The sequence below is a fragment of the Candidatus Formimonas warabiya genome, from assembly GCF_002777255.1.
Taxonomy (GTDB): domain Bacteria; phylum Bacillota; class Dehalobacteriia; order Dehalobacteriales; family Dehalobacteriaceae; genus Formimonas; species Formimonas warabiya.
Window position 1 is genome coordinate 173015 of the sequence record NZ_CP017634.1, and the last position, 57671, is coordinate 230685.

Genomic DNA, 57671 nt, shown 5'->3' on the forward strand with positions numbered 1-57671 from the left:
AGTGATAATAGATCCGAAGAAGGAAACTATGATCGAAGGTGAAATGAAACGCTATATTCTTGACCATGCCAAAAATACGGATGGAGCAATCGAAATATTATCAAAGTATAACATCCATTTTCCAAGGGAGTTAGGACATTTGTTGATATCCGATCCGTCGGGAAACTCAGCCGTTGTCGAATGGCCTGACGGTCATATGCAAGTTATCAGGAACAAAGGGACGTGGATGGCTGCAACTAATTTCACGCTATATGGCTCTGAAGATACAATAAAGAAATACAAAAATGAATATGCGACAACCGGAAAGATATCAAACGATACGCCTGGGAAAAATTACTGGAGGTATATTACGCTGGCAGATAACCTGGATAAAATGTACAATGAAAAAATAAACGCAAGGGATGCAATGGATTTATTAAGTAAAGTATCGCTTGTCAGAACAAAGGATTTGGATTGGCCTACTCAATGGTCGGTAGTATATAATATGAAATCCGGTGAAATAAGCATCGCAATGGGTAGAAACTATGACAATGTACATCATTTTAAGCTGGAAATGAAAAAGTAATATTAGGAAAGCAAATGGCTTAATAAATTACATTAAAACAGAATTAACAAAACGGTTGGCATTAAACATGCACAGAACCAGAGAATTCCTTGAACGAGGAAAAGGAAAACCATTGCTGGCCTAAAGGGTGTTCAAACGCCCTTTTTTCTTTATTCTGCACAATCTGCACTTATTCGTGAAATTTTAACTTTTTCGTAATGAATTTTAAGTATTTTGTAAAGCACTGCAACTCAAAACTTGGTATGGTGAGAAGGAAGAAATGGCTATGATGGAAAAAAATCCGTAGCCTGACACAAGTGGAGAGTGAAGACAACATGAATTGCAGCAAGAGGACGAATCAATCGGTTTTACATCAGGGGGAGGTGCGGGCGGATTCCATCGGCTATATGCCGGGATTGGACGGACTGAGGGCATTGGCGGTATTTGCCGTAATTGCTTACCATCTCAATCTGACCTGGGCGCCGGGAGGGCTTTTAGGGGTAAGTCTATTTTTTGTGCTGTCCGGGTATTTGATCACCAATATTCTGCTGAAGCAATGGGAGCACTCAGGATCTATTAATTTGAAAGATTTCTGGCTGCGCCGGGCCCGGCGGCTACTGCCGGCCCTTTTTGTGATGCTGGCAGGCGTGATGACCTGGGTTATGCTTTGCGCCCCGGAACGCATGGCAGCCTTGAAGCAGGAAGTGCTGGCCGCGGTATCCTATACCAGTAACTGGTATCTGATCTTGCATCATGTGTCCTATTTTGAACGCTTCGGTCCGCCGTCTCCCCTGGGGCACCTTTGGTCTTTGGCGGTAGAAGAACAATTTTATCTTTTCTGGCCGCTTCTTTTGGGATTGGGGCTGCGCTGTCTCCCGCAGCGAAAATGGGTTATCGGGGGAACAGTTGCGATCGCTTTGACTTCGGTTGCGGCGATGGCGCTGATTTATATGCCGGGTCATGACCCCAGCCGGGTATATTATGGAACGGATACACGGGCTTTCGCTTTGCTTGTCGGAGCTGTACTGGCGATGGTATGGCCCAGCGGTCAGATGAGTGCAGATCTGTCCGGCAAAAAGAGACTGGCGCTCGATACGGCAGGAAGCATGGGGTTGCTGGTCGTATTTTTGATGATTGGGAAAACCAATCAATACCAGACCTCACTCTATCAGGGGGGACTCTTGCTTTACTCTGTTGCGGCGGCTTGCGTGGTGGCTGCTCTGGCCCACCCGGCCAGCTATCTGGGCAGGCTATTCGGATGGGCCCCATTACGTTGGTTAGGAGAGTGTTCTTATGGGATTTACTTATGGCATTACCCGGTCATTGTACTGACAAGTCCGGTTGTGAATACGGCAGGCCCGGACCTTTCACGCACCCTTTGGCAGATTGCGGTAAGCATTATCCTGGCTGCTCTGTCTCGTTACCTGATCGAGGAGCCGATCCGGTACGGACGACGGAAACGATTTCGGAGGCGGACGTGGGACCTTCAGTGGTGGCGAAGGCCATTGGCCCTCAGCGCCAAAATTTCGGTCAGTATATTGCTGACATTTTTACTATTGTTTGTGACTGCCAATAAAGACACGCAAATTTCGGCAAAGGATTTAGCGGAGAGCCATGTAACTAAAAACCAAGCTCAAGTGACAGACAAGAAAAATATTGCTGCCAACAGGGAACATATTGGGGCTGACAAGAAGAGTGATATCAAGGGGGATGAAATTACGGCCATTGGAGACTCCTTAATGATCGATGTAGAACCTGTTTTGCAAAAACACCTGCCTGGCATTGTCATCGACGCGGAAATCGGCAGGCAGATGTATCAGGCGACCGAGGTCATTTCCAGGCTCCAAAAAGAAGGTAAACTCGGGAAAATCGTGATTATTGAATTAGGAACAAACGGTTCATTTACAGAAAAACAGTTAATGAAGACCCTGGACTCCCTGAAAGGAACCGGGAAGATCGTGCTGGTGAATACGCGTGTGCCGAAGCCTTGGGAAACGGCGGTGAATGAGACGCTGACAAAGGTGATGAAGTCTTACCCAAATACCAAGCTGATCGATTGGTATTCGGCCAGCAGTGGCCATGATGATTATTTTTATCCGGACGGTGTTCATCTGAACCAGACGGGTGCGGAAGCCTACGGAAAAATAATGACCGAAGCATTGATTTCTCATCGGAACGATGAACAATAATCGTGTTATAATAGCAAAAAGACCAAAGGGATGAGAATATGCACGATAATAAGATAAGAGTATTGGTTGTTGAAGATGAAGCTTCGATCCGGCGTTTTATCACGCTCAATTTGGAGATGGCCGGATATGAAGTCGGAGAAGCGGCGAACGGGGAGGATGCCCTGGCTCTATTCACGACCTTCCTTCCCGATTTGGTTGTGCTGGATCTGATGCTGCCTGGGATAAACGGACTGGAAGTCTGTCAGCGCATTCGTGAAACCATGCCGGAACCACTTATCATCATGTTGACGGCCAAGGGACAGGATACGGATAAAATTATGGGTCTGGAACTGGGCGCGGATGATTATATGGTCAAGCCCTTTAATCCGTTTGAATTAATTGCCAGGATCAAAGCCATGTTAAGGCGCCGGAACCGTTTTGAAACCAGGAGAACGGCCTATACTTACGGCAATCTGCACCTGGATATTGCCGCCAATAAGCTGCTCAAAAACAATAGGGAAGTGGAACTGACCCCTACGGAATATGCTTTATTAAAAATGTTTATGGAAAACCCGGGGAAAGCGCTGAAAAGAGACGAGATATTGAATGCTGTCTGGGGAGAAGATTATTTTGGCGGTACGAAAACTTTAGATGTGCATATTAGGCGGCTCAGAGAAAAGATCGAAGATAATCCGTCTGAGCCCCGACATATTAAAACAGTTTGGGGTTCCGGTTATCGATGGCAGCTGGAGTTCGGCAGGAGGCTTCCATGAAAGGGATCAGAGGGAGACTGACGGCGAATTTTATGATCGTGATTTTGGTTTCGGTGGCCATTTTGGAAGTGCTGCTGATCTATACTGTCCAGCAAAATTATTATGGCAGCTTAAAGGGCAACTTGATTAACCAGGTCAAAATCAGCGCGGATATGTATTCCAAATACTATTCCGATACCTCATTGGAAGATAATATCCTGTATAATGTCGATGCCTTTTGGAATCAAAGCAATGCTGAAGTGGAAATTGTCGATCGGGAAGGGAAGATTGTCATGGATTCCCTGGGGACGATCCCGGGACAAGGAGAGCCGATGGACGATATTCAGGATGCCTTAAATGACAAGATGGGGGAATGGGTGGGGGAATTAAACGGCCAGAAAGTGATGGCCGTAGCTTATCCTTTGAAATCGGACGGACAAATTGTCGGCGCCTTACGTCTTATTGCTTCTACCGGTGCCATTGATCAAGACATTCGAAACACGATAAAAATTTTTATCGCCATCGGTCTTTTTGTGGTACTGATTGTCGGTTTGCTCAGTATTTTTTTAGCCAATACCATTCTCGTCCCCTTGCGGGAAGTGACAGCCATCGCCGAGAGTATGGCGGCTGGCAATTTTCAAATCAAGAGTAAGAAAAAGCGGGATGACGAGATCGGCAAGCTTTCGGATACCTTGAACTACATGGCTGATGAAATTACCAAAAGAGAAAAGCTGAAAAATGATTTTATATCTTCGGTTTCCCACGAATTGCGTACCCCGTTGACCTCTATTATGGGCTGGGCTATTACGTTGCAAAGCAAAAAATTCCAGCAGAAAGAAATGCTTACCGACGGCCTCGGTATTATTGCCAAAGAGACCCAACGGCTCACCCAAATGGTAGAAGAACTCCTGGACTTTTCCAAGTTTGTTTCCGGCAGGATCAAACTTGAATATGAAAATGTCAATTTGGCCGAGCTTATGGAAGATATCCGCAAACAGCTGACGCCGCGGGCGATCCGGGAAAATATCAATTTTACGGTTGTTTACCCGGAAAACCTTCCGGATCTGCGGGCAGATGCCAACCGTCTGAAACAATTGTTTATTAATATTTTGGATAATGCATTAAATTTTACTGCTGCCGAAGGGTTTGTCCGTTTTCAGACCGAGGTAGGGGAAAAAGAATATATGTTTACGATTGCCGACAGCGGGTCCGGCATCGCTGCCGAGGAACTGCCGATGGTGAAAGAAAAGTTTTATAAAGGCAAGAGCTCACATTCCAAAAACGGCATTGGTTTATCCATCTGTGAAGAGATTGTCACCTTGATGAAGGGCCGGCTGGACATAAGCAGTGAGGTGAATGTGGGGACAACCGTCGTCGTTACTCTGCCCAAAGAGGTGCGTGCCAATGCTTAAAAAATGCTTGCTCCTCTTGCTTCCATTTTTGCTTCTTATTCTTGGCGGTTGTGCTGAATCTTCGGGTGCATCGGCCGGTAAGATTATCCCGCCGTCCAACCAAGTCTGCCCGTTGGGAGGTAAATGGACGGTGCTTCAAGAGTTAGATACAAACAGCAATGGGTCAGAAGCAACAGCGAAATGGGTAGGGAGTAATGTCCAGTTTGCCGCAGGTGCCGTCGCCTTCGGCGGACATGTATGGGACAAGATTTCTTACAAAATCAAAAGGGTAAATGCTACCGATTACCTGATGACAAAATATATTCCTCCTTCCGGTATTTCTGTCCCGAAAACCCAGGAGGTTGATGTCATTACGGTCTACGCGGCGTCCAATTTTCTGGGCGAATTTATGAAGCTTGATGATACAAGCATGATTTTTTTTGTGCAAAACAAAGATCTTTTATTGAAAAAAGTTTCTGACCAGGCGGATAGTGGGCTGGGAGCACTTCATACAAATACACAGGATCTGAACCAAGACAGCAATGAAAGAACTTCCGGTGTCTTGGTAGGGCTAAGAATGCCTAAGGGCACCGGCTATACCTATCAAACCCTTTGGGTTGCCGTTGATCATCATCAGCTTCACCCGGTCCTGGCGTCCAAACAGCTTTTTTTCCCGCGTACCAGCGGTTTTTGGGAACTTAATGTCCAGGACATCTCTAGCGCCGGAAAGACGGGCAATATACTGACGGCCCGCAATGTGGCGACAAAGATCCTCGAAATGAAGAAGGCGGAAGAAGAAACGGCCGATCAAGTCTATACCGATCCGGCGGTAAGATTCATCGATTATATCGGTAATGATTATGTGGCCATCGAAAAAAAAACCGCCGGTGTTAATCAATTGCAGGTGCTTCCGGTCGACAAGCTATCATCGCCTACAGAAATAAAGGTGTCCGATTTGCTGGGGGACAAGGGATTAAACGCTTATTTGAGTGCCAGGAAACATGCTGTTGCGGCCTTAAGGGACAAAGGGGTTACCTCAATTGACAGAGATGAGTCTGGGGAAAATTTTGGCCTTGTACGGAAAAACGGCCATTGGTTTCTTGTGGGGAGAATCAACTATCAAAGTGGCGGCACGTTTGAGCAAACAGACTTTGATCTCAAGATCATCCCACCGGCCAATTTGATCTTCTATGATACCTTAGTCCTAAGCTGGCATAATATCAAGGACCGGGTTCCAGATGCCATGGACGCCTTTACTTCGCCCAATAAGGATATCGCCCTGGTTAAAACTAAAAATAAATTAACTATTTACCCCATCGGTGCGGAGCAATTAGCAGAAAGCCCTTTGGCGGAGCTTGACCTGCAGGAAGGAGCGACCGTAATCATGGCTGAGTGGGCAACCGGGTCTTACGTTGATAGCTGGGAGAAATCGTTTCTCGCTTATGGCGCCCAAGCCTTATCAAGCAGCTCTGTTCGGATGCGCTGAATATGATGGAAGAGAATGCAAGCAGATTTCACTCTGTTTACATTCTCTTTTCGATTTTTCGAACACTTTTCAGAATCCTGACTACAAGTTAGCGATCCGCAGACTAAACTGCGCAAATTCGGAGTTATGCCAGACATTAACTACTTTTCACACAGCCTGCCCTCCCCGCGATTCCTTCTGGAGGTATCAATCAGCTTGGTATTAAATGCATAATTGGACTCAATAGGACGTCCCTGTGATTCCGTTCTATAATTCCGTTCTAAACATATGATAATTTAGTGGACTATGTCAATCATCCAAGTTTTCTGCCCAATTTCAGAGCCCGCATAAGGCCTTCGAAAATAAGACTTTTTGGACAGAAGGTATAAGTGAGCATGAAAAATGTTACGATAAAAAAGTTTTTTAAAAGAGCGTTTACAAAAAACAATATTATTTTAATAGTTTTGATGATACTGATCTATTTGCTCATTTCGTTATACTTTGTGAATCATTTCTTTTTCAACACGCTAATAAATGGAGTAGATCTTTCATTTAAAGCTCATGATGATGCGGAGCATATAATAAGAAAGTATATTAGCGACTATAAGCTGCTGTTAATAGAAAGAAATGGCAAAACGGAAGAAATAACAGGGCAGGATATAGGACTGCAATACAATGAAAAAAATGGTATTTCTAAGATATATTGTACGAAAAATTCGCTTAAATGGCTAGGTTCGCTGTTCAAAGATCAAATATATTGTGTAAATGATCTATTTGTTTATAATGTCAATGCTTTACAACATAAAATAAACAATTTAAATTGTTTAAATGAGGATATTGTAGAACCCCGAAATGTCGATTTTAAGTATTCAAATGGTTCCTATGAGGTGGTTGAGGAAGTATACGGGAATAAAGTTTTGAAAGATAAACTATACGAAGCGATAAAAATGAGTATATTAAAGGGAAAATTAAAATTGGATTTAAATGAAAATCTTTGTTATGAAAATCCAAAGTACACCGTAAGCTCTGATAAAATGCCGAAAACCCAAAATTTGCTAAATGAGTATGTGTCGGCAAATATCATTTATAAATTTGGCAGTGAAAATGAAATAGTAGATGGAGATATAATAAATGAATGGCTTAGTGTGGATGAGAATTTAGATGCGGTAGTGAGCAAAACAGCAGTTATGAAATATGTAAAAGAATTGAGCAGAAAATATGATACAGTTGGGGTAGCAAGAAATTTTAAAGCATCCATAGGCAAAACAATAGAAGTTAAGGGCGGACTTTATGGGTGGAAAATTAATCAGAATGCTGAAACAGAAGCATTATTGAAAAATATCATCCTCGGTGAAGCGATTGAAAAAGAACCTGTATACGCGCAAAGGGCTTTAGGCAGGGGTGAAGATGAAATAGGCAGCACTTATGTAGAAATTAATATCACAAGACAGCATCTCTGGTTTTATAAAGATGGGAAGCTTATTACCCAGGGTCCTATCGTAACAGGGAATCCTAATAGAGGATATTCTACTGTGACGGGTACTTTTATGCTCAATTATAAACTAGCAGGGGCAATTTTAAGGGGACCGGGCTATGAATCTGGAGTAACATATTGGATGCCTTTTTTCGGGAATACGGGAATACACGATGCCAGCTGGAGATATTCTTTCGGAGGGCAGATATATAAAAAGAACGGAACCCATGGATGCATAAATACCCCATTATATTTGGCAAAAGCAATTTTTGAGAATATAGAAGATGGGATCCCTATTATTTGTTATGAAGAATAGAAATATAGATTTACAGAAACCATTTTTCTAAGATCTGGTCATTATATCTGGCAACTTATGAACAGGCAATCCCGTCAGTAATTAGACATTTTAGGAGGACGTTTAAACTTTCGTGTAATTGGTAATAATAACCATAAAGGAGATGTTATCAATGAACGAAAGAGCAAATGAACTAGTAAAACTATTGGCGCAGGAATGCAGCAGCATGGAGGACATCCATACAATGCTGAAAAATCTGTTCAGCGGAACCATTGAGCAGATGCTGGAAGCAGAAATGGATGAGCATTTGGGGTATGATAAGCACAGTCCGGCAGGAGATCTGAGCGGAAACAGCCGGAACGGCTACAACCAAAAAACGATTCAAACGCAAATGGGAAAGACGGAAATCAAGGTTCCGCGAGACCGAAACGGAGAATTTGAACCGCAGCTTATAGAGAAATATCAGACAAAATCCAACAATCTGGAGCAGCAAGTGATAGCCATGTACCAAAAAGGCATGTCTACCCGTGATATAGAGGCACACCTTCGTGATATCTATGGAGTAGACGCATCACCGGCCCTGATCAGTCGCATTACAGACAAAATCATGCCGCAGCTGATGGAGTGGCAGTCAAGACCGTTGGAGAGCATATATCCTGTAACTTTCTTTGATGGGATTGTCTTCAAAGTGCGTAAGGACGCCAAGATCATCAACAAGTGTGCCTATACAGTATTAGGGATTAACATGGAAGGCAGGAAAGAGATATTAGGTATTTGGATCAGCGAAAATGAGAGTGCAAGCTTTTGGGCAACGGTGGTCAATGAGATGAAAAACCGGGGCATCAACGACATTTTCATTGCGTGTCATGACAATTTAAACGGATTATCGACGGCGATAAACAGTGTGTTCCCGAAGACAGAGCAACAGCTTTGTATCATCCACCAAATCAGAAACTCAACAAAGTATGTTTCATACAAAGATTTAAAACCTATTATGGCGGATTTAAAGACGGTCTATCAGGCTCCCTGTGAGGAGGACGCCCTTTATCATCTTGAGGAATTTGGGGAGAAATGGGGTAAAAAATATCCTCAGATAGCAAAGTCATGGCGAGATAACTGGAGCGAGCTTTCGGTATATTTTAAGTATCCGGAGAATGTCAGAAGGCTAATTTATACGACAAATGCCGTAGAAGGATTTCATCGAATGCTCCGGAAATTTACCAAAACCAAGACCACCTTCCCCGGCGATGAGGCGCTCAAGAAATCAGTTTACCTATCTATTATGGAAATTGAGAAAAAATGGGGATTACCCATGCGCGATTGGGGAATAATAATGGGACAAATGTCTATTTTCTTTGAGGAACGTCTGTCGGGCAACAAAAGCGCATAGCTCCTCGGGGGCTCTGCCCCCGAACCCCCGGAGTTTTTCGGGTTGGGAATCTAAGCAATGAAAAAGCAGCCCTTTAAGACTGCCTTTCCAATTGCTTGAGTTCCACAGTCAGACCCTCAGGTTGCCCTCCGGCAGAGCCTTGTCTTTCTGGCTGTACTACAATGTTACCCATTATTGCAAGGTCTTAAACCTTGTTAGGGATAACTAATTACACGAAATATGAAACATTCCCCATTTTAGGCTGGCAGAAACAGAATGTATCCTAACACTGTTAAAAAATATCTGTTATTTTCCACTGCCTCACTTTTGTATCGATCCTGGAATAAGTGATCTTTTCTGCCATACTGCCAAATTTTGCTTCAGTCTAATTTAAGCATTAATATGGCTCAACAATCAGCATTTTTCTGACTGTTGAGCCTTTTTTACAGGAAAGACCTTCCATTGGTCCTTTCTAGAGCCGTCCCTCGTTCTACCTGCTTGAAAATTATCTCTTTACATTTGACAAATATAATTGGTTCTATAGAAATTGCTCTATAACCGAAGTCCTGGCTTGCATTTGTTTATCAAAGTCGAAAACCTCTTTAAATTTTGCCTGCCCCCGTGCTGACATCTGGTATAGTTCATCGGGATTTTGATAATATTCCAGAATATTTTCGGCGATTTTTTCAGCAACCGGATTGATAAAAAATATATCCTTCCTGTGTTCAAAGTGTTCGTTCATATTGAGCATGTCGGTACAAAAAATAGCAACGTTATGCAAGGCAGCATCGATACAGCAGCCTGTCGGGAAGCCGTCAAAGCTTTTGCCGGGTATGAGGATAAAAGGTTGATTCGGCGAAACGATGATATCCATTTTGGAAAAGAAATGTGGGAAAAATCTTTTATCTTTCGAGCCATAGAATACGACCGTGTAGCCCAATTCCTTTACGTCAATTTCATTTGGCCCAAAATTACCCACAATATGAAACCGGAAATTCTCTGTAACCTTCAGCAGTTTTTTACAGGTCTCAATAAAAACCGGAAAACCCTTGTCGATTCCCAATGGCATATATTTATTAGCAATAAAGCAGATATCGAAAGTGTTTTTGTCTTTTCCAAAATATAATTTCGGGATCGTCGGGTAGAAATATTCGGGGTAAGTTACCATTCCATAAATATAGGCCACTTTATCCGGGGTGACAAAACCTCGGTTAACAATATAATCATAGATTATTTTCTGCGTGACAATTACTTTTCTGAATAAGGGAGAACCAAAAACCTTTCTTAGCTTGGTGTCGACCTCGTCATCATTGAACCAAAAACCTCCGCCGGGATATAATTCAAAAATAAAAGGTGTGTTGTCATATTCATAAGTAAAGGTAAAGTGGGCGGCGTTACTCAGAAAAACCGTATAAAACAAAGCGTAGGACTTCCCAGTCCAATCAAACTGCCAAAATGACTTTACTTTATCCTTAAGATGGGGATAAGTAGCGGCATATTCGGGATAATGGTTGTCATGCCGGTGAACATAAGCTTCACAGTTTGGAAACCTCTCTAAATAGTAGTTAAATTCGGCTATTCTAAAACCTGTGGTCAAATTTGGAAAAAAGTCATCCAAAATAGCTAATTTTTTATTGGTCATATTCATTTTATCCGTTCCTTCTCCTTGTTGGCATTGTTGGTATAATAGGTGAAATTCTCCTGTGCCCAGTCCTTATGGAAAAGATGATTTTTGTAGGATTCAGGGTCATGCATGGTTGAACAATAAACCTTAAACCGTGTCTTAGATTTAATTCGGCTGTCGGTTAGACTTTGAATATAATCCCATGTTTGTCCTACGAATTATTATAGATATGAGGTTCAGAATCATCTGCCGTATTATTTAAAAGCGAATTAAAACTTCTAGCAGTCAGCCCAAGTCGATAAAAAGTTGGAATAGCTAATGAAAGGCGGATTGATATCATCTATCCTCTCATATTTAACTTGTCTACAATCATTATATTTTTTATATGCCAAGGTGTGACAACGGTTATCTAAGTTTAATTTGTGCTGTCTGCCAACACGTTACTTCACTCCGAAAAATCATATAAAAACACCGCATTCCAAAATTCAAGGAAAATCAGGCTGAAAATCGGGGCATACGCTTTAATATTTATTGAAATCATAGGTGTGATGATGTGGTGCAAATTACATTAAATACATTTTGACTTTAAGTCAATAAGTGCTATACTATATTATACATTGACTTCAAGTCAATAAATTTTTCTGAATGAGGTGATCAAACTGGCGAGAAAGATTGATGATTCCGAGTTTATCAAACCGTATGACATTCAGGAACACAAGTTTATGATGATGGGAGAAAAAAAACGCGAGCGTGTGATCGATGCGGCGCTGAAGGAGTTTTCCAAAGGTTATATGGCAGCGAATACGGATGTCATTGTGAAAGAAGCGGGGATATCAAAAGGACTCCTCTTTCATTACTTCGGGTCCAAACGAGGACTTTTCCTGTTTCTCATTAAATATGCCTTGGATATTTTTTTTGCGGAATATGAAAAGGTCATTTCCGAAGGTCATGATCTTCTTGAAAATATCAGGCTTGGATCAAAACTGAAGATGGACATGTCCTTGCGATACCCGCTTCTATTCGGTTTTCTGGTGAAAGCATATTTGGCCATGAAAGATGTTTTCCCGGAAGGGCTGCCGGGAGATTTGCTTAATTTGGCCGATATGGGGATGCAGCAAATCTGCCAAAGATCGAATAATGACAAAACGCTGTTCAAGGAAGGCATTGATACTGAAAGGGCGCAAAACATTATTATCTGGACGATGAATGGCTTCATCGACAGCTTGTTTCGGTATGGCGATGACGTCGAGGCCTACAAGGCCCATTATGATGAAAATGTAAAAGAACTTGAAGCGTATCTGCAAACGCTTCGTAAAATCCTGTATCGGTAAAGTGAAACATTTAGCCCGCTTACGCAAGTGAGGGGCCTTACGGACAAATCATGCGTGATCAAAGGAGGAAAATGAATATGTTTATTGATGTTATAAACTTAAAGAAAAGCTATACAACGGGCTCGGTCACAACTGAAGTTTTAAAGGGAATCGGCATGAAGCTGGAAAAAGGAGAAACCGGTGTCATCCTCGGACCATCCGGTTCCGGAAAATCTACACTGATCAATATCATCGGGGGCATTGACCGCGGCGACAGCGGACAGGTTTCCGTTGACGGGGTCGAGATAACCGATTTAAACGACGACCAGCTGACCGATTACAGACGTGGGGACATCGGTTTTGTTTTCCAGTTCTATAACCTGGTTCCCAATCTCACAGTCGGGGAAAATATTGAAGTTGTTTCCAACATCAGCAAATCACCTCTGGACACGGACGTGGTTTTAGCGGCGGTGGGAATGAGGGATAAAAAACATCGCTTCCCAAGGGAGCTTTCCGGTGGTGAGCAGCAAAGGGTGTCTATTGCCAGAGCGATCGTCAAGAACCCGAAGCTGCTGCTTTGCGACGAGCCGACCGGTGCCCTTGATTTTCTGACATCCCGCTTCATCCTGCAGCTTTTACAGCAGGTGAACCAAAAATACGGGACCACCATTTTGATGATCACCCACAATGCTGCGATAGCCGCTATGGCCAATAGGGTATTTAGGCTCAGGAGCGGTGAAGTTGTGGAAGAATCGGTTAACCAGAATACTGTTCCGGCGGAAAGGATTGAATGGTAATGATCATTAATAAAAGGATCAAACGTGTTTTGCTCGAAAACAAAGCACAATATATCGGCTCCATTTTGCTGGTTGTTTTCAGCTGCTTTTTGTTTACATCCATGATCATTGAAGAAAACAAGAACACGATTTCGTTGATGAAGGTTTTCGGATACCGGAAAAAGGAAGTCGATTCCCTGATTCTCAACAGCTCAACGCCTGTCGTCGTACTTGGGTATATCGTTGGCATACCGCTCAGTTTTGCATTAATGGGAGGACTCATGAAAGCGCTTGAAAACAGCCTTACTTTTGCCATGCCCGTGACGATTGATCCGTTTTACATCATAGTCGGATTTGTCATTGTAATGTTTTCCTATGAGCTGTCGAAGCTGCTGTGCAGGAGAAAAGTCACTGCAGTTTCTATGAGCGAGGCGCTGAAGGCAGGGACGGAATAGAAAAGTTATTGCACCCGATTTGAGGCTGCAGTAAAAAGGATTGCGCCTCATTGTGTTGTTCCGAATGACATTTGAATAATTCGGGTTAAGGGGCAACCCAGTGGAAAAAGAGGAAGCAGGAAATACTGTCCGCCTAATAAAGCAATTGAAGAAAAACTTCTTGAAGATGCTTTTGTTGAATCATACAAATTGTTATGCGATAATAATTCTGAGTGGAGAAGGTTATTATGAAAAAAGAAAATACTCTTTTGTTGTTTTGGGGAGAAAATTGTAAAGTTTTGTTATGGAGAAACTACAATGTATGATGTAATTGTAATTGGTGCCGGACCTACCGGCAGCAGTGCAGCCAAGGAATTAGCCAGTAATGGATATAGAGTTTTGTTAGTGGAAAAGTTCAAAATGCCAAGAAACAAATCCTGTTCCGGTATTTTAATAAAGAAATCAATAGATTTGGTGGAGCAATATTTTGGAGAAGCGACGCCAGTTTATACTCAATGCACACCTACAGATCATCGAGGAATGATTTTCACAAATGATAAAGGAAAAGAATACCGATACGAACAGGAAGGTTTAAATATTTGGAGAAGCTCATTCGATTATTGGTTGGCACAAAAAGCGGTTGAAGCCGGTGCGGAATTTCGCGATGAAACTGTGGCGTTATCTTGTATTGAGCACCTTAAGGGGATAGAAGTTCAATTAAAGGGAACGATGGAATACACTGAATATGCAAAATTTGTAATTGCCTGCGATGGTGTAGTCGGTTCAATAAAACGGAAGTTGCTTAATGCGCCCAAAAATTATATCACAACATATCAAACCTTTAACAAAGGATCGATAGATTTAGATGATCATTATTTTTATGCTTATTTGCAGCCGCAGCTATCAGAGTATGATGCATGGTTTAATGTAAAGGATAACTATTTAATTCTCGGAGTATCTGTTAAAGACATGAGGAATATTGATTATTATTATTCTCAGTTTCTTTCTTATATGGAACAACACCATAATCTGAAAATTGAGAAACAAGAACAAGAAGAAAAATGGCTGATAGCACATATTATGCCCGGCTGTCCGCTTGAATACGGAAAAGGTAAGGTATTGTTTGCAGGAGAAACAGCAGGTTTTCTCAATCCTATGGGTGAAGGTATTTCTGCCGGAATGGAAAGTGGTTATGCCGCAGCTAAAGCTATTGAACGGTATGGTTTGCATAATTTGAATTCTGATTTAGAAAAGATATATTCAGCATACCGATCCAATACAGCTTCATTAAAAAGCTATATGGAAAGGCAATGGAACTTTGTGGCAAGTATGGCAAGCACATTTGAACAATTCAAGCTCTAATCAAATACAGACCAAGGTCTGATTTGGGTATAAGTTCCTCTATTTGCAATTAGAGATTATTGTTAATCTATCATTAAGAACAGGAGGTACAGAAAGATGTGTAAAACTGAATTAATCGTGAAGAACTACAAACTAAATTTAAAGATTCAGGAGGAGGCACATCTTTAGTTGCCGCTGTTTTTTCCTCTATGTAAATCCGGTTAAGAAACAAAGACGAAGATGTTCTCTATCGTCTTTTTTTGTGCCCTTCTCCATAGATCATCAAAAAAGGAGATAGGGCTAAATGAGTGTACTATTTGAAGGATTATAACCATCAGCAAAAATGCTAATGTATATGAACCTGTTGACATGATTGTGAAAAAGTCGTTGTATCAATTTGAAATCCATGAATCTTTGTGGAGGCGGCATAAGCTGCTGCCATACCTTAAACATTGCCTTGAAGATCTAATTGGATTCAATAGGGCCATTTCCGTGGTTCCTCCCGGGCGACTTGACCACTCTGGTCATTTTGTTATATAATAAAAATGACCAGAGCGGTCATCTGACTTTTACATCAATACAGAAATGGGGTGGCTGTCATTTATCCGAAATTTTATAGTTTAGAACCTGAGAAACGGGAACGTATTATTAATGCAGCTCTTAAAGAGTTTGCCCGCAATGGTTATGAAAAAGCTTCTACAAATGAGATTATTAAGGAAGCAGACATATCTAAAGGATCATTATTCAACTATTTTAACAGTAAAAGAGAATTGTATTTATTCTTGTTTGAATATGTCAATGAGATTATCGACAAAATCTACGCTGAAATGGATTGGCATGAAACCGATCTTTTTGAAAGAATGAAACAAATTGGATTGATTAAATTTAAAATCATGAGGCAATACCCGCAAGCATTTGATTTTCTTAAGAACTCTCCCAAGGAAAACGCACCTGAAGTAAAATCTGAAATCGAGACAATAGGTAAAAAACTGATTGAAAACGGTTTGGAAACAGGCTATAAAAACATCGATTTGACAAAATTCCGCGATGATATGGATAGGAAAAAAATGATGGACATTATTACCTGGACCATAATGAGTTTTGCAGAGCAGCAAATAAGTAAAGTCGGTTCCTTTGAAGATTTAAGCATGGATCTGCTTAGGGAATGGGATGAATATTTTGATATATTAAAACGGTGTTTCTACAAAAAGGAGGAGCAATAGGCTATGTTTATTAATGTTTCAAGTTTGAATAAGAGCTACACATCGGGCCTGGTAAGAAATGAAGTTCTGAAGGGAATCGGGATGAAGTTGGAAAAGGGAGAAATCGGCGTCATCCTCGGACCTTCAGGCTCAGGGAAATCCACCCTGATGAATATCATCGGCGGCGTTGACCGCGCCGACAGCGGCCGGATCTCTGTTGACGGGGTTGAAATCAGCAATTTGAACGACGACCAGTTGACCGATTACCGACGTGAAGACATCGGTTTCGTCTTCCAGTTCTATAATCTGATCCCCAATCTTACAGTCGGGGAAAACATTGAAGTCGTTTCCAACATCAGCAAAGCGCCTCTGAACATGGACGAAGTTTTAACGGCGGTGGGTATGCAGGATAAAAAGCGCCGCTTCCCCAGGGAACTTAGCGGCGGCGAGCAGCAAAGGGTCTCCATAGCCAGGGCGGTTGTCAAGAATCCGAAACTCTTGCTATGCGACGAACCGACCGGTGCTCTTGATTATCAGACATCCCGTAGTATTTTGCAGCTCTTGCAGCAGGTGAACACTAAATATGGAACAACCATTTTGATGATCACCCATAATGGGGCCATTGCCGCTATGGCGAACAGGGTATTTAAGCTCAGAAGCGGGGAAATCGTGGAAGAAGTGGTGAACCAGATGACTATTCCGGCGGAAAGGATTGAATGGTAATGGCGCTGAATAAGAGAGTTTTGCGGATATTGAAAGAAAACGCATTGCGATACCTTGGCGTGCTTATACTCATCATCCTTGGAAGCTATACGTTTGTTGTGGCGACGGGTATATCTCACAATCTGGGGACCCTGGTCACCACGTTTACAGAGGGGCATATGCAGGAAGATCTGTCGTTTTCAACGGACAAGGCTATTCCTAATAGCAGAGAATTAGAGAAAGCGGCTGATGCCATCATCGAAGAGTCCATGAGCTTTGACGCCGCCCTGTCCGACTCGCTTACCCTGCGGCTGCTCAGTGAAACAGAAAAGCTGAACATCCCGGCCGTCATAGAGGGACGGGCCCTTTCCGGTCCGGGAGAAATACTGCTTGATCCTGCCTTTGCCAAAGCGAACGGCTATCCTGTGGGAAGCAGGATCAGGGCGGCAGGCAAAAACTTCACTGTCGTGGGCTTTGTATCCCTGCCCCACTATATCTATCCCTTAAAAAACGTATACGATATCATGGTATCGCCAAATAATTTCGGCGTGGGCGTGATCAACCGCGAGGAATTTGCGGATATAGACAACGCTTCCGCCATTTATTCCGTCAGATTTAATGACAGAGCGCAGAGCATTAATCAACAGGCGGCGCAATTTAGGGAACGTTTGCACGCAGAAGGCATCACAGAGTCCGACTGGATTGACATTATGAACAACAAACGTGCCAGAATGGCTTGGGCGTCTATCACCGGTTTGAAAACCATGAGTGTACCGGTGCCGGCAGCGATGTTTCTTTTGTGCTGCTTAATTATCGGCATCATGATCTGGCGTATGATACGCCTTGAATCGGTGATTATCGGGACACTCTATGCGCAAGGTTACCGGCGGCGTGAGTTAATGCGCCACTATATGGCCATTCCTCTGCTGCTTGCTGTGACGGGCGGAGTGATAGGAAGCGTGTTGGCGCTGCCGTCCATTGCACCGTCGGTTACGGCTATGGTTTCATACTATAATGTCCCCGTCATTGACATTGAATTGAGCTTCTTGAATGCCTTAATCGGAATACTGACGCCTGTGCTGTTTTTGGGCCTCAGCAGCTATTTGGTGATTCGTTTGGAGCTGAAACGTTCTCCGGCAGAGCTAATGAAAGGCGGCGAACAAAAAACTAAGGTTAACGCCCTAGAACGGGCACTTAAACTGGACAGGTTTAAGTTTAGTACAAAATTCCAGTTGCGGGAGCAGCTTAGAAGCATTTCACGGCTCCTGTTCCTGTTTTTGGGTGTTACCAGTGCCTCGGTACTCATGCTTTTAGGCTTCACGATTATGAACTCTATGGACTATGTATTTAAAAACAGCACCACCGACACTTACCGGTTTGAATATGAATACGCCTTTAAGAACACGCAATATGGTGAGGCGCCGGAAGGGGCGGAGGTTTTTAACGCCGGGAGGTTTTACCCTGAAAACAACGAGGGCATTGAGTTTTATGTAACCGGTGTCGAGCCGGGGTCGACAATTTTAACGCTGACCGACAGCAAGGGCAATCCACTTCCCAATAACCAAACAAACATTACAAAGCCTTTAGCGGAAAGGCTAGGCATTAAGGCGGGGGACAGCGTTAGCTTTATAAACAAGCAGGACGGGAAGCCGTACACCTTTCATATTGATGCTGTGGCCAATTCCTATGCGGGGCAGTTTATCTTTATGCCAATCGATGCGTTTAACGGCCAGCTGGGATTTCCCCAAAACAGCTACACGGGGCTCTGGAGCACAAAAAAATTAGATATTCCTGACGAGCAGCTTTCAGGAACAAAAAGCTTAAGCGAGACCGCGAACGCCATGGATGAACTGCTGGGGCCGATGGTATCCATGGTGGTGGCGATGACCCTTATCGCCTGTGTGGTGGGCATGATTATCATCTATCTGGTAACCTCGTTGATTATCGAGGAAAATAAGAACACCATCTCGCTTTTCAAGATATTTGGCTACAGACGCCGGGAAATCCATTCCCTGATTCTGAACAGCCCGACTTTTGTGATCATAGCCGGATTTATCATCGGCATTCCTGTAATGGCCGCATCAATGGGCGCAATGTACGGCTATCTTGGCGCTATGATAAATTTAGTGCTGCCAACGATTATTAGTCCGTTTTATGTGGTTGTTTGTTTTGGGGCCATCATGCTAACCTATCAGCTTAGCAAGCTGCTATGTGCAAAGAAGGTAAACACGGTTTCCATGAGCGAGGCGCTAAAAGCAGGAACGGAATAGAGAAGGTCTTTGATTCCCGTCCTTATATTCCCCATCATAACCTGACATATTATTGTCAGGTTATGTGTTTTATAATGGAATCAAGGGACAGTCCTAATGATGCTACATACATAATAATCCGGTAAAGCGAATCTGGTCACAGAGCCCAAAAACGGGAACGGAGTAATTGCAAAACATATGAAGAGCCGTAATAAGAAAGAAATGCTGGCCGCATATAAGGAACGTAAAGTAATAGGCGGCATATGTGCAATCAAAAATGCAAAATCAAGAGAAAAATTGCTGAAAATATACAGATATCGACATATAAACTGTCATTCTCTGTTTGCGAATAAATTGCTATAATAGGATATGTATCAATCAGCGAAAGAATGGGGAGTTGAGATGGAAGAGAATAAGCGTTTTGATCAAGAACCCGCACAAACAGACTTTCCAATTATAGGTATTGGTGCGTCTGCAGGAGGATTGGAGGCACTAACCGCTTTTCTGGGCAACGTGCCTCAAAATAGCGGTTTGGCCTTTGTTGTCGTTCAGCACCTGGATCCGACACATAACGGTATTTTGGTGGAGTTACTGCAGCGTGCTGCGACTATGAAAGTCGTTCAGGTTAAAGAGAACACCCCCATTCAGCCGGACTGCGTCTATGTAATCCCGCCGGGCAAGGAGATGTCTATTACGCACAGGGTGCTGAACCTTAGCGATTATCCCGGGCCCCACGCCCTGAATCTGCCTATAGATTTCTTTTTCCGTTCCCTGGCGGATGACCGGCAGGAGAAAAGTGTCGGCGTTATTCTCTCCGGCACGGGTACTGACGGGACGTCGGGACTCAAAGCAATCAAGGAAAAAGGCGGAACTGTCTTTATCCAGGAACCATCCTCCGCTAAATTTGACGGTATGCCGCGCAGTGCAATTGAAGCGGGCTTGGCAGACGTTGTCTCACCGGCGGAGACTTTACCGTCAAAGATTATTTCCTTTCTTGAGCATAAGCCATTTGTTGAAAGCGCCGACCGGGACCAGGCAGACCAAGACCTGAATTCCTTTAACCATATTATGAGTATGTTGCGGTCGCAGACCGGTCATGATTTTTCGTTTTATAAAACGAACACGGTAAACCGTCGGATTGAGCGGCGTATGGGTATCCATCAGCTGGATAAGATTGCTGACTATGTCCGTTTTTTGCAGGAGAATCCACAGGACCTGAAATTGTTATTTAAAGAACTATTAATTGGGGTGACCAGCTTTTTTCGCGAACAGGCGGAGTGGGAGCTGTTGAAGGACAAAGTGATCCCGGCGCTCCTGGCTGAGCGGGCACCCAGTCAACCGCTTCGAGCCTGGGTATCCGGCTGTGCTACCGGTGAAGAGGCTTACTCTTTGGCGATTGTTTTCAAAGAGGTGCTGGACCGGTTGAAGCTAACCAAAGACTTTTCCATGCAGATTTTTGCTACGGATCTGGACCGTGATGCGATTGATAAAGCCCGGGAGGGGGTTTTTCCGTTGGGCATCGCGGAAGAGATGTCGCTGGAGCGCCTGAACCGGTATTTCGTTAAAGTGGGTCATGGCTATCAGGTAGCCAAGACCATTCGGGATATGATCATCTTTGCCCAGCAAAATATGATCAAGGATCCGCCCTTTACCAAGATGGATATCTTGATCTGCCGCAACCTGCTGATTTACCTGACCCCGGAAATGCAAAAAAAACTCATACCACTTTTTCACTACAGTCTTAATTCCGGAGGATTTTTGTTTTTAGGAAGTGCCGAGACGATTGGGAACTTTAGCAATCTTTTTGAACCACTAGACCGCAAATCACGGCTTTTCCGGCGACTTCACTCCCTACTGCCGCTGGAGCCTGTCGAGTTTCCCGCTCCCTATGCCCCCGCTCAGTCTGCGGTGGCCCCGCCGGCGAGAACGATTCAGAACATTCAGTTGTTGGCAGATAAAATGATTTTGCAAAACTATGCGCCGCCTACGGTGTTAGTTAACACGAAAGGGGATATCCTCTACATCACAGGGAGAACGGGCAAGTACCTGGAACCGGCAGCCGGTAAGGTCAACTGGAATATTTTTGCCATGGCCCGTGAAGGTCTGAACTACGAACTAAACAACTTATTCCAGAAAGCGCTCCGGCAAAAAGAACCGGTTACGCTCAAAAATGCTGTTGTGGTCAACGAAGGCGGGCAGCAGACCGTCGACATCACCGTCAATCCGCTTAAAGAACCGGAGGCAATGCACGGCATGGTCCTGATTGTTTTTACCGACGCGGTCACTCCGAATATGATCAAAACATCAGACACAACCGCGACAGACAAGACAGGTCCAACCGGATCAATCCTTGCTGGAAGCGAGCGAGAGCGGGAACTGGAGCGGGAACTGATGCAAGCCCGCCAGGAATGGCAGGCTGCCAGTACAGCAATGCAGATCGCCCATGAAGAACTCAAATCCGCCAATGAAGAGCTGCAGTCCAGCAATGAAGAACTACAGTCGACGAATGAGGAACTGACCACAACCAAGGAAGAGATACAGTCCCTAAATGAAGAGCTCAAGACAGTCAATTACGAGCTGCAGGCCAAAGTCGAAGAGCTGTCGCTGGCCAATAACGATATGAAAAATCTCCTGGACAGTACGGAGATTGCGACTTTATTTTTGGATAACGCGTTGCGCGTGAAGCGCTTCACCAGCCAAATGTCTGTGGTTTCTAAGCTGATTTCCAGTGACACGGGACGGCCCATCACCGATATCGCCTCTGATCTCTTTTATCCTGAGCTGACGAAGGATGTCAGGGAAGTGCTGCGGACGCTGAATACTGTGGAAAAACAAGTCTTGGCTGAGAATGGGTATTGGTTTAACGCCCGAATTCTCCCTTACCGGACTTTAACGGACAAAATAGACGGGGTGGTCATCACCTTTGTCAACATCACGGAATCCAAAGTATTGGAGGCAGAGCTGCGCAAAACCAAAGCGGCTTTGGAACAACGCATTTTGGATCAGGATGAAGAGCTGGTGCAGGTAAAAGACAGATTGCTGGATGAAGTACAAAAAGGTCAAAGGGAGGCTGCTGCCGGTAAAGATCCGGGGCGCAGCGAGAAATCCGGGGGAACTCCGTGAAAAAGGAATACGATGCTTTCTAGAAAAAAGACCGGATGCGGTCTTTTTTTTATCTTGGCGTCTCCGGATGAATATTTTCCAGTCTTTGCTGTTCTTTTACTGCACGAATACGTAGACGTTATTTTACTTATACTAAGATAAGTTTTTTTTACAATTGAGGGGTGAAGTTATGGATCCAAGCACAATCTCAAAAAAAAAGAAGGGAGACCAGGAACAAATCGACATCCAGGAAGCATTTAATATCTATAACCTTCTTAAAGCAAGATATGTCAGCACGCAAACCGTTCAAATATTTAAAAATTTTATTCATGACCAGGACTGGACCAACATCCTCGACAAATTTATGAAACATTTTATTAAGCAAATTGGCATTCTGGAGGAATTAGGAAACAAATTCCGTATTATCATGCCCGCCAAACCTCCGTTGGACGTTCGGTTTGCCACGAACATTAATGATATTACGGATGATTATATCTATAAAAAGATCTACCATGACCACGTAGCACAACTGATGTCCTTAATCCATGCCGTTCGTACAACCAGTACCAATGATCGTTTGCGAAATATTATCGTCAAAGATTTGACCAGCCATTTTGCGGATTTTGATGACCTGTATAAATTTGGCAAAGTAAAAAGTTGGGAAGAGCCGTATCCAGTTTACAAGACCACTTTGCCCCATCAAAAAGAACAGCTTTCCACTTCCGAAGCGTTTCATATTTGGGACCATATCAACTTACGATATGAACAAATTGAACTGATCGATCTATTCGTCAATTTTGCCCATGATTCGGAGTTTAAGGCCATCCTGCAGCATGGCATCTATATTTTTACCAAACAGGTTAAAGAACTGGAACAGTTGGCGCTTAAGATGAATGTGATGCTGCCGAACAGGCCGACGTCAATCGCTACGTCCCCGATCGATCCGGAAACAATGAAGGATAAATTCATGTACCGCAATATTCTAAGCTGGGAACTAAATGCTTTGGATACGCATGTCAGAGCCATCATTGAGACGATCAGAAACGACACCCTGCGTAAACTATGGAACGAACTCCTGAATACGGAGTTGGATTATTACGATAAATATTTAAAGTACGGAAAAATGAAAGGGTGGACAAGAGTAGTGCCGATTTATGGGGAGCCGGTGACCTAAAAGAGAAGACAAAGCCTCTGTGCAGAGTTTTTCTATTGACATAAAGTTTCATCATTTCGATCTTTGAGGGAGGAGTATTTTGGTAAATAACGAATATTATGAGATATCTCATACAGGACGAGGAATTTTATGAAAATTCATAGTCGTCAATTGTCGAGGAGGTGGCGGCCTTGGACATGGATCTCTCTGATCAGGTACAAAAAGCATTCAGCCGTTTGGAGAATTTATCCCAATATGATTTACCGTCTCAAGAGCTCACGTCTAAACTTTTATCAGAGCTCAATTCTGCACTTCACGAATTACAAGCAACGACTGCTGAATTACTTGAGCAAAATGGGGAAATGGCAGCCAGCCGCCAGACGTTGGAAGAAGAACGATGTCGTTATCAGGAATTGTTTGAGTTTGCCCCGGACGGCTATCTGGTTACGGATATGGAAGGTATCATTCTTGAAGCCAATAGTGCCGCTGCCAACCTTTTTAAGGTAAGCAGATCCTGGCTTATTGGCAAGCCGTTAGTCGTATTTGTCTGCAGAGAAGAACACTTTTCTTTCCGTGCCCGGTTAGCAAAGATAAAAAACGGTAATGTTGTGCAAAACCAGAACTGGGAGCTTGACATGTTATCCGCAAAGAGAACAGCCTTCCCGGTTTCTTTAACGGTGAGCATGGTAATCCCTTCCATGAGAGGAACAGCGGAGCTGCGTTGGCTGCTGCGTGATATCACGGAGCGCAGGAAAATGGAAGAAGAGCTGCAAAAAGCGGATAAACTGGAATCTATCGGTGTTCTAGCCGGTGGGATTGCTCACGATCTGAACAATTTTCTCATGGTTATCCTCGGTAATCTCACATTAATGAAAAGTTACACCAGAGAGGGCAGCAAGGCTGCCCTGTTTCTTCAAAATATGGAAGAAGCCGTTAGCCAAACGAAGAATTTGACCATGCAATTGCTAACCTTTGCTAAAGGTGGTAAGCCGTTAACCAAAGCTGTCTCCATTTCCCAATTAATTGAGGAAAACAGCGCTTTTGCCTTGAGCGGGTCCAAAACGCGCTGCGCAATATCTTTTCAGGAAGACCTGCCGCCGGTTGAGATAGACCCGGGACAAATCACCCAAGTCATTACCAACCTACTGATCAATGCTGACCAAGCGATGCCGGAAGGCGGCACAATCGAGATTCACGCCAAGAAACTGGTTATCGGCGAAAACAGCACCTTGCCGCTTCAACCCGGTAATTATGTGGCCCTAACCATAAAAGATGAGGGACCTGGCATATCCAGCCAGATCCTGCCCAAAATATTTGATCCTTATTTTAGTACAAAAGAATATGGCAGCGGCCTTGGACTTACAATCTGCTATTCAATCGTTAAAAAACACGGGGGGCATATTTCCGTACAATCGATAGAGAAAAAAGGAACAAGCTTTACGGTATATCTGCCTGTCTCCAGTGTTCAAACTGAAGATGATGCAGACGAAGATGTTCTCATCTTGGGGGAAGGAAAAGTTTTATTGATGGAAGATGAAGAGGATGTACAACAAACAGTACACGAGATGCTGACTTTTCTTGGGTATCATGTAGAGTTGGCCGGAGACGGTGCTGAAGCGGTCAGGCTCTATCAAGAGGCGCTTGTCTCGGACTCCCCTTTTGATGTTGTGATTGCCGACCTGACGGTTCGTGGCGGTATGGGCGGTAAAATGGCTGTAAGTGAGCTCATTAAAGTTGATCCGGACGTTAAAGCAATTGTTTCCAGCGGTTACTCCTCAGACGCGCTGTCCGACTGTAAAAAATACGGTTTTTATGACATAATTGCCAAGCCTTACAGGCTTCAAGAACTGGGCCAGGTCTTGTCCAGGGTCATGCAGGGAAGCAAAAAATAAACGATGAAACGAGACGCTTTATCTTTGCGTATAATTTATTGAATTTTATTTGTAGCCTTGATGTCTCTATTTTTGGAATTACTCGTGTCACTAGGCCATTCTTTGCATAACTTTGAGGTAGAGGTATTTTCTGTTGTGAGCTGTCTGTAAAATTATTTGGTAAAATTAAACCAAAAAAGCTAGCCTGCTTTGATGGGAGTGACTATGCAAACTTCCGGCATACTATTAATTGCCTCGCTCGGGGCTATCTCTGTCTTATTAATGCTGTATGTCTATATCTTTACATTTGAACACAAGCTTTTTTTTGGCCTGTGGTTTATTGGCTGGGCCATCATTGCGTTTAATTATAGTCTGGATGCCTTTTTCCCTAACTTGTTGAGACAAAATCACCTGATTTTATATCTTAGTCTGAGTTCATATTTCTGTGCAAACCTTTTAATTTCTTGGGGTACTTTCATATTCCTGAAAATCAGAGCCGGAATATTCCTGTTTTTCAGCATAGGAATAATCTGGTTCTTATTTTTTATCTTTTTCTCAAACCAGAATTGGTCGGATCTGCACATGATCAAATACACCTATTTAGCGGTATTTGCTCTATCCTCCTGGGTAGGCGCAGCTATGATCAGATCTGCTAAAAGGTACGGAAACCTCGCTCTTTTTTTAGGTTTATTAAATATAGCTTGGGTTGGCAATACTGTTATTTTTTCTTATATTCTAAAAATACCCCAAATGGCTCCCTATATTTTTTCACAAATAATCCTGCTCTTTAACGCAATTGGACTTATTCAGCTTTTTTTTAAAGAGCAAAAGGATGAGAATGAGCGAGGACTGGCTCACATAACTTACCTCACTTTCCACGATGAATTAACCGGATTGTATAATAAAACTTATTTTGATAAGAAAATACAAGAGCTGGCAAAAAATAATGACTACCTGCCCATCTCCTTGCTCGTTGGCGATATGAACGGGCTGAAGTTCGTTAATGATGTTTTTGGTCATCAGGAGGGAGATAATTGGCTTAAAAGGATGGCCCTCATTATTCAACAATCTTGTCGCCAAAATGATATTATAGCAAGATGGGGCGGCGATGAGTTTGCTATTATTCTTCCAAACACGAATAAGGAAACAGCTCTCGATATTGGACATCAGATTACCGCAGCCTGTAAAAGCTATCAGGAGACAGATATTCTTTTAAGTATATCCTTGGGTGCAGCAACTAAAACCGATCGTGAAGCGGATTTGTCTAAGGTCTTAAAAGAAGCTGAAGAATTAATGTATGAAAATAAACTTATCGAAGGTAAGAAAGCCAGGTGGACCATCGCTGAAACCTTAGGAAAACTGTTGCAGAAAAAAGATTATGAAGCCAAAGAACACATTGAAAGATTGGAATCTCTCGCTAAAGAGTTCGCACGAATTCTTAATTTTTCCAAGGAAAACCTTAATAACCTTGTGCAGGCTATAGATTTACATGACATCGGTAAAATCGGTATGCCTGAAGAGATTATTCTGAAGAAGTCCCCTCTCAATGAATCAGAATGGTTAATGATGAAAAAACATGTCGAAATTGGCTATCGCATTGCGCACGCGTCCGGAGAATTTGCCCATCTCGCCGATATTATTTTATATCACCATGAATGGTGGAACGGCCAAGGCTATCCTCAGGGACTTAAAGAAGAAGAGATTCCTCTTTTGGCACGTATCATATCCATTTTGGACGCCTTTGATGTCATGACCCACCAGCAGCCTTATAAACCCGCCAAGACGATAAACGAAGCTCTAGATGAACTTTGCCTCAAAGCAGGAACCCAGTTTGACCCTACTTTAGTTCAGATCTTTATTAAGATGATCACCCGGAATGTTGTGTATCAGCCGAAGCCGCCTGCGTGGGGATACCCTGGGGGAGATCAATGTTAAAGGCGCGACTCCAGAGGCCGTATTTGAGATGTTACAGCACATTAAGAAATAAAATTATTGTTGCTTTGCGTGATGATTAAAATTGAAGCCAAGAACAGGGCAGGAGCCTTTATGGTAGAATAAATTTTTTACGATCAGGGATATTAAAAACATATAACCTGACATGTTATTGTCATGTTATGCGTTTTATAATACTTCTGAGGTGATGATATGCAGATAAACAGGTTGTTTGAAATTGTATATATTTTGCTTGATAAGAAAAACATAACAGCTAGAGAACTGGCTAAACGCTTTGAGGTATCCGTAAGAACGATATACCGGGATATCGATACACTTTCTTCAGCAGGAATACCTATTTATGCAAGTCAGGGAAAGGGCGGCGGCATAGCCTTATTAGACGATTATATACTCAATAAATCCGTTCTTTCGGAGAATGAACAAAACGAAATATTGTTTGCCTTGCAGGGCTTAACCGTAACACGTAATCCGGAGACAGACAAAGTACTTGCAAAATTAAGCAGCCTGTTTAACAAAAAAAATAAAATCAATTGGATTGAGGTGGACCTCTCTCCCTGGGGCAGCAACAAAAACCAAAGAGGTCAATTTGCTGTCCTCAAAGATGCCATTCTTAACCGTCAGGTAATTGAATTTGAATACTTTAATACCTCCGGCGAAAAAAGCAGCCGGAAGGTTGAGCCTGTGAGGCTTAGCTTCAAGGTGAATGCATGGTATCTGCACGGGTTCTGCCTATCCAAAAAGGCCTACAGGACCTTTAAAGTTTCACGGATGTCTGGTATCCGGGTAACGCAAGAGTTCTTTGTAGAGAGATTACCGGAAGAATTGCCTGAAGCTGCCCAGGAGCAGAAATCTCAAAAATGGATTGAGGTGCGTTTAAAGATATCTCCCCATGGAGCCTATAGAGTATTTGATGAGTTTGATGAAAAAGAAGTTACCAAAAATCAAGATGATTCATTCACTGTTGCCACCTCTTTGCCGGAAAGCAAGTGGCTGACCAGCTATATCCTTTCTTTTGGAGCCGATGTTGAAGTATTAGCACCTCAGTATATCCGTGAGATGATTCAAAATAAATTGGAAGAGATGATTGGCAAATACAAAAATAAAAGATGATAACTTGACCCGATGTCGTCAGGTTATGGCCGGTATAATTAAAATATGGTTAATAGCCAAAAAGGGAGGTTAAGAAAAAATGATCACAAATAATTTGCTCATCAAATTAAAGGAACGAAACAATGAAAATGTTGCAAAAGCAAAAGATGTTCTGCTGAGTATGAAAGGAAAAATTGAGGTTCTCAGGGATTTGCAGGTTGAAGTAAATATCCGTCATGGAGAATCCTCTTATGACATCCTGTTAATCACAAAATTTTCTTGCCTAGAGGATTTGGAGTCTTATCTGGTTCATCCCATTCATGTTGAAGTGTCAAAATACATTGCAGGTGTATTGGAATCAGGTGCCGCTGTGTGTTATGAATCATGAGGGATGTTGACAATGTAGGTCTCAGTATACAATAAAATCCAAAACCTGCCCAATCAATCTTTTGGCAGGTTTTCATTTTTTAAAGTTAAGAAAGATGACTGACACAGCCTGAATGATATGCTGTTGACAAAATTATAGTTTTAAAGTATGATGCATATAGTGTATATACACTATATTGAGGAGACTTCCTATATGAAAAACAAGGAGAAGAAGCCGTCAATCTGTAATTGTCTGAATTTACGGAGGGCTTCTGCAGTGATCACAAAAATATATGATGAAAAGCTGGCCCCAAGCGGATTGACCGTCAGCCAATTTTCGATTTTGAAGCATCTAAAGCTTTTAGGTGCCGCCAGTGTCAGCGATCTGGCCGTAAAAATCAGGCTGGACAGGACGACTTTAGTCCGTAATTTAAAACCTCTTGAAGCCGTATCCTTTATTATTGATGTTTCTCAAAAAGGCACTCGAAACCGTGAACTTCAATTAACCGAAAAAGGAATTGAGAAATGCATTGAGGCGGAATGTCTGTGGAAAGATGCACAGAATTTCATTGAGCAGAAATTGGGGAAAGAAAATATTGAAAAATTGACATCTCTCCTCTCTATGATTGAGAGCTTGGGAGCTTAATTAGCCCTATTCGTGTATATACACCATAAATAAAGGAGATTAAAATCATGAGTATGGAGAAACTAATTCAGAATAAGGCCTATGAATTCGGTTATGAAAAATGCGGAATTGTCCGTATTCAAGATTTGGACGGTTATGATGAACGTCTATTGGAACGTATTGATAAAGTCCCCGCCTCAAAGATGTTCTATCAGAACCAAAGCCGGTTGACGCATCTGCCGGAGCAGTACCCCTGGGCAAAATCCGTGATCGTCACTGTTTCTCATTATGGACATTACCAAATACCTGGGCAGTTAAAAGGTCGTATTGCCAAACACTATATATTTGACGGACGTGTCAATGGGGAATCCAAGGAATTCAAGAAAAGTGTGGCGATGGAACAATTTCTGCAGGATCTGGGACTCAAAACAGCCTCGAACCGGAATTTTGGTATCGTCGGATTACGCTGGGCAGCCATGAAGGCCGGCCTTGGAATCATACGCAGAAACAATTTCTTTTATACGGAATCCGGCTCCTGGGTGGAACTAGAAGCGTGGATTACCGACAGGGATATGGAGCTGGTGGAATCAACCAATTTACCGGCTTGTCCTGAAGGCTGCACCAATTGTATCAAAGCTTGTCCCACCGGCTCTCTTTCATCGCCTTATACGATGAATCCAGTCAGTTGTGTCTCCTTTCTTACCACTTTTGGCGGCCGTGATTTGGCAAAGGATCCTCTCGGCAAAAGTTTTGGGTCCTGGATCTACGGATGCGATGCCTGCCAGGACGCATGTCCCATGAACAGTGGTAAATGGACGGAAAAGGATGAATTCCCCGGTGTTTCGGAAACATCGCTTTGCCTCACACCGGAAAACATGATGGAAATGGAAGAAGAATTTTATCAGCATAATATACAGCCTAAATTCTTTTACCTTTCTCCGGCTGAATTATGGAAATGGAAAGTAAACGTACTGAATTTTATGCGGAATAATTATCAGGAAAACTATAAGCAATATATCATGGAGGCATGCAATCATGAAAATGAAAAGATTCGCGATCTGGCCCGGATGATCCGCCAAGAGCTGTCTCTAACTGATTATTAATTAACACATGACTTATGCGAGGAAATTATGACTAAAACTGATGCCTGGTACGAGCGATTATGAGGACCGCCCAAACGGGAAACAGAGCCGGATGGGTGTAATACTGGTCATTTTGGAGGGGTTGTACTTTCGTTGTTTTGACAAACGTAAATCCAGTTGTTAAAGCAAGATGTTTTTCTGATGAATATTTACTTACATTTAAAGCGTGTGGCCTGTCGGCGTGTATCCAGCCGACTGACCGCACGCTTATTTTTTGGGAGGAATCCCATGAAATTGAGAAAACTGAACTAAATTATGGACGAAAAGCTTTACATTGATCTGTATCACTAATTACCCGAATCAGTGGAATCAAACCGTCCCCTGTGATTCCGTCTTGACTTCTAAACTATAAAAGGTTAAAATATAAAATGTTTGAGATTAAATAGTTTAGAACTAAACTATTTTTTATAAGATATTTAGATTTGAAGGAGTAGGGATATGACGAATCATGAAGAGTTACTAAAACTGTTTTACTGTATCTTAAAAAAAATGAAAAAAGAGTGGAGCACTCAACTTCAGGGAATAAACTATTCCCAATATCTGATTTTAAGAATCCTTAACCGTTCAGGCCCTCAAAAAGCGGCCCAGCTTGCCGAAGTGACGCAAATGACTCCCGGCGCCATTACCAGCGCCACGGATAAACTGGTGGCGGAAGGCTATGCTGAACGCAAAGGGGACAAAGAAGACCGACGGGTTGTTTTCCTGGAAATTACAGATAAAGGGAAAGAATTTGTAGAGTCCATGGCCGAGGAGTATAACAAAGTTACCATGAAGTTTTTTCAGGGATTACCTGATGAAGATATTCAACACCTCATTCGGATTTACAATAAAATATGGGATAACCTTGAGCAATAAGTTTTCTAAGTACACATTAAATGAAGGAGACTACCTTAGATGGAGCATTTATCATATCAGCGTAAAGTCACCATTATGGCGGCAATTATCACATCCATGTTCTTTTCTTCGATTAACCAAACAATCGTTGGTGTGGCTTTACCTCGCATTATCGCCAAATTAGGCGGGATGGAATATTACACCTGGATTATTACCATATATTTTTTAACTTCAACAATCTCAACTATCTTAGTAGGTAAACTCTCGGATATTTATGGGCGAAAGTACTTTATTTTAGCAGGAATTGTCATCTTTATGGCAGGCGCATTCCTTGCCGGAACTTCAAAAGATATCATTCAGTTGATTATTTACAGAGGGGTTCAGGGGACAGGAGCGGGAGTTATCATGGCAACGGCCTTTACTGCTATCGGCGACTTGTTCTCGCCCCGTGAAAGAGGACGGTGGTCCGGGCTGATGAGTGCGATCTTTGGAATGTCAAGTGTCTTTGGACCCGGTCTCGGGGGATATATTGTTGATCATCTTGAATGGCACTGGGTATTCTGGCTTTTTCTCCCCCTTGGACTCGTTGCCTTTTTGATGATTTTATTTCTTTTTCCCCAAGTGGAGCGGCAAGAATCCCAGTCCATTGATTATCTCGGATCCTTATTACTAACCCTGACCATCGTGCCGATGCTGCTTGCCTTCTCATGGGCAGGCACAAAATACCCCTGGAGTTCATCCGTAATAATCGGACTTTTTGCGTTTACCATAGTAGCTTTAGGGCTCTTTATCTTTACGGAGACGAAGGTAAGAACTCCGGTTCTTCCCTTAGATCTATTTAAAAGCAGTGCGGTCACGATTTCTAATATCATCGGCTTCATCATGAATGCCGGTATGATGGGAGCCCTCATGTATATACCGTTTTATGTGCAGGGCGTAATGGGGATTTCTCCAACCTATGCCGGTTATGTGACGATGCCGATGTCTATCAGTATGCTTGCCCTGAGTGCTTATGCGGGACGACGGATGACAAAGACAGGCAAGTACAAAAATCTGGCCCTTACGGGAATGGCAATCATGGTATTTGGCATGTTTTTGATGGTCATCATGAAGAATATCCCGGTGGCCGTACTCAGCATGATTATTTTTGGTTGCGGCCTTGGCCTCGGCATGCCTGTGTTCATGCTGGCCGTGCAAAATGCCGTTGACTCCAAAGACCTGGGTGTAGCTACAGCTTCGGTTCAATTATTCCGCAATCTTGGCGGCACGATCGGTATCGCTGTGATGGGTACTGTTCTTTCTACAAGTATCGCGAATAAAATGAATGGTCTCATTTCCCGCAGCGGTGGGGTTAGCCTTTCAGGATTGGACCCAGAGATGTCTAAAAAGTTGACTCAGTTGCTAGATCCGCAACTGCTTCTTGACCACTCCAAACTTAGTGTGATCCAAAATGGTCTTCCTGCACCGGCTCAACCGGTTTTTGCTCATCTCTTAGAAGCATTGAAACAAGCTTTAGCTGGTTCTTTATCAAATGTATTTCTCACGGGAACAATTGTTCTTGCGGTAGCGCTGATGCTGACATTCTTACTTAAAGAGCTGCCGCTTCGTACCACAGTTCATAAGATAACTAATTCAAGTACAGAAAAACAGCGAGACTATCATCAAGTCTCCCTCAACATGAAGTAATCGTTTCATCCTAAATAAACCCAAAGATGTTGATTTATTCCATATAATATAATCCGTTAAGAAAAAAATATAGAATGGGTATAAAATCTTTTTTCACAGGAGACATTGAAATGTGAAAAAAGTTAAACTGTATTGGAATGCTCGGGGCTTCGGTGGGTATATTGCATGTTGTCATCGGTGGGAATGCTATGGAAGGGTATCGTGTTTAAAATATTGGAGGAATCAAAATGATAAGCCAAATGAAGGATTTACCACAACGCAATGCTGCAATAGTCGCAGGGATCTCATTTCTACTCATGACTATAGCGGCAGGGTTTGCTTATGGTATTGTTCTTGGAAATCTTATTGTGCCGGGAGATGCAACAGCAACAGCCAATAAAATTATGGATTCTTTGATGCTCTTCCGCGCCAGTATTTGTAGCTTTCTAATCGTGCTTATTTGTGATGTGGTGGCATGGGCACTTTATGTTTTTCTTAAACAAGTAAATAAGAGTCTATCATTACTTACGGCATGGTTTAGGTTAGTGTATGCAACTATTTTAGGAATCGCTCTACTCAATCTTGTTAAAGGTATGCTGCTTTTAAGTGGTGCTGACTACTTGACAGTTTTTTAATACAGACCAGTTGCATGCTCAAGTATTGCTATTTGTCAATGCATTTAATATTGAATGGGCGATTGGATTGGTAGTTTTTGCACTTCATCTTTTTTTACTTGGTTATTTGGTTTTCAAATCGGGATACATTCCCAAAATTATAGGCGTTTTGTTGATAATTGCAGCTTTGTGCTATCTGGCAACTAATTCTGCAAATTTACTTTTGCCCAGCTACGAAAATTACAAAGCAACGATTGATACGGCGCTCAGTGTGCCTATGGCTATTGGGGAATTGTCACTTGCCTTATGGCTTTTATTTAAAGGAGGTAAGCGTCCAGCAGGGGAATAACCAGGATATTAGAGAAGGCGATTGTTTAAAGGAGGATTGGCAATTGAAAAAAGTAATAATTATCGGTTCGGGAATCGGTGGGCTTATTGCCGGCAACCTGCTTGCAAAGAAGGGGCATCAAGTAACTATATTTGAAACCCACAGCATGCCTGGCGGCTATATCGCCGGATTTTACAGGAAGGGCTATTATTTTGAAAGCGGCACTCTTTCCTTTGAAGCTTCAGCATCGGTATTCAAGGCAATGAAGGACATCGGAGTATTAGAAAAGATAGATTTCGTAAAACAGAGAATACGGCTCGTTTCAGCGGATTTTGACGAAACTCCTGAGACTTATGATAAGTATAAAAAAATGCTTTACGCTGCTTTTCCATCCGATAAACAAAAACTGGATAAAGCTTTTTCAGATCTGGACAAAATAGTCGGACTGATGGGGGACGCAGATAAACCGATGCCCTTTCTTTACAGTGGACTCAAAATGTTAACATCAATGTTTCCCTACATCTTGAACGGCCCAAAGCAGATGAAACTATCAAAGTTGTATGGTAACATGACGTCATCGGAGTTTGCCGCCAGATACTTCGAGAAAGACTCCAAGCTGTTCATGCTGTTTAGTGGATTCGGCTATCCGGATATGCCGGCCATGTTCGTAGGAGGGGCTATATCAGGGATGTTCTCCGACTATTGGACGGTGAAAGGCGGCATGCAATCATGGGCTGACATTCTCACGGAGAATTTCAAAAAACTGGGCGGGGATTTGAAGCTGAACTCCTATGTCGACAAGATAATCACCAAAAACGGGACCGCAGTTGGAGTCTCATGCCAAAATACCGTTTATGACACGGATTATGTTATTTCTGCCGGGGATTATAAGAAAACCTTCCTGAAGCTTTTAGACGACAAGAGCCTTATTCCGCAAGCGCTCCAGGATAGGATCAACGGAGCTTCCGTTTCTGAGGGCTTCTTCACAATATATCTGGGATTAAATATGTCTACCGAAGAACTTGGTAAATATATGAAGGTTCCTCATGTATTTACTTTTAATGATAAACCCGGTTACGACATTTACAATTCCGAAGACGGTGAGTTTTTCAGCAAGACATCTGTTTCATTTTATTCGCCGTCAATGGTAAACCCCAAACATGCTCCTCAAGGGAAATCCTCATTAATGCTTCAGACCATGGTGCCTTACCATTGGATGAACAACTGGGGTGGCGGAGATAAGGAGAGATATGGACAATTGAAGAAAAAAGCAATGGATGCCCTGATAGAGAGCGCATCCAGGCTGATTCCCGGCCTGAAGGAATGTATTGAATATAAGGATGCCGCAACTCCGCTCACTTATGAAAAATTCACCCATAATACCGATGGAGCAAGCTCCGCATGGAGCTGGAACCCTAAGAAGAAGTTCTATGAAAACACGATGAGCGTGAATATAAAAACACCGGTGAGAAACCTTTACATGGGCTCCTGCTGGGCAATGCAGATCGGCGGTGTACCCGGTGCCCTTGCAGCTGCTTACCAGTGTGCCAAAAAGATAACGTAAATGGCTCACGTGGCAAAAGGATGTTGAGGCTCAGCTGATTATCATGCCCTTATAGGGCTAGAGCAAACCACCCGCTAAGCGGGTGGTCATGATTAACGCTATCTTATTTTTTTACAACGGGAATCCAAATCTCACTTTTGTAGTTGGGGAGACTGGTATCCTTACTCTCATTCCACAATATTTCCGGTCCTCCGATTAATTCATAACCAGATGTGGGAAACCATTCGGCGTAAATTCTCGCCCACGTGTCTTGTAACGCTTTAGGAAATTCTCCTACTGCGCTGAATACTGCCCACGTAGACGCCTCTACCGGCAAAACACTCCAGCGCTTTGGAACAGTCTTTGTAGTGGCAACCCCGATATACTGATCCAACTCTGTACCTTCCACAATCCGCTCTTCAAAGTTTGCGGAAACAGATAAAATCCCTGCCGGTTCTGTGTTGGACAAAGCTTTGAGTTCTTTGATATCCTCCGTAGTCAAACTTTGCCACATGGACTCCATTTGGGGATTAACCCCCTCAAAAATGAGTGTAATCCGCTTTTTGATACCAACTATTTGAAAAGCGCCCTTTTCCTCGATGCGATAGTTCATTTGATTTCCTCCTTTTATTGTCAGCTGGAAAGTCATAGGTGGGACCGCTTTTAAAGAAGTGCCGTTTTTTCTTGCCTCGTTGGGTGTTACGCCATGAAAGCCTTGAAACGCCCTTGTAAAAGAATCCGGTGAATCATATCCATATTTAACAGCAAGGTCGATGATTTTCACATGATGATCAGGAAGCTCCAATGCCGCCAGGGTGAGCCTTCTAAGACGGATATATTCGCTTAGTGTATAGCCGGATAAAAATGAAAACATCCTCCTAAAATGATATTCGGAACAGCAAGCAAGCCTTGCCACTTGTTGGAAGTCGATTTCTCCGGTTAAATTCTCTTCAATATAGTACATAGCAAGATTCATCTGTTTTAGCCCATCCATGCTTTGACCTCCTTTCTTCTGCATTATATCAAAGATAAAAGAGACATATCCGACATTATCGGTGCCGATTTTGCATGGTGTGGTATGAGAAATACATTTCATAATGACTTGATCAATCCGCCGTCAGGCAAGAACTTATGAGGCTATGTTCTTATTAATTGAAAGGCATAGCCTCTTTTTATTGTCTGTTAAATCAAGTGCATTTGAAAAGCACAGAGAACTATCGCCCTCTGTGCTTTTCTTTACGTTTTTCCTGCCGCAATAGAAATTGTCGTTCTTTTTCCGCTCACGTTCGTAAACACCAACCCATAATGGTTCCTCAAAAGAGACAGTAAGTTTTGATGCAGCCTGATCCATAAATATTCCTCCTTTATGTCTGCCTTGCAAAGAACGGACAACCAAGGAGGCAGGTTACTGACAGTTTGCACTGCGTCCGGACTACCAACCGGAACTGTGTTTTCATCTTTGCATTTTTATTATATCGTATTTGTTAATCGCGTCAACCAGTGGGCAAAGCAGAAGAGGCCGGGATTATGAGGAATAGCTGCTGCAGATTCAGGTCCTATTCGGTGCGTAGATCCCGGATTGAGCTGCCGGCGCCCCGCGTATAATGGCCTGCTCAGCACTACCGCGGCAACCGTGCCCAAGATCGGGCAAGGTATCAATTGTTAGGCAGATTATTAGCATCGTTAAATAAATGAAACATCTTTCAGTTAACTTCCGTCCCTTCCTGTGTTTCAGGTGCCACGAGTTGATTGTTCTGCCACATCGGAGGAGTTAATATATATAAAACTTTTACTACTTTGTTGGTCAGATTGACAAAATTGTGTGGTACATCGCCGAAACCGTGATAACTATCACCTGGGTAGAGTACGTGCTCTTGCCCATCAAGGTAAAAAGTTAGCACACCCTCAAGCACATAGGTGATCTCCTCACCGCTATGCTTGAACTGGATGACGTCTTCCTCCTTTTGTCCTGGCAGCAATTCGACCAATATCGGATCCATTACAAATTCCTTATTTCCGTTTGCTAGGTTGTAATAGATGTATTCTCCGTTAATACTACGGATTTTCCGGTTATAGCTGCGGCAGAATGTGTGACGGTTATCCAATTCCTGTGTATCGGCACCAGTAAAAAAGTTGGAAATATTCTCATTTAGCGCATCTGCAATCTTCTTCAATGTCATCAGTGCAATTGTAGTACGACCGTTTTCCACCATGGATAGGAAGCCGACCGAAAGGTCAGTTTTTTCTGAGATATCCTTTAAAGTCAAGCCCTTCGCCGAACGAAGGGCTTTTATTTTTTGCCCAATTTCTTTTTGCATGTACGGCAGTTCCTCCTGTTTTCCAGAGTATCAAACTGTTCAACATGAAATATTGTGCTTTTGCCCAATTATATCATCTAATCACCTGTTATGCTAGACTGATTTTTAAATAATACTAAAGTTTTCCTAAATAAAACTTAACTTTCAAGACATAAAAAAATAGAGTAAACCATAACAAATTGCGTAGGAAATGAAGTGAAAAAAGTAAACCTGTATAATTATATGCTTTGAACAAGAAGCCTAGGCGAATCAAGAAAAAATAGTGTTTAACTCGGATATTCAGGTTTTAAAAAATATTTGGATTAAAAAAATTAAGTATTGTAATAGGTATTCATTATATTTATCAGTATTGCATAACTTAAAAAGATATGATACATTTAAGACATACTTAAAAAATAAACAAATTGTTACGGTTAATATAATTACTATTGAAAAAAAGAGAGGTAATTATGAAACTGCATTTTTTAAAAGTAAATCCCAGCGGAAATACGACTGTGTTTGTGCTTGATCCCATACCCAGGGAGCAATATGCGAAGGTAGCTGGAAAGATTATGCAGCAGTGCTGCGTTGGAGCGGAGCAGGTCGGTTTTATCGGTGAGGCAACTATTCTTTATGCGGTGGGCCGTATGGATATGGCTGGTGGTGAATTTTGTGGTAATGCCTCACGCAGCTTTGCCGCATGGATGGCGTTAAAGGATGAAACTGGGCTAGATGTACATAATTTTAGGGAAGTTGAACGTAAGGTTATCATCGAGGTTTCCGGATACAAGGGCACGCTGGAGGCCTCTCTGGGTAATCTGGACGCTGACAATAAATGTATTGCCAGTGTTTCCATGCCTATCCCTAAACGGATTTTGCGTGGAACAGACAGGTATTTTGGTAGATACAGTCTTGTGATCTTTGAAGGGATAAGCCATCTCATACTTTGGGGACGTGATCCCAAAGATGGGGATATCCAAGCAGCGCAGGCTTTTCTGGCAGCCCAAGGAGCAGACTTTTCCTCATTTGGCATTATGTATTACAGTTATGAAACGAATTTCATGCGTCCAGTCGTTTATATTAATGCGGCACAGACCTTGGTGTGGGAAAACAGTTGCGGTTCGGGATCCTGTGCGTTAGCCGCCTCTCTGGCCGATCAGCAGCAGGCTGGAATATCCGCCTTGACACTTCATCAGCCCGGAGGCGATCTTACTGTTGATGTGGTCTGGGAACAGGGAATTAAAGATATTGTTTTGAGTGGTGTGGTAGAAATTACCGCCATCGGTATTGCGTATATCGACTAAGTTTGATCTTTTCCCGGAGAAAGCAATTGAAAAATAAAACGATTGGTCATAAAATACAACTTTTTTGGAGGATTATACAATGCATAATGCTATCGATCAAAGACGCATCGGGCTGATTCTGCCTTCGGTGAATATTCGGATGGAACCAGAGTTTTACCGCTGTGCAGCGTTGAAGGATTTAAATTTTTATACCACCCGGGTGTTGTTGAATGACACTACTGAGGAAACATTAAAAGCTATGGAGCGGGACCTGGATCATGCGGCCAAAATGCTGGCTACCGTGTTTCCGGAGGCGGTTGTCTATGCATGTACCAGCGGGAGCTTCATTTCAGGTTTGAATGGTAACTCGCATATTGTTCAGACGATCGAAGGACACTGCCATTGTCCGGTGGTGACTGCTTCCCAGGCCATGATTGATTCTATGAAGGAATTAGGTGTTAGTACAATCACTCTGGTAACCCCTTATACGGATGATATCAACGAAAAAGAAAAGGATTTCTTTGAGAACAACGGTATCAGGGTTTCAGCGCTGAAGGGTCTACAAATAGTGGAAGCCGAGACGTTACGCACACAGTCGGTAGAGGCCATTACTGATTTGGCGATGCATACTGATGTGTCTGAATCTGGTGCTGTTTTCATCAGCTGCACCAATGTTGAAGGTCTCTATATCGCGGATGGTTTGGAACAAAAGTTAGGTAAGCCCGTGGTATCTAGCAATATTGCCTGCCTATGGAGCCTTTTAAAGGTGCTTGGTTACTCGGGCGGGATTAAAGGCCACGGTGTACTGCTAAGGGAACATCTATAATTAAACAACTTTTTTAAGGCTTGGTTGCAAATAAGCACGGAACAAAATACGAACCTGCCCGGTTCGGCTGCTTCTTCCGTGCTTGTTATTTATTTCTCCACAAGATATTTTGCATTCTGGAGGAGGGCAGCTTTGATTATTAATATTTATGAAAAAAATTTAATGATTACTAAAGTTGTTCGACGTTATAGTTTTATCTGGGAAATTAATATCAATAGTACATCTACAGATCTTACCGGTAAATAAATGGTTACTATTGTATAAATATAGCTGAAATTATGAATAATCATATTGACATATTACTGAAATTTAGCTATATTAAATTTAGCTACATAGAACAAACACTTGACATTTCAAATCGGCACTTCACAACAGACATGTTAATTAAGGCAATCTTACCATTGGTGATGTTAAGTTATTGTGAACGAACTTTCAGGATTGTAAGATTAAATTGATAGAACTGCATAAGAATTTCCATAAAGAGGATAAGTTATTAGTAATAACAAAGCCCTATGGCTTTTACAAATTATAAGCCAATTATATTGTAACCACCATGCCTCCTAGGCATAATTAATAATGAAAATGGGTAAAAGTATTTTCTTGTTAATAAAAAAGAAAGAAGGTTGAGAACGTAAGGTAACAAAAAAATTTGGAAAGGAGGATATTTGGAGGATTAAGGCGGTGTTAAGACAACGAGGTAAAGGAAAAATCTGTTATAGATCCTTCTAATATCAGACTCGGTTGGTTGGGACTGTCCCAACCGGCTTAAACTAAGCTGGTTTTGAGCTTGGAGGTGTTTCTCATTCATGAGTGTGATTGGTAAGAATATTACGCGTGTTGATGCGCTTGAAAAAGCCAATGGCACGGCAAGCTTTTGCGATGATATTTATTTCCGCAACATGGTTTACGGTAGGATGGTGCACAGTCCCCATGCCCATGCACGGATCATGAATATTGATACTTCTGCTGCACGGGCGCTGCCGGGCGTCCGTGCTGTACTGACAGCCAAAGATATTCCGGATAACAGCAATCTTGGCGAAGAGCATGGGTGGATGCTTGCTGATAAAGAAGTATGCTATATCGGCGATCCTGTTGCTGTTGTAGCTGCGGATAGCGAGGCAATCGCGGCGGAAGCCGTTAAGCTGGTAAAGGTAGACTATGAGGTATTACCCGGTGTGTTTTATCTGGAGGATGCATTGAGGGAAGGAGCTCCTTTAGCCTGTCCGGACACAGACAGTAATCTCCTCATGGATCTTCATTCCGTGCGGGGTGATGTAGAGGATGATTTTGCCAAAGCCGACTTGATTGTTTCCGAAACCTTTCACTTTCCCCATATTTTTCAAGGATATTTAGAACCTAATAGTGCGACTGCGACATTTATCAATGGTGAACTGACGGTTTACTGCGGTTCTCAAGCATGGCATCGTTTGAAAAAAGACATCGCCAAACGTTGTAATTTACCTTTGAATAAAGTGATCCTGCGCCCGATGACTATGGGTGGTGCTTTTGGTGGAAAGAGTGAACAGATCACACCGATCATCGCAGCTCTTTTGGCTATGGAAACCCATCGCCCCGCTAAATTCACGCGTACCCGGGAGGAAGAATTCTATGATTCCCATCCTTCAGTAGAAATGATTGTAAAAGTGACAATGGCGGTAGATAAGGAAGGTCATTTTCTTTCCCGCAAAACTGAATATTTGGGTGATGTGGGTGCTTACGGTGTAGCCGGTACCTGGGTATTAGGGGTGGCCAGCTATCGCGCTGATACGACATATAAATTTAATTCGGTGGAGGTATCCACCAAGGGCGTTCGGCTCAATCGTACGCCTACTGCGGCATACCGGGGATATGGCAACCCTCAGGCGCACTTTGCCCTGGAGAGTATGATTGACATTTTGGCAGAAAAATTGGGTATGGATCCTACTGAACTACGCTTGAAGAATTATATCGAACCAAATTCGATCAGTATCCACGGTTATCATATCAGTAGCTGCGGCCTTCCGGAGTGTATGAACCGGGCCAAGGAACTCATTAACTGGGATAAGATGCGCGGCTCGAGCCATCGCTATGGTCATGGTGTCGGTTGTGCTTCTTTGGTTCATGCGGCAGGCAGCCGTGCGGGGGATCCAGAGTTTCCCGGTGACAGCGCCTTATTACAATGTGATATGGACGGCCAGCTGACCGTGTTTACCGGGGAAGCGGAATTTGGACAGGGTGCCAAGACAGTCATGGCCCAGGTTGTGGCAGAGGAATTCGGCGTAGATCCAAAATCAGTGCGGGTGATTATGGGCGATACCCAGCACACACCGTTTGCCACCGGTACCCATGGCAGCAAGTTGACGACTATTTTAGCCAACGCCCTTTTGGCAGCCTGTACTGAAGCGAAAAAAGAAATTCTGGATAGTATCATCTTAATCACCGGTAGTGGCAGACTCACTATCGAACAGGGCAAAATTTTGAACTACCGCGGCGATGTTCTAATGACATTGGAAGAGGCATTGCACAAGGTTTGCCTGAAGCGCAGCGGTGCGCCTATTATTGCCATGGGTGAATACCGTCCCGCCGCAGTGATGCTTGATACAACCGGTTATGGCAATTTGGCACCGACCTACCCCTTTGGCGTGCAAGCGGCTGAGGTGGAGGTAGACGTAGAGACCGGCCGTATTCATGTGAAGAAGATTGTTTCTGTGCATGATAGTGGAACGGTGTTCAATCGGCAGATGGCAGAAGGAGAAGTTTACGGCGGGGTAACGCAGGCATTTGGCTTTACTACAATGGAACAATTGGCCATTAACAATCAGGGTTTGCTGCATGGTGGTACTTTTCTTGAATATAAGATGCCGACCATGCTAGACATACCGGAACTAGTAGCGGATTTTGTGGAGACCTGTGATCCCCATGGACCTTACGGCGCAAAATCGCTTGGTGAACCACCGATTGTTTCTGTACTACCCGCTATTGCGAATGCCGTGTATCATGCCATCGGTCTTCGCTTGACAGATGCGCCTTTTACGCCGCAAAAGGTGCTGAAAGCAATAAAAGAACCGAAAGCAAAGGAAGGAAGAAGCAAATGAAAATTGTTGCTTGTATCAAACAAGTACCGGACACTGTTGAAATAACTATTGATAAGGAAACCGGCGTTCTGGTTCGTGATAATGTTCCTGCCATCCTTAATCCCTTTGATGCCTATGCCATTGAAGAAGCTGTCTTGATCAAAGATAGTTGCGGCGGCGAAGTCACAGCAATTACCATGGGCCCGCCACAGGCTATCGCTGTGTTACATGACGCCTTTTCCGTGGGTGTTGACCATGCCGTGCATATATGTGACAGTGCTTTCCGTGGTTCCGACACCTTCGTTACAGCCAAAATCCTTGCTGCCGCCATAAAAAAGCTGGGCGGCGTGGATCTGATCCTTTGTGGCAAACAGGCCATCGATGGGGATACCGCCCAGGTTGGTCCGGAGATTGCCGAATTTCTTGATATCCCGCATGTAGCCTATGTCAAAAAGATCCGTGAGGTCAGTGAGGATGCTATTTTATTAGAAAGAATGACCGAAACCGGGATCGAAGTTATCCAGGTGAAGCTGCCTGCAATGTTAACGGTTTTAAAGGATATCAATACACCCAGATTGCCTTCTTTCAAGTTAAAACGTGCTGCAAAAGAGAAGGCAATTCCGGTTTGGGGGATCCAAGAACTTGGCCTATGTGAAGAAGAGGTTGGATTGCAAGGCTCTCCGACAACCGTGATGAAAACATTTACGCCCAAAGCCCGCGGCAATTGCCAGATGCTTTCCGGATTAGATGAAGATATAATTGACGCCCTGTTTTTACAGATCGACTCGGCGCTTTAAGAGGGGGAAAACTTCATGCTTGGTATTCAGATATTAAGAGATAAATGCATCGGTTGCGGTATATGCATGGATGCTTGCCTGCAAAATGCCATTGAACTGGATGATGAAAATACTGCCGTAATCGGTGCTGCCTGTAATATGTGCGGGTCCTGTGTTCCGGAGTGTCCCAGCGAAGCCATTCGGAAATCAGGCGCCGGTGCGGAAAACCTGGATTACCTTGATGTGTCTCATCTGGCCGGTTGCCGTGATATTTGGGTGATTACTGAGCTTCGTGATGGTCGTATCGCTTCCTGCACCATGGAGCTGCTGGGTGAAGCACACCGGTTGGTTAAAGGGACAGCCCACAGCGTGGCTGCTGTATTGCTTTGCAAGGAGGTTGGTTTATATCCTTCCGAGTTGATTGCCGCCGGTGCGGACAAAGTCTATACAATACAAAACAAAATGTTTAAACAATTTAAGGATCAGCCTTATAAAGAAGCGATCTTGCGTCTGGTCAAAGAAGAAAAGCCGCTGGCGATACTCTTTTCTGCTACGGCTATGGGCCGTTCGCTGGCGCCACGTCTAGCTGCGGCACTTAAAACCGGTCTGAGTGCTGATTGTACTCAGTTAGAGCTGCGTGATAACGGCATCCTAATTCAGACCCGGCCTGCTTTTGGTGGTAACCTCTTCGCCAGCATTCTGTGTCCGTATACCTGGCCTCAGATGGCAACCGTACGCCCTAAGGTGATGAAGCCGCTAGAGCCGGACGCTAAACGTCAAGGTAAAGTTATTGAAAAAAACTATCATCTTGATGAGAATGCAGTAATGACGAATATCATCGATTATATAGCAGAGATCAGCGAAGCCTCAGTGGACGATGCTGAAATCGTGGTCGCCGCCGGTTATGGTGCGGCAACTGAGAAGGGGCTCGCCCTTGTCTCCGAGCTGGCCAAAGTCTTTGGCGGCGCCTTAGGCGTGTCTCGCAAGGTCGTTGACGCCGGCCTAATCTCCTATAAACATCAGATCGGCCAAACAGGTAAGACTATTAGTCCCAAGTTATATATCACCTGTGGTATTTCCGGAGCTATACAACACATCGTGGGTATGAGTTCGGCCAAGAAGATCGTGGCTATTGACCTAGACCCCAATGCTCCTATCTTTCATATGGCAGATGTTGGCATTGTAGCTGACCTCTATGAGTTTATCCCCAAACTAATTACTGCACAGAATGAACGTAAAAAACAAGTTTGACCGGTTCTCGAATACACCGTAATTGAGAAATGAGGGTAAACGTATGATAAATGATAAAAGAAAGCTTCTAAAAATAACCGTGAACGGCGAAGAACGTACGGATATGATTGACGGGGATATGACGTTACTTGATTATCTGCGTGACTACCTCGGCTTGTTTGGTACCAAGCGATCGTGCAATTGTGGGGAATGTGGCTCCTGCACGGTTTTAATGGATGGGCGGGCTATTTATTCTTGTGTGACTTTGGCGTTGCAGGCGTACGGAAAAACTGTGCTTACCATTGAAGGCCTGGCCGCACCGGGTGAGGTACATCCCATCCAGGCCGCGTTTATCGAATCCGGTGCTGTGCATTGTGGCTTTTGCACACCTGGTTTTATCATGAGCACCAAAGCACTGTTGGATCGTAAACATTATCCCGGCGATGATGAGATCAAGGAAGCTTTGGCGGGTAATTTATGCCGTTGTACCGGCTATGTGCAGATTATCAATGCAGTTAAGCTGGCTTCTAAGAAGCTTTATGGCTAAGGGAGGAAAAGAAGATGTCATATCAAGTGTTTAAAGCCCATTCTTTGGCGGAGCTGTGGCAAATCTTTGCGGATCGTCCCGATGCATATCCCATTGCCGGAGGTACGGATATTATCCCTCGTGTAAATCAAGGAATTGAGTTCCATCCACTGTTTGTTTGCCTGGATGAGATTTTAGAGCTGTACGGTGTTGTTTGGCTGCCGGATGGTTCACTGCAGATTGGTGCATTAAGTAAACTAGTAGAGTTAGCCGAGAATAAACGGTTATCTGAATATCACGCGCTGCAGCAGGCATGCTCCCGTGTGGCGTCTCCGCAGATTCGTAATCAGGCAACGATCGGTGGCAATGTCCTGCAGGAGAACCGCTGTATCTATTTTAACCAATCAGTTAGCTGGCGCAGAGAAGAACCTTGTTTTAAACTGGGGGGAAAACGTTGCTACCAATATACGCGTAGCCCGCAGTGCGTTGCTTTGTTTCAGTCTGATGTGGCGCCGGTGCTGATGTCTTATCATGCGGTCGCTTGTTGGCAGGGTCCCCGCGGCATACGGCAAACACCGCTCGCTGAACTTTATCTTGATGCCGGCAAGAAAGCCAAAGGGACCGATGAAATCCTAATTGCACTTGTAATCCCCCCCATAGATGGTGTTATGCGTTCTGCTTATACTAGGGAGACGATCCGGGGCTCCTTTGATTTTCCGCTGATTAGTTGTGCTATGACCTTCGTGGAGCAAGATGGGCGGATCACACAAGCCACGGTTGTTATAGGCAGTGCCGGTGTGAAACCGCAGTATGTGGATGATATCAAACCGCTGTTACAGGGGAAGACCCCTGCAGAAGCGGTGAAACTGATGGAGGAAGTTCAGACGCTTGCTACAAAAAAGATCGCGCCGTTTCGCGATAGCCGGGTTGATGCTGTAACCAGAAAGGCACTGGGCAAATCCGCAGTCAAACGTGCATTGTTACAGGTTTGTGGGCAGGATCGACAATAATTAAGGCAACAAAATATCGATTATATAATTGGGGGTATTAAGATGAAAAATTATGATGTAGTCTTTGTTGGCGGATCCCTAATGGCGTGCGCGGCTGCGTACACGATGTTAAACGAAAACCCGAACACAAAGATCTTGATGATCGAAAAGGATCCCACCTATAAGCTTGCCGCCACGCCTCTCGCTTTAGGCGGGATCCGACAGCAATTCAGTGAACGTGTTAATATCCGTCTGGCTAAGATCAGCGTTGACACCTTTGAGAATTTTGGTGAACTAATGGAGACAAAAACTTTTGGGAAACCTGAGATTGATCTGCGCCAGGGTGGTTACCTTTTCCTGGTGGATGAGAGCAAATGGCCGGTAGCGCAGGAAAATGCCAAGGTACAAAAAGAAGAAGGGGTTGATATTCGACTGCTCACCCCCGGCGATTTGGAAACTATGCTGCCTGAAACGGATTTATCGGGTATCGTTGGCGGTACCATATGCCCAAGAGAAGGCATCCTCGATCCACAGTCCGTATTAACCGGCTATCTGCGTAAGGTCAGAGAACTGGGCGCGGAGTTAATCACCGATGAAGTGGTGGGCATGAAGATGACTGGGGATAAGATCAGGGAAATAAACTGTAAATCCGGTGAGGCCTTTAGCGCGGATGTGATCGTTAATGCAGCCGGTCCATGGGCAAAAGAGATTGGCAAGATGATCGGTCTCGACATTCCCGTGGAGCCAATGGCCCATGACCTTTATGTAGCCAAAATGCCGATGGAAGCAAATGTGGGTCATTCCTATACAACGCTGCCCACCACGACATGGTGGTATAGGGAGCATCAAACCGGAGATACGCTGCTGTGCGGGAAAACTAAACTTGATTTCAGCTTTGGTTTTGACTTTAATGTCGATGTGCCGTATTTCGAAGAGGAGGTCTGGCCCGATCTTGCTGAACGTATGGAAAAGCTGGATAACCTGAGGCTGTTAAAATACTGGCGCGGCTGCTACGAGTATAACCCGATAGACTTTAACGCCATCATCGGCCAGCATCCTGATGTGACGAACTTTTATCTGATCAATGGTTTTTCCGGTCATGGTATGATGCAGGCGCCGGCTGCAGGACAGGGTCTTGCTGAGTACATTCTGTACGGCGAATACCGGACACTGGATTTGAGTGCGATGAATATGCGCCGTTTCCGTGAAAATAGGTTAATCGTTGAAAAAGCGATCATTTAAACACAAACAGCAGGAGGCTGACTTATGAAAGATTTACGTCAATTGCTTAGGTGGCTGGATGCACGCGGGCAGATTGCGCATGTAACGCGGGAGGTCGCTCCGGATTACGAATTGGTCGCGGTTGCCAAAAAGATTAATGAACGGTACGGCAAAGCTGTCTATTTTGAGCACGTAAAGGGCTCCAAATATCCTGTTCTTTCTTATGCGCTGTCATCCAGAGAGGGGATCGCGGAATCCTTGAATATGGAGCCGCAGCGGATGGTGCATCAGTGGAGTTGCCGCGAAGCACAGCAGAAGCCTTATCGCATCGTTGAGAGCGGCTCGGTACAAGAGGTAGTGGAGGCTAACCCTGATTTGTTTGATCTGCCCCTCTGCTTGCACAGTGATGGAAACAATGGCCGTTATATCACCGGCGGCGTGCTGGTGGCGCGTCACCCAGGGCTTGGCATGATGAACGCCTCCTTCAATCGTTGCCAACTGGTAGATAAAGATAAGCTGCGTGTGCGGATGATGCCTCCGCAACATTTGGGGGTGATTTATGAAGAGGCGGAAGCATTGAACAAACCGCTGGAAGTAGCGATTGTTATCGGCGCTTCTCCAGCGGTAATGTACAGCGCCGCTTCCAAAATCCCCATAGACCGTGATGAACTGGAATTTGCCGGCGCCCTGTCAAATGAACAACTGGACGTGGTGCGCGGCAAGAGTATCGACGTATTGATCCCTGCAAATGCAGAAATTGTCATAGAGGGAAAGGTACTGCCCCATGTACGCGAGGATGAAGGGCCTTTCGGTGAATTTACGGATTCCTATGTACCGGTGATGCAAAACCATGTATTTCAAATGACCGCGATTACCCACCGCAAGGACGCATTCTGGCATGATATCTATGCGGGCGGCACGGAGGATCTTAATTTGCTTGGTTTGCCGATAGAATCAGAGGTTTTCAATCATATCCGAAAGTTCGCAAACCCCGAGGATATCATAGATGTAGTAACATCACCCTTTGTGTTCGGTTGTTTCATCCGTTTACGCAAACGTAACGAACAGCAGCCGAAAAACATTCTCCTCTCGGCACTGGCTTCTTACGCTTGGATCAAGTTCGCAGTAGTGGTGGACGAGGACGTAGATATTCGCAAACCCAACGACGTTTTTTGGGCGATCCAGACACGGTGCTGCCCGGATAAGGGTGTTATGGTTATCCCCGGTGTATCCTCCTATACCAGAGAAGATGTAAAAGACGAGAATATCGGCAAATTCGGAATAGATGCCACGGCCCCACTGCACAAGAGCCATATTTACAGACGCCGCACCAACAGAATGTACGACCAGATCAGAATCGATGATTATTATAAATCGTAAGAACATAAGGGAAAAGGGGATTATTTTATATGGATTATCGTTTTATCGGCGAAGCAGTTGACCGCTTAGTCACGGTGCCGATGTCCAACTGGACGATTTTAAAAGGCTTGCCGCTTACAAAAACCTATGAAGCTGCGCGTGCCAAAGCAGGCGGCGAACCACTGACACTAAAGGCAGCGCGCCTGCTGACCGAGCGGGTGAAAAAAGGTGATACGGTGCTTCTTCTTTCCGGCTTTGTCATTCTCAACTGGAACCGGCCGGAAACAGATGGTCCTATCGGCGCAGCAGCTTTGGCGCGAAGTCTTGATCTAGCACTGGGTGCCGTTCCGGTGATCCTGACTGAAGACATTCTAGTTGACAATCTGGCTGCAACGACAGAGGCAGCAGGCATGGTTGTTTGTGATCATGAAGAAGAGCTTCATCGTGGCGGTCGGGGCCGAAAGGCATTGGTGATGGGCTTTCCGCTGGAACATGAAGAAGCGAAGAAGCGGACTATTGAGATTCTCGACCGGCTCAATCCCAAAGCTGTCATTGCAGTTGAACGTCCCGGATGGAATGAATATCAAGTCCATCACAGCGGCATGGGCTATAATATTTCCGATGTTACAGCCAAACTTGATTACCTTTTCCTTGAAGCGCAGAAGCGCGGCATACTCACTATCGGTGTGGGTGATTTGGGTAATGAGATGGGTATGGGTTCTGTGGAAGAAGAGGTCAAAGCCGGTATCCCTAATGGAGCAACTTGTTTGTGCGGGTGTGGCGGCGGCATCGCTTGCAACATCTCTGCTGATGTAGGCTTGATCTGCAATATTTCCAACTGGGGCGCTTATGGTATCTGTGCTTGTCTCGCTGCATTGGCCGGCGAGGAGGAAGTTCTGCATGACGGGAAACTGGAAAGTCGTATGATCAGTGCCTGTGTGGAAGCTGGTGCACTCGATCCGGTTAGCGGTATGCTTATCCCCTGTGTGGACGGTGAGCCGGATACGATTAACGCATACATCGTGGAAATGCTGCGTGGGATTGTGCGTCATATTACCAAAGGGAGTATCTTTACTCGTAGCTACCGGGAGACAGGTAAAAAGAGGATTGAAAACTTGTAGCTTTTAAATGAGACTACATCATTAGGGCTGTACCTTGTAACATCGTTTATCTAAAAACAAACGGATCCCTGGGTAAATAAATGGGGGGTATGAAATGGTAATCGGAAAAAGTATTAATCGTGTAGATGCGATTGATAAAGTGCTGGGACGTGCAAAATTTACAGAAGACTTAATACCGGCTAATGCTTTGGTAGGTCGGGTGATGCATAGCACCATCGCCAATGGCCTGGTGAAAACCATTGATACAAGTAAGGCGTTGTTAATGGACGGCGTTATCAAGGTAGTCTCTTGCTTCGACGTGCCAAATATCCAGTTTCCGACTGCCGGCCACCCTTGGTCTCTCGATGAAAGCCATCAGGATGTACGTGACCGTAAAATATTGAATCAAAGAGTACGTCATTACGGCGACTGCATTGCCGCTGTATTGGCCAAAGATGAGATCATTGCCGCGCGCGCAATAGCCGCGCTGAACGTAGAGTATGAAGAATATCCTGTGCTGCTGGATCCTGCAGCTGCCCTTGAGTCCGAGGCCGATGCGATTCACTTGGAATACCCAGATAATATCTTAAAAAAGACAAATTATACAGATGGTGACTGGCAGGCAGCCGTACACCAGGAAGGTTTGCTGCAGCTGAAAAAAAAATATCTTACAGTTCCAGTACAGCATTGCCACATTGAGAATCCAGTATGTTTCGCTTATATGGAGGGGGATCGCATCGTAGTAGTAAGTTCCACACAAATTCCCCACATCGTACGACGGGTAGTCAGTCAGGCGTTGGGGATTCCCTTGGGTAGAATCCGGGTTATTAAACCGTATGTTGGCGGCGGTTTCGGTAATAAGCAGGACGTGATCTATGAACCCCTGGCAGCCTATTTGACTATGGTGGCGGGCGGTCACTGCGTTTGTCTCAACATGAGCAGAGAGGAGACTTTTTCATCCAGCCGTACCCGTCATGGTATGGAGTTTTATTTACACAGCTGGGTTGACCGCAAGGGAAATCTGGCGGCGCGTTATGTTAAAGGCGTCTCCAATCAGGGTGGCTATGCCTCGCACGGCCATACAGTTTTAGCTAATGCCATCAGTGGGTACCGCAATCTATATCATCAACAAGCGATCCGACAGGAAGCAGTCACAGTTTACACCAATATCTGCAGCGGCGGCGCCATGCGCGCTTATGGCATACCTCAAATTAATTTTGCCATGGAATCCCATATGGATGATCTAGCCCAAAAGCTTTGTATTGATCCAATCGACTTTAGAAAACGAAATATGATGCGCGTGGGAGACGTTGATCCCGGGACGGGGATTATCTGCCATAGTAACGGGCTGGAGGAATGCCTTAATGTGGGCAAGAGCTATATAGATTGGCAGAAAAAACGAGAGTTATACCGTGAACAGAGCGGTGATATCCGTCGTGGAGTAGGGATGGCGATCTTCAGTTACAAGACCGGTGCTTATCCCAGTGCTATGGAGATTGGCAGTGCCAGGGTGATCCTTAACCAGGATGGCTCTGTTCAGGTGCAGATGGGTGCAACAGAGATCGGGCAAGGCGCAGATACGGTCTTCTCACAAATGGCAGCAGAAACGATTGGTATTGAGCCCGATCAGGTACATGTGATCAGTACACAGGATACCGACACGACACCCTTTGATACTGGTGCCTATGGTTCCCGCCAGTCCTATGTTTCGGGTGCCGCATTGAAGCAGACATGTCTATTGTTTCTGGAGAGGATCTTTTGTTATGCCGCTGAGCGGTGGGGTTGTAACAGCATTGATCTTGATCTTCGCAAAGGGATGCTTCAGAGCAAAGTAACCGGACAAACTGTAGTGTCATTGAAGCAATTGGCAATGAATGCGTTCTACAGCAGAGAACATGCAATGCATATCACCGCGGAATCCTCCTACCAGTGTAAGGATAACACCTATGCATTGGGATGCTGTTTTGCGGAGATAGAGGTGGATATTCGTCTGGGCAGGATTAAGATTCTTGATATCGTCAATGTACATGATAGCGGACGAATTATCAATCCCATGTTGGCGAAAGCACAAGTACATGGCGGTATGGCGATGGGACTGGGCTATGCCCTTTCTGAACAAATGCTGTATAACAGAGAAGGAAAATTATTGAACGGAAATTTCTTGGATTATAAGCTGCCTACAGCGATGGATATACCGCCGCTGCAGGTGAGATTTGTAGAAACATATGACCCTAGCAGTCCTTATGGGAATAAATCTCTAGGTGAACCTCCAGTAATCCCTGTCGCCGCTGCGGTTCGTAATGCCTTGCTTTGTGCCACCGGTGTCGCAATCGATCAGCTGCCTATGAATCCGCCATGTCTGATCAAAGCTTTTCAGGCGGCAGGATTGATATAGAAGGAGGCGTGATTTGTGTTCGATATTGCGCAAAATGATCTGGCATATCGTGTAGATCAGGCGATCGCTTTTCTGGACGCCGATCCGAATGCCATTGTGATCGCCGGAGGAACAGATGTCTTAATTAAGGTAAGAGATGGGAAACTGGCAGGCTGCCATCTCGTTAGCATTAATGGTATTAAGGAATTGAAGGGTGTGCGCTTAAATGAGAATAACGAAATAGTGATTGGTTCCCTGACCACCTTCAGGGAATTGGAAGAAGATGAAACGATTCAAAGGCATATGCCGATTTTAGCCGGCGCCGCAGGCGCAGTAGGCGGGCCGCAGATCCGAGCCGTAGGTACGATTGGTGGTAACATCAGTAACGGTGTAACGAGTGCCGATACCGCATCTACTCTGCTGACTCTAAATGCGGAGCTAACCTTAACCTCTTCTGCCGGTCATCGGTTACTGCCTATCGAAGCATATTACCTAAGCGCCGGAAAGGTGGCACTTCGTCATGGCGAGCTGTTGACGGCCATAACCATAAAACCCGCTGATTATCGGGGCTATCACGGAAAATATATCAAATACGCGATGCGCAATGCTATGGATATCGCCATACTGGGCTGTGCGGTGCTGATAAAAACTGATGTGCCGTCTCGATTTATCGAGGATATCCGAATCGCATTAGGCGTGGCCGGGCCTGTTCCAATGAGAGCATTAAAGACGGAGGCTGCTTTGATCGGTTTACCATTAGAGGAGGCGCTGTGCATAGGGCCGGATATATTGCGTAAGGAGATTACCCCGCGTGATTCCTGGCGGGCCTCGCGGGCCTTTCGTCTGCATGTGGCTGGAGAGATTTTTCGCCAGGCATTAGCGAGCGCGTGGCAAGAAGGAGTTGAGCGGTAATGATACGCATCGTCCATTTGTCTGTCAACGGCAGAGAAGAGGAATTGGCTGTGGATGTTAGAGAAACGTTAGCGGATACGCTTCGTAACCGTCTGGGTTTAACGAGCGTGAAAAAGGGGTGTGGCGTTGGAGAATGTGGTGCCTGTACCGTACTAATTGACGGTATCGCTATCAATAGCTGCATCTATTTGGCGACATGGGCGGAAGGTAAGCAGATCCTGACAGTGGAAGGCTTGCAGCAGAATCCCGGCCAATTACATCCAATTCAGCGTGCTTTTGTAGAGGAAGCAGCAATTCAATGTGGTTTTTGTACACCGGGTATGATAATGACCGCGGTAGAAATCGTGAGAAGCGGTAAAAAATACACACGTGATGAATTGCGCAGGTTGATCTCCGGGCATCTTTGCCGCTGTACTGGATATGAGAATATATTAAATGCCATTCAGCGTTCACTTACAGAAGCTGGATTCAATGAACTTGGATAGCCAATAGGGACACCATGGCAAAATGCAGTTATGAACCGTGAGCTTTCCCAATGTGTGTTAAGAAAGGCTAAATTTAAGTTATTAAGGTGGTATTTGTTGAAGGGAGGTGAAACGGCATGGTCTAAGTTAAATGGGTGGAAATAGGCTGCACTATTCTGTTAATGGACAAAAGATTCGGCATAAGACAAGGAAAAAAGAAAATATGAATGGAGGTAAGTTTATGGAGCACTATGGCCTGCTTTCCATATTGCCACCGCTCGTTGCTATTGGTCTGTGTATTGCAAGCAGACAGTTAATCCTTTCTTTGTTTGTGGGGGTTTTTTCCGGAGCGTTAGTATTGTCAAATTTTAATCCTATTATGGGATTTGTGAAAACCGTTAAAATTTCTATTTCCACCCTTGCTAGTGAATGGAATGCTGGAATTGTGATATTTACTTTACTATTAGGAGGCTTAATTGGTATTCTCAGCAAATCTGGAGGAGCTCAGGGATTAGTAAACCTGGTAATCTCTAAAGTAAATAATGGTAAGCGGGGACAAATAATTACCGCATTATTAAGTATTCTTCTCTTTTTTGATGATTATACTAGTATCATTCTTTCAGGTTCAGTAATGAGGCCTCTTACTGATAAACTTAGGATTTCTCGGGAAAAACTAAGTTACATAGTTGACAGCGCAGGCGCAGGAGTTGCGGCAACTGCTCCGATTTCCAATTGGACTGCATTTGAGGTTGGCGTAATTGGGGAGGTAATCGCGACCATTGGCATTACATCCAGCGCGTATATTGTATTCTTACAGTCAATTCCTTTCAGATTCTATTGCATTTTCAGTATTGCTTTTGTATTTATGATTGCCTTACAGCGTAGAGATTTTGGGCCGATGTACCATGCGGAAAAAAGAGCTTTAACAACTGGAAAAGTTATCAAAGATGGGGCTACTCCTATGGCCGGTATTTCAGACGCAGAATTTGCTCCTCCTGAAGGTATTCCCCTCCGGGCTTCAAACTTCTTTGTACCAATTATTACCTTCTTTATAGCAGCAATTATTGGTTTTTATGTGAGCGGAGGCGGTGCTGCAGCCGGGGGAATTGCAGAAATTCTTGGCAAAGCCGATGCTCTGGGCGTTCTGGTAGTAGCTGTAGTAGTTGCGACAGGTATTTCTGGTATCATGTTATTAGCTCAAAAGATCCTAAAAATTGATCAAATTGTGGACGCTTGGACCAATGGTCTGAAAGCTATTGTTTTTACTATTGCATTTATTGTACTAGCCTGGGCAGTTGCAGCTGTTTGTAAAGAATTAGGTACGGCAAAATATGTGGTACAGGCATTAGTTGCGATGCATTTTCCTCCCGGTATGCTTCCTTTTGGAACTTTTATCATTGCCTGTCTAATTGCATTTGCCACGGGTACTTCTTGGGGGACAATGGCTTTAGTATTACCTCTTGCTCTTCCGGCCGCTCATTCAATAGATGCTTCTATGATTGCCACTCTTGGTGCAGTTTTGACGGGAGCAACCTTTGGTGACCACTGTTCGCCCATTTCAGAAAGTGTGGTATTATCTTCTATGGCTGCGGCCAGTGACCACATGGATCACGTGGTAACACAAATTCCTTATGCGTTAACCGCAGCCGCTATATCTGCTGTTGTTGGTTTTATTCCAGCGGGATATGGTGTGTCTCCATGGATTACCATACCTGCAGGGTTAATTGTAGCTTGGGTTGTGATACGGCTAGTTGGTAAGAAGACTGATGAAAAATCCCTTGGGGTTTCTCATCTAGTTGATTTAAATGAGAGTGCAGTTAATTCTGGACAAAGTATTTAAAGGATTATAACATTGGGAATAAAGAGGGGGCTCGTTTGAATGCATGTCGGAAAGGGTTTATTTAGGAGCCTACTATTAAGGTGGGCAAAGCCTTTATGCAAGATCTAGCGATCCCCTCAATAGTTTTTGGCGCATGATAAGAAGCCGCAGGAAAGCACAGATTCTACCACAGTTTAACAGATAATTAAGGCAGAAAACTCTTGAACGTTAGAATATTCAAGGGTTTTCATTTAAATAAGGAAAGAATAAAGTGTAAAATTGTATTCCAAATCACCGCAATGCATACAAAAACTTCAAACAATCCCCGAGCGGTCAAAAGAATACTTCAACTTGCGTAAATCGCTGATGGCCGGCAAGCGCAGGTCAGCATGGATATATTGAATGATTCCAGAACCAGCTTCAGGTTATCAGAAAGCTTGGATAGGCGACAGCGTCCGCCAGGCCAGAATATCGGCCCGAAAGTCGGCCAGTGCCTTCTTGATTCGCTCCACCTACTCCTGATTCCCAACCGTCTTCATTCATGTCACCTTTGCCCTGATGTTTCAAGATCCTGTATGAAAAATGAATGACTTACTCCAGGTACTCGATAAACTTGGCATTTTCCTTAACCTCCCGGTCATAATGCTTCTTGCTCCAATAGCAGATCAGCTTTTCTGCGATTTCCACCCTCTCCCCATTCTCATCCTTTATCATCTGCTTTCTTATTCAATGCATCCAGCGCCCGGTAAACCTAATCAGGCTCTCCGATGCGGTAACGTCAAAAACATATCCCTTGTACCCTTTAAAGGTTTCCAGCTTAGAGTCGGGATTCAATACCCGCCCAAACACCAAAAGCTTGGCAAGCCCGTTCAGGTCGTACGCAATTCTCGTCATGGATTTGTGTTTACTAAGCACATCACCAATTCCAAGCACATCATAAACGGAATCAAGCAGAAAGTAGCCCATGTTCTTGGGGCCACTGAAACAATTACCCTCGTTGTCGAGGTCGTATTCCACTGTAACATTACCTAAAAAAACGCTTGCTTTAGAGTGCAGTCTATGGTTTATAGTGAAGTAGGTATAGGAAAGGCAGGGGAAATGATAAATTATTTAACGAAGGAGGTTACTGAAAAATTCAATCTTTGCATGCAGCGCTGCGTCATTATAAAATAGAAGGCCTGCTTCCACCGACAAAACGTGATAAAAATGAATCACGTGAAATATAACGAAATTGACCTTGAGTGGTTAACTTTTGATTTGCTGCATGACAGCGGCAGGTATGAAAGTATGTTAGAAAAGGAGGAATGAGATCATGAACAATTTTTATTATCAGATTCCTACTGAAGTTTATTTCGGAAAAGGCCAGATCGGGCAACTTGAAAGGGAGCTTCCTAAATACGGAAAGAAGGTATTACTGGTTTATGGGGGCGGAAGCATCAAACGAATGGGTCTCTATCAAACCATTTATGCCATCTTCGAACGGATTGGCATTGAAGTCATAGAGCTTCCCGGAGTAGAACCAAACCCTAGAATTGAAACCGTACGTGCCGGCGTTGAACTGTGCAAAAATAATCACATTGAAGTGATCCTGGCAGTAGGCGGCGGAAGTACCATTGACTGTGCCAAGGTAATTTCTGCCGGGGCTAAATATGCAGGTGATTCATGGGATATCGTAACCGGATCTGTGCCCGTTACGGATACACTGCCCATTATTACAGTTCTTACACTGGCTGCTACCGGCTCGGAAATGGATCGGTTTGCTGTCATCTCCAATATGAAGACCAATGACAAACTGGGTGTTTTCAGCCCGCTGTTTTATCCCAAAGTGTCTATTTTAGATCCGGAATACACCTTCACTGTGCCTAAAAATCAAACAGCAGCCGGAACAGCAGATATCATGTCCCATATTTTTGAGCATTACTTTAACAATGTCAAAGGGGCATATGTACAGAACCGTATTGCAGAGGGGCTGTTGAAAACCTGTATCCACTATGGGCCTATTGCCTCTCATAAACCGGATAATTATGAAGCCAGAGCCAATCTGATGTGGGTATCGAGCCT

48 protein-coding genes (2 of these 48 running past the window's edge) are annotated in these 57671 nt (G+C 44.0%); 43 read left to right on the plus strand and 5 right to left on the minus strand.

The genetic code is table 11. The features are described from left to right. From DCMF_RS00785 to DCMF_RS00815, 7 genes are all read left to right on the plus strand, one after another. On the plus strand, nt 1-565 hold the final stretch of the coding sequence (locus DCMF_RS00785) for a carcinine hydrolase/isopenicillin-N N-acyltransferase family protein (RefSeq protein WP_148132664.1). It extends 569 nt beyond the left edge of the window; the window shows 565 of its 1134 coding nt (coding positions 570-1134); the start codon falls outside the window, past its left edge; its stop codon occupies nt 563-565. Nucleotides 566-879: 314 nt separating this feature from the next. Continuing rightward, complete coding sequence (locus DCMF_RS00790; protein ID WP_148137683.1) at nt 880-2733, plus strand: acyltransferase family protein; 1854 nt, start codon at nt 880-882, stop codon at nt 2731-2733. Between the two features lie 38 nt (nt 2734-2771). Then, entirely contained in the window at nt 2772-3485 is a 714-nt protein-coding gene (locus DCMF_RS00795; RefSeq protein ID WP_148132665.1) for a response regulator transcription factor, read from the plus strand. After that, on the plus strand, nt 3482-4876 hold the full coding sequence (locus DCMF_RS00800; RefSeq protein WP_148132666.1) for a sensor histidine kinase: 1395 nt from the start codon (nt 3482-3484) through the stop codon (nt 4874-4876). The genes DCMF_RS00795 and DCMF_RS00800 overlap by 4 nt, the downstream gene beginning before the upstream one ends. Further along, complete coding sequence (locus DCMF_RS00805) at nt 4869-6341, plus strand: hypothetical protein (protein ID WP_148132667.1); 1473 nt, start codon at nt 4869-4871, stop codon at nt 6339-6341. The genes DCMF_RS00800 and DCMF_RS00805 overlap by 8 nt, the downstream gene beginning before the upstream one ends. Before the next feature lie 374 nt (nt 6342-6715). After that, a complete protein-coding gene (locus DCMF_RS00810; protein ID WP_148132668.1) occupies nt 6716-8110 on the plus strand; it encodes a L,D-transpeptidase family protein in 1395 nt (464 codons plus the stop codon). A gap of 151 nt (nt 8111-8261) precedes the next feature. Further along, the gene (locus DCMF_RS00815; RefSeq protein ID WP_148132669.1) at nt 8262-9479 is read left to right on the plus strand and encodes an IS256 family transposase; all 1218 of its coding nucleotides are present in this window, start codon (nt 8262-8264) and stop codon (nt 9477-9479) included. A 517-nt stretch (nt 9480-9996) separates the two neighbouring features. On the opposite strand, the gene DCMF_RS00825 is transcribed toward DCMF_RS00815, so the two are convergent. Continuing rightward, the gene (locus DCMF_RS00825) at nt 9997-11106 is read right to left on the minus strand and encodes a glycosyltransferase family 4 protein (RefSeq protein WP_148132670.1); all 1110 of its coding nucleotides are present in this window, start codon (nt 11104-11106) and stop codon (nt 9997-9999) included. Between the two features lie 626 nt (nt 11107-11732). Between DCMF_RS00825 and DCMF_RS00835 the strand changes: the two genes are divergently transcribed. The 21 genes from DCMF_RS00835 (at nt 11733) to DCMF_RS00930 (ending at nt 35402) form a co-directional block, all read left to right on the plus strand. Next, complete coding sequence (locus DCMF_RS00835) at nt 11733-12413, plus strand: TetR/AcrR family transcriptional regulator (protein ID WP_148132671.1); 681 nt, start codon at nt 11733-11735, stop codon at nt 12411-12413. A gap of 77 nt (nt 12414-12490) precedes the next feature. Continuing rightward, nucleotides 12491-13189 carry an ABC transporter ATP-binding protein gene (locus tag DCMF_RS00840; RefSeq protein ID WP_148132672.1) on the plus strand — a complete coding sequence of 233 codons (699 nt, stop codon included), beginning with the start codon at nt 12491-12493 and terminating at the stop codon, nt 13187-13189. Beyond that, nucleotides 13189-13623, plus strand: coding sequence for an FtsX-like permease family protein (locus tag DCMF_RS00845; RefSeq protein WP_214658997.1), 435 nt, complete (start codon nt 13189-13191; stop codon nt 13621-13623). The genes DCMF_RS00840 and DCMF_RS00845 overlap by 1 nt, the downstream gene beginning before the upstream one ends. A 100-nt stretch (nt 13624-13723) precedes the next feature. After that, complete coding sequence (locus DCMF_RS28995; RefSeq protein WP_214658998.1) at nt 13724-13897, plus strand: hypothetical protein; 174 nt, start codon at nt 13724-13726, stop codon at nt 13895-13897. Between the two features lie 23 nt (nt 13898-13920). Continuing rightward, nucleotides 13921-14964, plus strand: a complete 1044-nt coding sequence (locus tag DCMF_RS00855) for an NAD(P)/FAD-dependent oxidoreductase (protein ID WP_148132674.1) — start codon at nt 13921-13923, stop codon at nt 14962-14964. A gap of 569 nt (nt 14965-15533) precedes the next feature. Continuing rightward, entirely contained in the window at nt 15534-16166 is a 633-nt protein-coding gene (locus tag DCMF_RS00860) for a TetR/AcrR family transcriptional regulator (protein ID WP_148132675.1), read from the plus strand. A 3-nt stretch (nt 16167-16169) separates the two neighbouring features. Then, complete coding sequence (locus DCMF_RS00865) at nt 16170-16868, plus strand: ABC transporter ATP-binding protein (RefSeq protein WP_148132676.1); 699 nt, start codon at nt 16170-16172, stop codon at nt 16866-16868. Then, on the plus strand, nt 16868-19117 hold the full coding sequence (locus DCMF_RS00870; RefSeq protein ID WP_148132677.1) for an ABC transporter permease: 2250 nt from the start codon (nt 16868-16870) through the stop codon (nt 19115-19117). The genes DCMF_RS00865 and DCMF_RS00870 overlap by 1 nt, the downstream gene beginning before the upstream one ends. 381 nt (nt 19118-19498) lie before the next feature. Next, nucleotides 19499-22219, plus strand: coding sequence for a chemotaxis protein CheB (locus tag DCMF_RS00875; protein WP_214658999.1), 2721 nt, complete (start codon nt 19499-19501; stop codon nt 22217-22219). A gap of 169 nt (nt 22220-22388) precedes the next feature. After that, nucleotides 22389-23372: a DUF3231 family protein gene (locus DCMF_RS00880; RefSeq protein ID WP_148132679.1), complete on the plus strand. Its 984-nt coding sequence runs from the start codon at nt 22389-22391 to the stop codon at nt 23370-23372. 176 nt (nt 23373-23548) lie between these two features. Then, nucleotides 23549-25243: a hybrid sensor histidine kinase/response regulator gene (locus DCMF_RS00885; RefSeq protein WP_236860291.1), complete on the plus strand. Its 1695-nt coding sequence runs from the start codon at nt 23549-23551 to the stop codon at nt 25241-25243. Nucleotides 25244-25447: 204 nt separating this feature from the next. Further along, entirely contained in the window at nt 25448-27157 is a 1710-nt protein-coding gene (locus tag DCMF_RS00890) for an HD-GYP domain-containing protein (protein WP_214659000.1), read from the plus strand. 210 nt (nt 27158-27367) lie between these two features. Further along, on the plus strand, nt 27368-28285 hold the full coding sequence (locus DCMF_RS00895) for a helix-turn-helix transcriptional regulator (protein WP_148132682.1): 918 nt from the start codon (nt 27368-27370) through the stop codon (nt 28283-28285). A gap of 79 nt (nt 28286-28364) precedes the next feature. Further along, nucleotides 28365-28652, plus strand: coding sequence for a Dabb family protein (locus tag DCMF_RS00900; RefSeq protein WP_148132683.1), 288 nt, complete (start codon nt 28365-28367; stop codon nt 28650-28652). 255 nt (nt 28653-28907) lie between these two features. Next, nucleotides 28908-29276: a MarR family winged helix-turn-helix transcriptional regulator gene (locus DCMF_RS00905; protein WP_418219616.1), complete on the plus strand. Its 369-nt coding sequence runs from the start codon at nt 28908-28910 to the stop codon at nt 29274-29276. 47 nt (nt 29277-29323) lie between these two features. After that, complete coding sequence (locus DCMF_RS00910; RefSeq protein ID WP_148132685.1) at nt 29324-30358, plus strand: epoxyqueuosine reductase; 1035 nt, start codon at nt 29324-29326, stop codon at nt 30356-30358. 477 nt (nt 30359-30835) lie between these two features. Next, nucleotides 30836-31252, plus strand: coding sequence for a MarR family winged helix-turn-helix transcriptional regulator (locus tag DCMF_RS00915; RefSeq protein WP_148132686.1), 417 nt, complete (start codon nt 30836-30838; stop codon nt 31250-31252). A gap of 39 nt (nt 31253-31291) precedes the next feature. After that, a complete protein-coding gene (locus tag DCMF_RS00920; RefSeq protein ID WP_148132687.1) occupies nt 31292-32917 on the plus strand; it encodes an MDR family MFS transporter in 1626 nt (541 codons plus the stop codon). A gap of 227 nt (nt 32918-33144) precedes the next feature. Further along, nucleotides 33145-33531 (plus strand): DUF4386 domain-containing protein, encoded by a 387-nt coding sequence (locus DCMF_RS29950; RefSeq protein ID WP_214659001.1) that lies wholly within the window; start codon nt 33145-33147, stop codon nt 33529-33531. A gap of 25 nt (nt 33532-33556) precedes the next feature. Continuing rightward, nucleotides 33557-33859, plus strand: a complete 303-nt coding sequence (locus DCMF_RS29955; RefSeq protein ID WP_214659002.1) for a DUF4386 domain-containing protein — start codon at nt 33557-33559, stop codon at nt 33857-33859. A 43-nt stretch (nt 33860-33902) separates the two neighbouring features. Continuing rightward, on the plus strand, nt 33903-35402 hold the full coding sequence (locus DCMF_RS00930) for a phytoene desaturase family protein (protein ID WP_214659003.1): 1500 nt from the start codon (nt 33903-33905) through the stop codon (nt 35400-35402). Between the two features lie 103 nt (nt 35403-35505). Here DCMF_RS00930 and DCMF_RS00935 read toward each other — a convergent pair whose 3' ends face one another. The 3 genes from DCMF_RS00935 to DCMF_RS00945 form a co-directional block, all read right to left on the minus strand. After that, nucleotides 35506-36375, minus strand: a complete 870-nt coding sequence (locus DCMF_RS00935) for an AraC family transcriptional regulator (protein WP_148132689.1) — start codon at nt 36373-36375, stop codon at nt 35506-35508. A 135-nt stretch (nt 36376-36510) separates the two neighbouring features. Continuing rightward, nucleotides 36511-36732: a hypothetical protein gene (locus DCMF_RS00940; protein ID WP_148132690.1), complete on the minus strand. Its 222-nt coding sequence runs from the start codon at nt 36730-36732 to the stop codon at nt 36511-36513. Nucleotides 36733-37084: 352 nt separating this feature from the next. Continuing rightward, nucleotides 37085-37699, minus strand: a complete 615-nt coding sequence (locus DCMF_RS00945) for a helix-turn-helix domain-containing protein (protein WP_148132691.1) — start codon at nt 37697-37699, stop codon at nt 37085-37087. Between the two features lie 449 nt (nt 37700-38148). Between DCMF_RS00945 and DCMF_RS00950 the strand changes: the two genes are divergently transcribed. From DCMF_RS00950 to DCMF_RS01015, 14 genes are all read left to right on the plus strand, one after another. Beyond that, nucleotides 38149-38982 carry a histidine racemase CntK family protein gene (locus tag DCMF_RS00950; protein ID WP_148132692.1) on the plus strand — a complete coding sequence of 278 codons (834 nt, stop codon included), beginning with the start codon at nt 38149-38151 and terminating at the stop codon, nt 38980-38982. A 79-nt stretch (nt 38983-39061) separates the two neighbouring features. Further along, complete coding sequence (locus DCMF_RS00955) at nt 39062-39787, plus strand: maleate cis-trans isomerase family protein (RefSeq protein WP_148132693.1); 726 nt, start codon at nt 39062-39064, stop codon at nt 39785-39787. Between the two features lie 806 nt (nt 39788-40593). Then, nucleotides 40594-42861 carry a xanthine dehydrogenase family protein molybdopterin-binding subunit gene (locus DCMF_RS00960; protein WP_148132694.1) on the plus strand — a complete coding sequence of 756 codons (2268 nt, stop codon included), beginning with the start codon at nt 40594-40596 and terminating at the stop codon, nt 42859-42861. After that, complete coding sequence (locus DCMF_RS00965; protein WP_148132695.1) at nt 42858-43637, plus strand: electron transfer flavoprotein subunit beta/FixA family protein; 780 nt, start codon at nt 42858-42860, stop codon at nt 43635-43637. Before DCMF_RS00960 ends, DCMF_RS00965 begins: the two co-directional genes overlap by 4 nt. A 15-nt stretch (nt 43638-43652) precedes the next feature. Beyond that, on the plus strand, nt 43653-44867 hold the full coding sequence (locus DCMF_RS00970; RefSeq protein ID WP_148132696.1) for an electron transfer flavoprotein subunit alpha: 1215 nt from the start codon (nt 43653-43655) through the stop codon (nt 44865-44867). Between the two features lie 43 nt (nt 44868-44910). Further along, nucleotides 44911-45393 carry a (2Fe-2S)-binding protein gene (locus tag DCMF_RS00975; protein ID WP_148132697.1) on the plus strand — a complete coding sequence of 161 codons (483 nt, stop codon included), beginning with the start codon at nt 44911-44913 and terminating at the stop codon, nt 45391-45393. A gap of 14 nt (nt 45394-45407) precedes the next feature. Continuing rightward, nucleotides 45408-46382, plus strand: coding sequence for an FAD binding domain-containing protein (locus DCMF_RS00980; RefSeq protein WP_148132698.1), 975 nt, complete (start codon nt 45408-45410; stop codon nt 46380-46382). Between the two features lie 42 nt (nt 46383-46424). Then, nucleotides 46425-47603: an NAD(P)/FAD-dependent oxidoreductase gene (locus tag DCMF_RS00985; protein WP_148132699.1), complete on the plus strand. Its 1179-nt coding sequence runs from the start codon at nt 46425-46427 to the stop codon at nt 47601-47603. A 24-nt stretch (nt 47604-47627) separates the two neighbouring features. Beyond that, a complete protein-coding gene (locus DCMF_RS00990; protein WP_148132700.1) occupies nt 47628-48962 on the plus strand; it encodes a UbiD family decarboxylase in 1335 nt (444 codons plus the stop codon). A gap of 29 nt (nt 48963-48991) precedes the next feature. Continuing rightward, nucleotides 48992-50062, plus strand: coding sequence for a DUF4392 domain-containing protein (locus DCMF_RS00995; protein WP_148132701.1), 1071 nt, complete (start codon nt 48992-48994; stop codon nt 50060-50062). Nucleotides 50063-50156: 94 nt separating this feature from the next. After that, a complete protein-coding gene (gene xdhA, locus DCMF_RS01000) occupies nt 50157-52436 on the plus strand; it encodes a xanthine dehydrogenase subunit XdhA (protein ID WP_148132702.1) in 2280 nt (759 codons plus the stop codon). 15 nt (nt 52437-52451) lie between these two features. Next, on the plus strand, nt 52452-53327 hold the full coding sequence (gene xdhB, locus DCMF_RS01005; protein ID WP_148132703.1) for a xanthine dehydrogenase subunit XdhB: 876 nt from the start codon (nt 52452-52454) through the stop codon (nt 53325-53327). Beyond that, nucleotides 53327-53812, plus strand: a complete 486-nt coding sequence (gene xdhC, locus DCMF_RS01010; RefSeq protein WP_148132704.1) for a xanthine dehydrogenase subunit XdhC — start codon at nt 53327-53329, stop codon at nt 53810-53812. The genes xdhB and xdhC overlap by 1 nt, the downstream gene beginning before the upstream one ends. Before the next feature lie 220 nt (nt 53813-54032). Continuing rightward, nucleotides 54033-55631 (plus strand): Na+/H+ antiporter NhaC family protein, encoded by a 1599-nt coding sequence (locus DCMF_RS01015; protein WP_214659004.1) that lies wholly within the window; start codon nt 54033-54035, stop codon nt 55629-55631. 705 nt (nt 55632-56336) lie between these two features. On the opposite strand, the gene DCMF_RS01020 is transcribed toward DCMF_RS01015, so the two are convergent. Next, a complete protein-coding gene (locus DCMF_RS01020) occupies nt 56337-56627 on the minus strand; it encodes a hypothetical protein (protein WP_214659005.1) in 291 nt (96 codons plus the stop codon). Between the two features lie 295 nt (nt 56628-56922). Between DCMF_RS01020 and DCMF_RS01025 the strand changes: the two genes are divergently transcribed. Then, a protein-coding gene (locus DCMF_RS01025) for an iron-containing alcohol dehydrogenase (protein WP_148132707.1) crosses the window boundary here: on the plus strand, nt 56923-57671 show its 5' portion. The gene runs 412 nt beyond the window's last position; only the first 749 of its 1161 coding nucleotides appear in the window; it begins with the start codon at nt 56923-56925; the stop codon falls past the right edge of the window.

Excerpts from the sequence above, each read along its gene's own strand:
- DCMF_RS00890 (WP_214659000.1), top strand. The coding sequence starts at position 25,448 with ATGCAAACTTCCGGCATACTATTAATTGCCTCGCTCGGGGCTATCTCT.
- DCMF_RS00950 (WP_148132692.1), top strand. The coding sequence starts at position 38,149 with ATGAAACTGCATTTTTTAAAAGTAAATCCCAGCGGAAATACGACTGTG.
- xdhC (WP_148132704.1), top strand. The coding sequence starts at position 53,327 with ATGATACGCATCGTCCATTTGTCTGTCAACGGCAGAGAAGAGGAATTG.
- DCMF_RS00985 (WP_148132699.1), top strand. The coding sequence starts at position 46,425 with ATGAAAAATTATGATGTAGTCTTTGTTGGCGGATCCCTAATGGCGTGC.
- DCMF_RS00915 (WP_148132686.1), top strand. The coding sequence starts at position 30,836 with ATGACGAATCATGAAGAGTTACTAAAACTGTTTTACTGTATCTTAAAA.
- DCMF_RS00875 (WP_214658999.1), top strand. The coding sequence starts at position 19,499 with ATGGAAGAGAATAAGCGTTTTGATCAAGAACCCGCACAAACAGACTTT.
- DCMF_RS00975 (WP_148132697.1), top strand. The coding sequence starts at position 44,911 with ATGATAAATGATAAAAGAAAGCTTCTAAAAATAACCGTGAACGGCGAA.
- DCMF_RS00990 (WP_148132700.1), top strand. The coding sequence starts at position 47,628 with ATGAAAGATTTACGTCAATTGCTTAGGTGGCTGGATGCACGCGGGCAG.
- DCMF_RS01015 (WP_214659004.1), top strand. The coding sequence starts at position 54,033 with ATGGAGCACTATGGCCTGCTTTCCATATTGCCACCGCTCGTTGCTATT.
- DCMF_RS00825 (WP_148132670.1), bottom strand. The coding sequence starts at position 11,106 with ATGAATATGACCAATAAAAAATTAGCTATTTTGGATGACTTTTTTCCA.
- DCMF_RS00865 (WP_148132676.1), top strand. The coding sequence starts at position 16,170 with ATGTTTATTAATGTTTCAAGTTTGAATAAGAGCTACACATCGGGCCTG.
- DCMF_RS00995 (WP_148132701.1), top strand. The coding sequence starts at position 48,992 with ATGGATTATCGTTTTATCGGCGAAGCAGTTGACCGCTTAGTCACGGTG.
- DCMF_RS00810 (WP_148132668.1), top strand. The coding sequence starts at position 6,716 with ATGAAAAATGTTACGATAAAAAAGTTTTTTAAAAGAGCGTTTACAAAA.
- DCMF_RS00910 (WP_148132685.1), top strand. The coding sequence starts at position 29,324 with ATGAGTATGGAGAAACTAATTCAGAATAAGGCCTATGAATTCGGTTAT.
- DCMF_RS00805 (WP_148132667.1), top strand. The coding sequence starts at position 4,869 with ATGCTTAAAAAATGCTTGCTCCTCTTGCTTCCATTTTTGCTTCTTATT.
- DCMF_RS00795 (WP_148132665.1), top strand. The coding sequence starts at position 2,772 with ATGCACGATAATAAGATAAGAGTATTGGTTGTTGAAGATGAAGCTTCG.
- DCMF_RS00870 (WP_148132677.1), top strand. The coding sequence starts at position 16,868 with ATGGCGCTGAATAAGAGAGTTTTGCGGATATTGAAAGAAAACGCATTG.
- DCMF_RS00815 (WP_148132669.1), top strand. The coding sequence starts at position 8,262 with ATGAACGAAAGAGCAAATGAACTAGTAAAACTATTGGCGCAGGAATGC.
- DCMF_RS00940 (WP_148132690.1), bottom strand. The coding sequence starts at position 36,732 with ATGGATCAGGCTGCATCAAAACTTACTGTCTCTTTTGAGGAACCATTA.
- DCMF_RS00960 (WP_148132694.1), top strand. The coding sequence starts at position 40,594 with ATGAGTGTGATTGGTAAGAATATTACGCGTGTTGATGCGCTTGAAAAA.
- DCMF_RS00920 (WP_148132687.1), top strand. The coding sequence starts at position 31,292 with ATGGAGCATTTATCATATCAGCGTAAAGTCACCATTATGGCGGCAATT.
- DCMF_RS00845 (WP_214658997.1), top strand. The coding sequence starts at position 13,189 with ATGATCATTAATAAAAGGATCAAACGTGTTTTGCTCGAAAACAAAGCA.
- DCMF_RS29950 (WP_214659001.1), top strand. The coding sequence starts at position 33,145 with ATGATAAGCCAAATGAAGGATTTACCACAACGCAATGCTGCAATAGTC.
- DCMF_RS00885 (WP_236860291.1), top strand. The coding sequence starts at position 23,549 with ATGGATCTCTCTGATCAGGTACAAAAAGCATTCAGCCGTTTGGAGAAT.
- DCMF_RS00790 (WP_148137683.1), top strand. The coding sequence starts at position 880 with ATGAATTGCAGCAAGAGGACGAATCAATCGGTTTTACATCAGGGGGAG.
- DCMF_RS00800 (WP_148132666.1), top strand. The coding sequence starts at position 3,482 with ATGAAAGGGATCAGAGGGAGACTGACGGCGAATTTTATGATCGTGATT.
- DCMF_RS00945 (WP_148132691.1), bottom strand. The coding sequence starts at position 37,699 with ATGCAAAAAGAAATTGGGCAAAAAATAAAAGCCCTTCGTTCGGCGAAG.
- DCMF_RS00970 (WP_148132696.1), top strand. The coding sequence starts at position 43,653 with ATGCTTGGTATTCAGATATTAAGAGATAAATGCATCGGTTGCGGTATA.
- xdhA (WP_148132702.1), top strand. The coding sequence starts at position 50,157 with ATGGTAATCGGAAAAAGTATTAATCGTGTAGATGCGATTGATAAAGTG.
- DCMF_RS00855 (WP_148132674.1), top strand. The coding sequence starts at position 13,921 with ATGTATGATGTAATTGTAATTGGTGCCGGACCTACCGGCAGCAGTGCA.
- DCMF_RS00935 (WP_148132689.1), bottom strand. The coding sequence starts at position 36,375 with ATGGATGGGCTAAAACAGATGAATCTTGCTATGTACTATATTGAAGAG.
- DCMF_RS00980 (WP_148132698.1), top strand. The coding sequence starts at position 45,408 with ATGTCATATCAAGTGTTTAAAGCCCATTCTTTGGCGGAGCTGTGGCAA.
- DCMF_RS00880 (WP_148132679.1), top strand. The coding sequence starts at position 22,389 with ATGGATCCAAGCACAATCTCAAAAAAAAAGAAGGGAGACCAGGAACAA.
- DCMF_RS00895 (WP_148132682.1), top strand. The coding sequence starts at position 27,368 with ATGCAGATAAACAGGTTGTTTGAAATTGTATATATTTTGCTTGATAAG.
- DCMF_RS00900 (WP_148132683.1), top strand. The coding sequence starts at position 28,365 with ATGATCACAAATAATTTGCTCATCAAATTAAAGGAACGAAACAATGAA.
- DCMF_RS00955 (WP_148132693.1), top strand. The coding sequence starts at position 39,062 with ATGCATAATGCTATCGATCAAAGACGCATCGGGCTGATTCTGCCTTCG.
- DCMF_RS00965 (WP_148132695.1), top strand. The coding sequence starts at position 42,858 with ATGAAAATTGTTGCTTGTATCAAACAAGTACCGGACACTGTTGAAATA.
- DCMF_RS00840 (WP_148132672.1), top strand. The coding sequence starts at position 12,491 with ATGTTTATTGATGTTATAAACTTAAAGAAAAGCTATACAACGGGCTCG.